Source organism: Aquitalea magnusonii (genome assembly GCF_003202035.1).
GTDB lineage: Bacteria > Pseudomonadota > Gammaproteobacteria > Burkholderiales > Chromobacteriaceae > Aquitalea > Aquitalea magnusonii.
This window is the reverse complement of sequence record NZ_QJKC01000026.1, coordinates 1-41,971: the sequence shown is the minus strand read 5'-3', so window position 1 is coordinate 41,971 and position 41,971 is coordinate 1. Positions and strand designations below refer to the sequence as shown.

The 41,971-nt window shown below is 62.4% G+C and carries 41 protein-coding genes and 1 pseudogene; 20 read left to right on the top strand and 22 right to left on the bottom strand.

Annotated features, from left to right (window positions below; translation table 11 throughout):
* Both DFR38_RS19100 and DFR38_RS19095 read right to left on the bottom strand, forming a co-directional pair.
* The coding region (locus DFR38_RS19100; RefSeq protein WP_425320069.1) for a paraquat-inducible protein A at positions 1–223 on the bottom strand (223 nt) is incomplete at its 3' end.
* Between the two features lie 6 nt (positions 224–229).
* Positions 230–553: a helix-hairpin-helix domain-containing protein gene (locus DFR38_RS19095; protein WP_110313790.1), complete on the bottom strand. Its 324-nt coding sequence runs from the start codon at positions 551–553 to the stop codon at positions 230–232.
* Positions 554–704: 151 nt separating this feature from the next.
* Between DFR38_RS19095 and DFR38_RS19090 the strand changes: the two genes are divergently transcribed.
* Both DFR38_RS19090 and DFR38_RS19085 read left to right on the top strand, forming a co-directional pair.
* Positions 705–1,037 (top strand): DUF2249 domain-containing protein, encoded by a 333-nt coding sequence (locus tag DFR38_RS19090; protein ID WP_110313789.1) that lies wholly within the window; start codon positions 705–707, stop codon positions 1,035–1,037.
* A 281-nt stretch (positions 1,038–1,318) separates the two neighbouring features.
* Positions 1,319–1,624, top strand: a complete 306-nt coding sequence (locus DFR38_RS19085; RefSeq protein WP_082693610.1) for a glycine zipper domain-containing protein — start codon at positions 1,319–1,321, stop codon at positions 1,622–1,624.
* Positions 1,625–1,693: 69 nt separating this feature from the next.
* Here the strand turns inward: DFR38_RS19085 and DFR38_RS19080 are convergent, their stop codons facing one another.
* Complete coding sequence (locus tag DFR38_RS19080; RefSeq protein ID WP_199052548.1) at positions 1,694–2,470, bottom strand: sulfite exporter TauE/SafE family protein; 777 nt, start codon at positions 2,468–2,470, stop codon at positions 1,694–1,696.
* 92 nt (positions 2,471–2,562) lie between these two features.
* Here DFR38_RS19080 and DFR38_RS19075 point away from each other — a divergent pair, with 92 nt between their 5' ends.
* A complete protein-coding gene (locus tag DFR38_RS19075) occupies positions 2,563–3,486 on the top strand; it encodes a LysR family transcriptional regulator (RefSeq protein ID WP_110313788.1) in 924 nt (307 codons plus the stop codon).
* Between the two features lie 57 nt (positions 3,487–3,543).
* On the opposite strand, the gene yiaY is transcribed toward DFR38_RS19075, so the two are convergent.
* Positions 3,544–4,674 carry an L-threonine dehydrogenase gene (gene yiaY / locus DFR38_RS19070; protein ID WP_110313787.1) on the bottom strand — a complete coding sequence of 377 codons (1,131 nt, stop codon included), beginning with the start codon at positions 4,672–4,674 and terminating at the stop codon, positions 3,544–3,546.
* 209 nt (positions 4,675–4,883) lie between these two features.
* Here yiaY and DFR38_RS19065 point away from each other — a divergent pair, with 209 nt between their 5' ends.
* Together DFR38_RS19065 and DFR38_RS19060 are read left to right on the top strand one after the other, a co-directional pair.
* Entirely contained in the window at positions 4,884–5,474 is a 591-nt protein-coding gene (locus tag DFR38_RS19065; RefSeq protein ID WP_059286939.1) for a HutD/Ves family protein, read from the top strand.
* Complete coding sequence (locus tag DFR38_RS19060) at positions 5,471–6,064, top strand: acyl carrier protein phosphodiesterase (protein WP_059286938.1); 594 nt, start codon at positions 5,471–5,473, stop codon at positions 6,062–6,064. Before DFR38_RS19065 ends, DFR38_RS19060 begins: the two co-directional genes overlap by 4 nt.
* On the opposite strand, the gene DFR38_RS19055 is transcribed toward DFR38_RS19060, so the two are convergent.
* Positions 6,050–6,745: a MarC family protein gene (locus tag DFR38_RS19055; RefSeq protein ID WP_233170353.1), complete on the bottom strand. Its 696-nt coding sequence runs from the start codon at positions 6,743–6,745 to the stop codon at positions 6,050–6,052. The two genes, DFR38_RS19060 and DFR38_RS19055, sit on opposite strands and share 15 nt — an antisense overlap.
* 183 nt (positions 6,746–6,928) lie before the next feature.
* Positions 6,929–8,452, bottom strand: a complete 1,524-nt coding sequence (locus DFR38_RS19050; RefSeq protein ID WP_110313786.1) for an amino acid permease — start codon at positions 8,450–8,452, stop codon at positions 6,929–6,931.
* A 690-nt stretch (positions 8,453–9,142) separates the two neighbouring features.
* Here DFR38_RS19050 and infA point away from each other — a divergent pair.
* On the top strand, positions 9,143–9,406 hold the full coding sequence (gene infA, locus DFR38_RS19045; RefSeq protein WP_059286936.1) for a translation initiation factor IF-1: 264 nt from the start codon (positions 9,143–9,145) through the stop codon (positions 9,404–9,406).
* A 370-nt stretch (positions 9,407–9,776) separates the two neighbouring features.
* The gene (locus DFR38_RS19040) at positions 9,777–10,976 is read left to right on the top strand and encodes an EAL domain-containing response regulator (protein WP_059286935.1); all 1,200 of its coding nucleotides are present in this window, start codon (positions 9,777–9,779) and stop codon (positions 10,974–10,976) included.
* Between the two features lie 21 nt (positions 10,977–10,997).
* Here the strand turns inward: DFR38_RS19040 and arfB are convergent, their stop codons facing one another.
* The 4 genes from arfB to DFR38_RS19020 all read right to left on the bottom strand — a co-directional run bounded on the left by arfB (position 10,998) and on the right by DFR38_RS19020 (position 14,003).
* Entirely contained in the window at positions 10,998–11,405 is a 408-nt protein-coding gene (gene arfB / locus DFR38_RS19035) for an alternative ribosome rescue aminoacyl-tRNA hydrolase ArfB (RefSeq protein ID WP_059286934.1), read from the bottom strand.
* A 4-nt stretch (positions 11,406–11,409) separates the two neighbouring features.
* A complete protein-coding gene (locus DFR38_RS19030; RefSeq protein ID WP_110313785.1) occupies positions 11,410–11,985 on the bottom strand; it encodes a hydrolase in 576 nt (191 codons plus the stop codon).
* A gap of 137 nt (positions 11,986–12,122) precedes the next feature.
* Positions 12,123–13,367, bottom strand: a complete 1,245-nt coding sequence (locus DFR38_RS19025; protein WP_059287364.1) for a nitronate monooxygenase — start codon at positions 13,365–13,367, stop codon at positions 12,123–12,125.
* Between the two features lie 165 nt (positions 13,368–13,532).
* Positions 13,533–14,003, bottom strand: coding sequence for an Lrp/AsnC family transcriptional regulator (locus DFR38_RS19020; protein WP_059287363.1), 471 nt, complete (start codon positions 14,001–14,003; stop codon positions 13,533–13,535).
* Positions 14,004–14,135: 132 nt separating this feature from the next.
* Between DFR38_RS19020 and kynB the strand changes: the two genes are divergently transcribed.
* From kynB to DFR38_RS19005, 3 genes are all read left to right on the top strand, one after another.
* Positions 14,136–14,804 carry an arylformamidase gene (kynB, locus tag DFR38_RS19015; RefSeq protein ID WP_059287365.1) on the top strand — a complete coding sequence of 223 codons (669 nt, stop codon included), beginning with the start codon at positions 14,136–14,138 and terminating at the stop codon, positions 14,802–14,804.
* Positions 14,804–16,054, top strand: coding sequence for a kynureninase (gene kynU, locus DFR38_RS19010; protein ID WP_103525036.1), 1,251 nt, complete (start codon positions 14,804–14,806; stop codon positions 16,052–16,054). The genes kynB and kynU overlap by 1 nt, the downstream gene beginning before the upstream one ends.
* 130 nt (positions 16,055–16,184) lie before the next feature.
* Entirely contained in the window at positions 16,185–17,561 is a 1,377-nt protein-coding gene (locus DFR38_RS19005; protein WP_059287532.1) for an amino acid permease, read from the top strand.
* Positions 17,562–17,627: 66 nt separating this feature from the next.
* Here the strand turns inward: DFR38_RS19005 and gltX are convergent, their stop codons facing one another.
* Together gltX and DFR38_RS18995 are read right to left on the bottom strand one after the other, a co-directional pair.
* Entirely contained in the window at positions 17,628–19,016 is a 1,389-nt protein-coding gene (gene gltX, locus DFR38_RS19000) for a glutamate--tRNA ligase (RefSeq protein ID WP_170124170.1), read from the bottom strand.
* Positions 19,017–19,123: 107 nt separating this feature from the next.
* Positions 19,124–19,756, bottom strand: coding sequence for a LysE family translocator (locus DFR38_RS18995; protein WP_110313784.1), 633 nt, complete (start codon positions 19,754–19,756; stop codon positions 19,124–19,126).
* A gap of 255 nt (positions 19,757–20,011) precedes the next feature.
* On the opposite strand from DFR38_RS18995, the gene DFR38_RS18990 reads away from it, so the two are divergent.
* Positions 20,012–21,457 (top strand): aminotransferase-like domain-containing protein, encoded by a 1,446-nt coding sequence (locus tag DFR38_RS18990; RefSeq protein ID WP_110313783.1) that lies wholly within the window; start codon positions 20,012–20,014, stop codon positions 21,455–21,457.
* Here DFR38_RS18990 and pgaD read toward each other — a convergent pair.
* The 4 genes from pgaD to pgaA form a co-directional block, all read right to left on the bottom strand.
* Positions 21,431–21,976 (bottom strand): poly-beta-1,6-N-acetyl-D-glucosamine biosynthesis protein PgaD, encoded by a 546-nt coding sequence (gene pgaD, locus DFR38_RS18985; RefSeq protein ID WP_059286415.1) that lies wholly within the window; start codon positions 21,974–21,976, stop codon positions 21,431–21,433. The two genes, DFR38_RS18990 and pgaD, sit on opposite strands and share 27 nt — an antisense overlap.
* Positions 21,973–23,220, bottom strand: a complete 1,248-nt coding sequence (pgaC, locus tag DFR38_RS18980) for a poly-beta-1,6-N-acetyl-D-glucosamine synthase (RefSeq protein ID WP_059286416.1) — start codon at positions 23,218–23,220, stop codon at positions 21,973–21,975. Before pgaC ends, pgaD begins: the two co-directional genes overlap by 4 nt.
* Before the next feature lie 75 nt (positions 23,221–23,295).
* Positions 23,296–25,257 carry a poly-beta-1,6-N-acetyl-D-glucosamine N-deacetylase PgaB gene (gene pgaB / locus DFR38_RS18975; protein WP_059286417.1) on the bottom strand — a complete coding sequence of 654 codons (1,962 nt, stop codon included), beginning with the start codon at positions 25,255–25,257 and terminating at the stop codon, positions 23,296–23,298.
* Positions 25,257–27,686: a poly-beta-1,6 N-acetyl-D-glucosamine export porin PgaA gene (gene pgaA / locus DFR38_RS18970; RefSeq protein WP_110313782.1), complete on the bottom strand. Its 2,430-nt coding sequence runs from the start codon at positions 27,684–27,686 to the stop codon at positions 25,257–25,259. Before pgaA ends, pgaB begins: the two co-directional genes overlap by 1 nt.
* Before the next feature lie 239 nt (positions 27,687–27,925).
* Between pgaA and DFR38_RS18965 the strand changes: the two are divergent.
* The 3 genes and pseudogenes from DFR38_RS18965 to DFR38_RS18955 form a co-directional block, all read left to right on the top strand.
* Positions 27,926–28,687, top strand: a pseudogene (locus tag DFR38_RS18965) (class II glutamine amidotransferase); the annotation flags it as partial.
* A 169-nt stretch (positions 28,688–28,856) separates the two neighbouring features.
* A complete protein-coding gene (locus DFR38_RS18960; protein ID WP_059286421.1) occupies positions 28,857–30,662 on the top strand; it encodes a putative nucleotidyltransferase substrate binding domain-containing protein in 1,806 nt (601 codons plus the stop codon).
* Entirely contained in the window at positions 30,662–31,270 is a 609-nt protein-coding gene (locus DFR38_RS18955; protein WP_059286422.1) for a 3'-5' exonuclease, read from the top strand. Before DFR38_RS18960 ends, DFR38_RS18955 begins: the two co-directional genes overlap by 1 nt.
* A 143-nt stretch (positions 31,271–31,413) precedes the next feature.
* On the opposite strand, the gene DFR38_RS18950 is transcribed toward DFR38_RS18955, so the two are convergent.
* From DFR38_RS18950 to radC, 3 genes are all read right to left on the bottom strand, one after another.
* Positions 31,414–31,788 carry a Gfo/Idh/MocA family oxidoreductase gene (locus DFR38_RS18950; protein ID WP_059286423.1) on the bottom strand — a complete coding sequence of 125 codons (375 nt, stop codon included), beginning with the start codon at positions 31,786–31,788 and terminating at the stop codon, positions 31,414–31,416.
* A gap of 173 nt (positions 31,789–31,961) precedes the next feature.
* Positions 31,962–32,213: a hypothetical protein gene (locus DFR38_RS18945; RefSeq protein WP_059286424.1), complete on the bottom strand. Its 252-nt coding sequence runs from the start codon at positions 32,211–32,213 to the stop codon at positions 31,962–31,964.
* A 116-nt stretch (positions 32,214–32,329) separates the two neighbouring features.
* Positions 32,330–33,004 carry a RadC family protein gene (radC, locus tag DFR38_RS18940; RefSeq protein WP_059286427.1) on the bottom strand — a complete coding sequence of 225 codons (675 nt, stop codon included), beginning with the start codon at positions 33,002–33,004 and terminating at the stop codon, positions 32,330–32,332.
* A 172-nt stretch (positions 33,005–33,176) separates the two neighbouring features.
* Here radC and coaBC point away from each other — a divergent pair, with 172 nt between their 5' ends.
* The 3 genes from coaBC (at position 33,177) to DFR38_RS18925 (ending at position 36,022) form a co-directional block, all read left to right on the top strand.
* Positions 33,177–34,355 carry a bifunctional phosphopantothenoylcysteine decarboxylase/phosphopantothenate--cysteine ligase CoaBC gene (gene coaBC, locus DFR38_RS18935; protein WP_110313781.1) on the top strand — a complete coding sequence of 393 codons (1,179 nt, stop codon included), beginning with the start codon at positions 33,177–33,179 and terminating at the stop codon, positions 34,353–34,355.
* An 80-nt stretch (positions 34,356–34,435) separates the two neighbouring features.
* Complete coding sequence (dut, locus tag DFR38_RS18930) at positions 34,436–34,888, top strand: dUTP diphosphatase (RefSeq protein ID WP_059286425.1); 453 nt, start codon at positions 34,436–34,438, stop codon at positions 34,886–34,888.
* 126 nt (positions 34,889–35,014) lie between these two features.
* Positions 35,015–36,022, top strand: a complete 1,008-nt coding sequence (locus tag DFR38_RS18925; protein ID WP_158527771.1) for a GGDEF domain-containing protein — start codon at positions 35,015–35,017, stop codon at positions 36,020–36,022.
* A gap of 15 nt (positions 36,023–36,037) precedes the next feature.
* Here DFR38_RS18925 and DFR38_RS18920 read toward each other — a convergent pair whose 3' ends face one another.
* On the bottom strand, positions 36,038–37,342 hold the full coding sequence (locus DFR38_RS18920) for a ferredoxin reductase family protein (RefSeq protein WP_158527770.1): 1,305 nt from the start codon (positions 37,340–37,342) through the stop codon (positions 36,038–36,040).
* A gap of 253 nt (positions 37,343–37,595) precedes the next feature.
* On the opposite strand from DFR38_RS18920, the gene DFR38_RS18915 reads away from it, so the two are divergent.
* Entirely contained in the window at positions 37,596–38,330 is a 735-nt protein-coding gene (locus tag DFR38_RS18915) for a peptidylprolyl isomerase (RefSeq protein WP_059287246.1), read from the top strand.
* Positions 38,331–38,536: 206 nt separating this feature from the next.
* On the top strand, positions 38,537–38,782 hold the full coding sequence (locus DFR38_RS18910; RefSeq protein WP_059287247.1) for a GlsB/YeaQ/YmgE family stress response membrane protein: 246 nt from the start codon (positions 38,537–38,539) through the stop codon (positions 38,780–38,782).
* A gap of 85 nt (positions 38,783–38,867) precedes the next feature.
* On the opposite strand, the gene DFR38_RS18905 is transcribed toward DFR38_RS18910, so the two are convergent.
* The gene (locus DFR38_RS18905; RefSeq protein ID WP_059287248.1) at positions 38,868–39,563 is read right to left on the bottom strand and encodes a glutathione S-transferase N-terminal domain-containing protein; all 696 of its coding nucleotides are present in this window, start codon (positions 39,561–39,563) and stop codon (positions 38,868–38,870) included.
* A gap of 261 nt (positions 39,564–39,824) precedes the next feature.
* On the opposite strand from DFR38_RS18905, the gene DFR38_RS18900 reads away from it, so the two are divergent.
* Positions 39,825–40,340, top strand: coding sequence for a chalcone isomerase family protein (locus DFR38_RS18900; RefSeq protein ID WP_146216022.1), 516 nt, complete (start codon positions 39,825–39,827; stop codon positions 40,338–40,340).
* Positions 40,341–40,448: 108 nt separating this feature from the next.
* Here DFR38_RS18900 and DFR38_RS18895 read toward each other — a convergent pair whose 3' ends face one another.
* On the bottom strand, positions 40,449–41,150 hold the full coding sequence (locus DFR38_RS18895; protein ID WP_110313778.1) for a BRO-N domain-containing protein: 702 nt from the start codon (positions 41,148–41,150) through the stop codon (positions 40,449–40,451).
* Positions 41,151–41,971 lie beyond the last annotated feature (821 nt).

The following is a 41,971-nucleotide window of genomic DNA, read 5'->3' as shown; positions in this document are numbered from 1 at the left end:
GGCCGACCACGGGAAAGACATTGGCCAGGATAAAGACCAGCAGTCCGGCCAGCACCAGTGGCAGGGAGGTGGCGGGGGGATAGCCGGGGCGGGGCAGCAGCTGGCAGCCGCAGCGGCAGCAGCAGACGGCTTGCCCGGCCGCGGCGGGGGCGGTCTGCAGCAGGTCGCATTCGTGGCAGGCCAGTAGTGCTGCGTCTGCCAGGGGGGCGGGAGTGTTGATCATGACGGGCTATTGTACAAGCGGCCATGCGCTGCCAACAGCCCGGGCTGCAAGCGCGGCCTTGCGCTGTGCGGTGAAATGCCACCACGGCAGGGCTTCGTCCTGCTGCAGGTAATGGGCGACCGCGATAAACACATCCAGCACGCAAGGGTCATGCCGGACACCGGTTTGCTGGCACAGGGCCTGGTAAAGCATATAGGGATCGGCCTGGCGCAACGATTGCGGGCTGTGATACCCGAGCAGGTGAAAATCTGCCGCCATGGCCGGCCCGACATTAGGCAGCTGCAGCAGATCAACCGCTGCGCTGGCTGGCGGGCAGCGTGCAGGATGCATGCCTATTCTCCTCTGGACAATGCTTGCATCTTAAATCAGCAGCGGCTGCTTGCAGGGTTTGCGCCACGGATTTTCTTATCCTGCCTCAAGGAGGAGGCGCGCACGGCTGCGGCAGAATCCGGGCTTGTCCATTCTGCCGCAGGAGAGTTTCATGAGCATCTTGTCCCCCCAGCTGAATACCAGCTATCTGTTCGATGCCCGTGGCATCGCCAAACGCTTTCGCCATGCTGCCATTTTCGCGGCGCTGGAAAGCCTGCACGATGGCGAGACCATGCGTTTCGTCAATGATCACGATCCGCTGCCCCTGCTGGAGCAGATTGGCCAGCGCTATGGCCAGCAGATCAGCTATCGCTATGTTGACCGCTTGCCGGAGATGATCGTGATCGAATTCCAGATCAGCCTGGGCCAGCAGCCGGCAGCCGCGCCTGCCAGCGCGGGCGGCTGCGGCGGTGGCGGCGGTGCTTGCGGTTGCTCCGGCCAGTGATGCCGCGGCCAACGCGCTGTCGCCTGGCTGCATGACAATGGCTGTTGCAGGGTCCGTGCATTTACCCGGCCCGACTCTGTAACAGATTGTTATAAAACCACCATTTGAATGTGGAATATAAAACACATTAAAAACAAGCAATTAGCCGCAATTATGCACCAGACAATTCCATGATCATTAGCAGGCAAACGCTTTTCAATACTTGCTAACATTTCACGGCTTGTCCGTTTTGCCCTGCCCTGCCTAGACTGCCACCACTTACTCAGTGAAAGCAGCAAATCATGCAAATGAACAAGTGGATTTCGATGATTGCCATCACCCTGGCGGCTGGCACAGCCCAGGCCAGTTCGACAACGGATGCGATTCTTGGTGGTGCAGTAGGCGGTGCAGCAGGCGCAGCAGTCGGTAATGCGGTAGGTGGCCGCAATGGCGCCATCATCGGCAGTGCGGTAGGTGGGGCCACTGGCGTGGCCATCACCACCAAGAATCAGCACGAAGACCGACCGGCAGCACCGGCGCGTGATGAAGGACGCCACCATCATCGCCACCACCATGGCCATCACCATGGCTGGGACAAGCACGACTGAGCCTTCCCGCCCACAAAAAAAGACCACGCCGTCACGCGTGGTCTTTTTTCATGCTGGTTGCCTGGCTCATCAGCCATGCAGCCAGGGTTGCAGCATGTCCCAGGCCAGCTTGCCGATCAGCACCGTGGTCAGCAGCAGGAACAGGATACGGACAAAGCCAGCGCCCTTTTTCATGGCTACCCAGGAACCGGTCATCGCGCCCAGCACATTGAAGCCGGCCATGGGAATGGCGTACTGGAACAGCACATTGCCGGTGGGAATGAAAAACGCCAGTGCCGCCACATTGGTGGTGAGGTTCACCACCTTGGCCGCCGCCGAGGCATGCAGGAAGTCGAAGGCGAAAAAGCGGATGAACAGGAAGATCAGGAAGCTGCCGGTACCGGGACCGAACAAGCCATCATAAAAGCCGATGGCCCCGCCGATGGCCATGCCGACTGCCATTTCGCGGCGGCCTATCGTCACCGGCTTGTGCAGCTTGCCAAAGTCCTTCTTCCACAAGGTGTACATGGCCATCAACACCAGCAGCACCAGTACCAGCGGGCGAATCACCGATTTGGGAATGGCATTCACCGTGGCCGCGCCGGCAAAGGACATGATAAAGGCGGTGATGGCCGCCGGAATCACCAGTTTCCACGGCAGGCGCACGCGCTGCAGATAAGAGCGGGTGGCCGATAAGGTGCCCACGGCCGAGGACATCTTGTTGGTGCCAAACAGCGTGGCTGCCGAGTACTGCGGCAGGAAATTGAACAGCGCCGGGGTCTGGATCAGCCCGCCGCCGCCGACGGCCGCATCGATCAAACCGGCCATGAAAGAAAAGAAACACAGAAATCCCAAGGTCAACAACATGACTGCCTCCTGATAATGCCGCCATTGTAGGGCTTGCCCTGGCTGCATGCTTGCAATACCGTATTGCAGTTTCTGCAATCAAGGCCAATCCAATGAAGCTGTTATGGGAGCTGCAGGTATTCTGCGCCGTGGTGGAACGCAAGAGCTTTGTCTCGGCGGCACGCCAGCTGGGCACCTCGCCCAGCACCGCCACCCGCGCGGTGCAGGCACTGGAGGAAAGCCTGGGCAGCAGCCTGCTGGCCCGCTCGCAAAAGCAGGTCAGCCTGACCATGGCTGGCGAAGCCTATTACGATACGGCCCGGCACATTCTGCAATTGCAGGAGGAAGTGGAAGACGACCTGGCCGCACTGGGCAGCACACCGCGCGGCTGGCTGCGCTTTTCCGCACCCGAGGTGATGGCCAGCCATTTTCTGCCCGCCGTCCTGCAAGGGCTGGCCGAGCACAATCCGCAGCTGCGCTTTGACATTCTGTATAGCGACACCATTCTCGAGCCTATCCGCGAAAAGCTGGATTTCAGCATTCGCGGCGCCTACCCCACGTCCAGCGAGCTGATCGGCTTTCCGCTGTGGCCGTATCAACGCCGCCTGTACGCCAGCCCGGACTACGTCGCACGCCGCGGCCTGCCCACCCAGCCGGAACAACTCAGCGAACACGCCATCCTGATTCATGCTGCGCCACGCATACTGAAAGCCTGGAATTTTGTCTCGGACAGCCATCAGGTCAGCCTCAACCTGAATGCCAGCCACCGGGTGAGCTCCGGCAATGCGGTACTGCAGGCAGCGCTGGCAGGATGGGGCGTGGCCCGCATGGGCGACTGGCTGGCCGAACCACTGGTGGCCAGCGGCCAGCTGCTGCGCTTGTGCCCGGACTATCGCATCGTCTCCAGCCGCGGCGAAGATGCGCAGATGCACGCGGTATTTGCCAGCCGGCGCATCCCGCGCAAGGCCAGACTGGTGCTGGATGCCATTCGCAGCGCGGCCCAGGCGGCCGGTTTTGGCCATCATCCCGCGCCATGATGCATGCAACAGGGCCGGCATGGCCGGCCCTGTTCACTACAGCAGACTACCCCCTGCTTACATGGCTGCGCGGTAAATGGCGCAGATCTCTTCGTGACTGGCCTGCAGCGGATTGGTAAAGCCACATGCGTCTTTCAGGGCATTGGTGGCCAGTACCGGGATATCTTGCTCTTTCACGCCCAGCTGGGTCAGGCCGGCCGGAATACCCACCGTGGCCGCCAGGGTGCGGATAGCCTGAATGGCCTCTTCCGCACTGGCTTTCACCCCCAATGCCACCCCGACATCAGCCAGCCGCGCAGCAGCCACCTTGCTGTTGAATACCTGTACATGCGGCAGCAGCACCGCATTGCACACGCCGTGCGGCAGGTCGTAGAAGCCACCCAGCTGGTGCGCCATGGCGTGTACATAACCCAGCGAAGCATTGTTGAAAGCCATGCCGGCCAGGAACTGGGCATAGGCCATCTGCTCGCGGGCTTCCATGTCCTGGCCGTTTTCCACGGCGCGCGGCAGGTAGGCCACGATCAGGCTGATGGCCTTGAGCGCGCAGGCATCGGTAATCGGCGTGGCAATGGTCGACACATAAGCCTCGATGGCATGGGTGAGCGCATCCATGCCGGTGGCGGCGGTCAGCGACGGCGGCATGCCGGCCATGGTTTCCGGGTCGTTCACCGACAGGATGGGCGTGGTGTGCTTGTCGACGATGGCCATCTTGATGTGGCGCGCCTCGTCGGTGATGATGCAAAAACGCGTCATTTCACTGGCGGTGCCGGCCGTGGTATTGATGGCCACCAGCGGCAGCTGCGGCTTGGCCGACTTGTCCACGCCCTCGTAGTCCTGGATCTTGCCGCCATTCACCGCCACCAGCGCAATACCCTTGGCGCAATCGTGTGGCGAGCCACCCCCCAGCGAAATCACCACATCACACTGTTTTTCCTGCAGCAAGGCGAGGCCGGCATTGACATTGGCGCAGGTGGGATTGGGATGCACGCCGTCAAATACCACGGACTGGATATCCGCGTTTGCCAGCAGCGTGCTGACCTTCTGCGCCAGACCGGTTTTGACCAGACCGGCGTCGGTCACGATCAGCGCGCGTTTGAAACCCTGCGCCTGCATGCTGTCGACGGCCTGCTGCAGACAGCCGGCTCCCATCAGATTGACGGAAGGAATGAAGAATGCACTGATGGCCATGATGATCTCCTCGTGGTGGGTTCAAGCTATGTCTTCATCTTGGCACGACAGCGGAATGGCATATTGCGGCAGATCAAGCGCCCCAATTTGTAGTACCGGCACTACAAATCCGCACCATAACAAGGACTTGGCGGCGCCGAGCCAAAGTGAAGATGCACTACACCGGGCATCGGAGGATAATCGGTTTTTTTCCATAGCCCGAGCTTGCCATGCAGATTCTGCACGCCCGCCACTACCCGGCCACCCCCTGGAAAAACGGCGGCGGCATTACCCGCCAGGTACTGATTTCACCGCCGGACGCCACGCTGGACAACTTCGATTACCGCATCAGCATCGCCAGCGTGGCCAGTGACGGCGACTTCTCCCGCTTCCCCGGCATCGACCGTCAGCTTTTGCTGCTGCAGGGCGCGGCCTTGCTGTTGCAACGCGAAGACGGCAGCGAAGTGCGGCTGGATGCCTTCAGCCTGCCGCTGGCCTTTGCCGGCGAGGAAAGCATCAGCAGCCGGCTGAGCGAAGGCCCGGTCACCGATTTCAATGTCATGACCCGGCGTGGCCGCTATCTGCAACAAGTGGAAGACTTCACCCTGAACGGCGAGCGCCAGCTGCAAAGCGACGATGAAGTCCTGCTGGTACTGCTGGCGGCGGGAGCGGAGCTGGAAATCAGCCGCGAAGATGGACGCTGCTGTCGCCTGCAAGCACAGGATGCGCTGCTGCAACAATTGGCCATTGGCCTGACCCTGCGCAGCAGTGCGGCGGTGCGGGTGATCGTGGTGAGGCTGAACCGGCTGTCGGCCGGATGAATTACCTGGCCCACCTGCAGCTGGCCCCGGACGATGCCAGCGCCCGTGTCGGCAATCTGCTGGGGGACTTCATCAAGCCGGCCCATGCCGGCCACCTGCCGCCAAGCCTGCAGCAAGGCATGGCGCTACACCGGCAGATCGACAGCTATACCGACAGTCATCCGCTGGTATTGCAAAGCAAGACACGCATTGCCGCAGAACGGCGGCGTTATGCCGGCATTCTGGTGGATATTTTTTACGACCATTTCCTGGCGCGGCACTGGGACACCTTCGCCAGCCTGCCGCTGGCTGCCTTCACCCGCCGCAGCTACGCCGAATTGCAGCAACACCGCCAGTGGTTGCCACCGCGCCTGCTGGACATGCTGCCACGCATGCAGGCCGAGGACTGGCTAGGGTCTTATGCAGAAACCGAAGGTATCGCCGCCGTGCTGCGCGGCTTTTCCCGCCACCGCATCCGGCGTGACAATCCGGTTGCCACCGGCATTGACGACCTGCTGCAGCAGTACACCGCACTGGAAGCGGATTTTCTTGCCTTCTATCCGCAACTGCAGCAAGCCGTGGCACAACGCATTGGCCTAGCGATGCAGTAGGTCGGCGTTGTTCTGGATCAGCTCGACAAACAGCTGCTCCACCCCTTCCCACATGATCTGCACACCCAGACACATCAGGATGAAGGCCGACAGCCGCAGAAACACCACCGAGCCGGTCTGCCCCAGATAGCCCAGCAGCTTGTCGGCATGGCGGTAGCACATATACACCAGCACCGACAGCGACAACACGGCGGCCAGGCTGGCCATCGGCACCAGCATGTACTTGATCATCGGTTTGCCGGTCACGGTCAGCGATGCGCCCACGGTGATCGACACCGAAATCGACCCCGGCCCCACCGTCAAGGGAAAGGTCAGCGGATAAAAAGCCCGCTGCTTGAGCTCGTCGCGGTTTTCCTGCCGTACCGGTTCGCTGGAAGGCTGGGTACTCTCGGCCGGGTTGTCGTTCAGCATGCGCCAGGCCGCCAGCGAAATCAGCAGGCCGCCGGACAACTGCACCACAGGCAGCGACACGCCGAAAAATTCCAGCACGAAACTGCCCACATACATGCTGCCCAGCAATAGCAGAAAGCAGTACATGGCAATGCGCCGCGCCAGGAAAGCGCGCTGCTGCTTGCTGTTGCGCGCCGTCATGGAAATGAAGATGGGCACCAGTCCGGGGGGATTGATGATGGGCAGCAGGGCTGCCAGCACAAACAGATACTTGCTGAAAAAAAGTGACATCAAGGCCATATTATTGTTCTCCGGGTATGCACCCTCAGTGCGGTGACGGGGTCTGCCTGTGGCGGCGCTGCGCCGATTGTAGCGTGCCGGCGCGGCAGGCACAGCATTGCCTGACAGCCCCGGCGGCACACACGACAACGGCCCGGTCAGGCCGGGCCGTTGCAGGGCTGGCAAGGTCAGTGATCAGCCGGTGGTTTGCTGCGCCAGCCGGCCATCAGCCCGCTCGTCGCGCTTGAGCTGGGCGTGCGCCTCGGCCAGTGCGATCTTGTCCAGCGCAATCAGCTTGCTGCCGTGCTTCCATTTGTAGCCCAGCCACAGCAGCAGGAACAGCGGAATGCCGATATAGGTGGCGACAATACCGTTCCAGTCCACCTTGGCACTGGTGAAGGCAGCATAGTTCTGCCCCAGCATGATCAGCATGCACAAGGCAAAGGCAAACAGCGGCCCCAGCGGGAACCAGCGCGCCTTGTAGGGCAGGTCAGCCAGATCATAGCCTTGTTTTACATAGGCACGGCGGAAGCGGTAATGGCAGATGGCAATGCCCAGCCAGGCGATGAAACCGGTCATGCCGGAAGAATTCAGCAGCCACAGGTAGACGGCATTGCTTTCAAACAGCGAGGTCAGGAAACACAGGCCGGCAATCACCGTGGTGGCATACAGCGCATTGCGCGGCACGCCGCTGCCCGACAGCTGGCCGAACCAGGCCGGTGCCATCTTGTTCTTCGCCATCGCATACAGCATGCGGGTGGAGGCATACATGCCGGAATTGCCGGCCGACAGAATGGCGGACAGAATGACGGCATTCATCAGGCTGGCCGACAAGGCCAGACCGGCGCGACTGAACACCAGGGTGAAGGGGCTGGCCCCCACGTCCTGCACATCGTTCTTCAGCAGCATCGGGTCGTTATACGGCAGGATGCAGCCGATGATCAGGATGGACAGCATGTAGAACATCAGGATGCGCCAGAAAATCTGCTTCACCGCGCGCGGAATGGTCTTGGCCGGATGACTGGACTCGCCAGCGGCCACGCCGATCAGCTCGGTGCCCTGGAAGGAAAAACCGACAATCATCGACACGCTGACAAAGGCTGCCATGCCGCCGACAAAGGGGCCGTCGCCATGCATGAATACCTTCAGCCCCGGTGCATAACGGCTGTTGTCCGGATGGAACATGATGCCCCAGATCATCATGAAGCCGATGATGATGAAGGCGATGATGGTGATCACCTTGAGCATGGAGCACCAGAATTCCGCCTCGCCAAAGCCCTTTACCGAGAAGTAGTTGAGGGCAAAGATGATGGCCAGGAACAGCGCGCTCCACACCACGCCGGGTACGTGGGGAAACCAGTAATGCATCACGATGGATGCGGCGGCCAGTTCCACGGCAATGGTCACCGCCCAGTTATACCAGTAGTTCCAGCCCTGGGCGAAACCAAAGGAATGGTCAACGAAGCGCGAGCCATACACCTGGAAAGAACCGGACACCGGCATGAAGGCCGCCATCTCGCCCAGGCTGGTCATCAGGAAGTACACCATCAGCCCGATCAGGGCATACGACAGCAAGGCACCACCGGGGCCGGAAGTGGCTACCGTGGCCCCGGAGGCCAGAAACAGGCCGGTGCCGATGGAGCCGCCAATGGCGATCATGGACAGGTGGCGCGCCTGCAGGCTGCGCCGTAGTCCTTCGCCCTCTCGATTATTTTCCATAGTCTGTCCTACTGCAGAGTTTCCAACTGGTGCTCCCCTTTGCTGATGCAAAATATCAGCAAAGGGTAATGATCGAAACCGTACAGGATGTCAGCAGATAACAGAATAATCCAGCCTATTTTTGTATTGAATTGTAAGAATATGAATGGTGAATTTTCTTTTGATGACAAAAGTCAAACAATCAGCCGCTGTCATGCGGCCGCAACGCTCCTGAGCAGCCCCCCCCCCCGCTCCAGACCGGCCTGGCCGAGGCAGCCGCTGGCCACCACCCACCTGACAGGCAGCACCGCCCCACCTGCCGGCGCCCCCTGCCGACCGGGCAATTCAGCAGCAAGCACCTGCCGGACTGCGTGTCTTGCAACAGGTGGCAGCTGCGCTAAGCTGCGGATGCATAAGTGTTTTTAGCCATTGCAACAGCACGACAAGGGGGCAAGGCAATTACGGCTACATTTCTACTGACAAATCAGCCATTTAGCCGTATAATGCGCCCTGCCTCCTTCCGGACCGTTCCCCAGCACGGGGTTCAATCCGTCTGCCTTGCCTTGGTAACGGCACATTTTTACTGTGTGCTACCTGTCTTACCTGCTTGGTTATCGATAGAAGCAATCTGTTATCACAGATCGTGCGGCGCTCCGTGAGGGACTGCCGCATGGGCTATTGGCCCACCCGTTACACTGAAAGGAATCGTTAATGTCCAAAGAAGACATGATCGAGCTGCAAGGCGTTGTCATTGAAATGCTGCCGGAATCGCGCTTCCGCGTGCGTCTGGACAACAATGTGGAAATCCTGGCCTATGGCTCGGGCAAGATGAAGATGCACCGTATTCGCGTACTGGTTGGCGACCGCGTGACCGTGGAAATGTCTCCCTACGACCTGACCAAGGGTCGCATCAACTTCCGTCATCCGACCGCTCCGGTTGGCGGCGGCGCACCGCACCACTTCAAGCGTCGTTGATTAGCTGAGCCCCCTCGCGGCCACTCAGCCCACCTGTGGGTCGCGTAGTCAGTTACTGCCTTGCCCGCCGGCCGTTCGGCCCGGCAACATATTGCAGCACACTGCCCCGGAAGTGATGACCACCCGGTCCATCGCTTTGCGGCAGGTGACCGCTTGACGGCTGCCCGGCCGCCGGACCCTTGTCCCGGCCTTCAGCCGCCTGCTCCCTCCCTTTGCGCACCGCAGCAATCAATCGCTATTCATTTACCGTAAAATCCGGTTAAATCTATAACAGCGATTTACAAATAACTGATTTATCGATTTTTCCACTGGCAAGAATGCATGACACCTGCTTAGATTGAGACATACACTTCTGAACAGTGCGTCAGCCATGACCATCCAGATTCCAAGACAAATCCTGCTTGCTGAAGACAGTAGCAGTCAGCGCAGCCTGCTCAAGGCGCTCTGCCTGCAAATACCCAATACCGTGGTGCACGAGGCTGCCGACGGCAGCTGGGCTTTTCAGCTCAGTCGCAAGATTCCCAAACTGGACCTGGTCATCACCGATCTGAACATGCCGGGCATGGATGGCATCGAACTGGTGGAACAGCTGTCGCGCCAGCCGCACATTCCCTCACTGCTGCTGATCAGCGGCCACTCGCCGGAACTGCTGTCCAACAGCGTGCGTGCCGCCCAGGAGCTGGGTTTCACCGGCATCGGCCACCTGGCCAAGCCCATCGATGATGATCTGTTCCTGACTGAAATCACCCGCCTGCTGGATGTGCAGCAGGACATCGGCGACAGCAAGAGCAGCCTGCCGCTGATCGACATCATCACCGGGCTGGCCCACAACCAGTTTTGCGCCTTTTACCAGCCGATTTACGATCTGCGCCAGGGCCGTGCGGTGCAGATCGAGGCGCTGGCACGCTGGCGTCACCCGCAGCAAGGCATACTGGGGCCCAACCAGTTCATCGGCATGCTGGAACACGAAGGCTTTATCTCGCTGCTGACCAACCGCATCGTGCAAACCAGCCTGGACATGCTGATCCGCGAGCCCAACATGCAGCAGCTGCGGCTGTCGATCAATCTGTCACGCCGGCTGCTGGATGACCGCGAGTTTCTCGACTGGCTGGTCGAGCAGGTGACATCGCGCGGGCTGGCTTTCGACCGCATCGTGCTGGAAATCACCGAAACCATGGCCTTCACCAATTTCGGCCACACCCTGGCCACCCTGCTGCGGCTGCGCATGCGTGGTTTCGAATTGTCGCTGGATGATTTTGGCACCGGCCATACCACGCTGGAACACATCAAGAACCTGCCGCTGACCGAGCTGAAGTTCGACCGCATCCTGATCAAGGACATCCACCGCGACGCCCGTAGCCAGAGCATCATTTCCGGCATGGCCAACATCGCCCGCGAACTGGGCCTGCGCATGGTGGCAGAGGGCATCGACAACACCCAGGACCTGGACTACCTGTGCGCCCAGCACCCGGACATCGAGCTGCAGGGCTTTCTGCTGTGCCGGCCGGTACCGGCCGATGAACTGGGCAAGCACATCCTCCCCAGCTGCCAGCATAGCCGGCGCGCCTGAGCAGCCCGCTGCTGCGGCACCTCAATCGGCGATCTTGCCACGCAGGGCCTTGATGCCGCTGCGCCGGGACTTTCCCTCCAGCCGTCGCTGGCGTGAGCCATAAGTCGGCTTGGTCGCATGCCTGGCCTTGGGCACATGCGCCGCCGCATCCACCATGGCCTGCAAGCGCGCCAGCGCATCAGCCCGGTTCAGCTCCTGTGTGCGGTGCTGCTGCGCCTTGATGATGATGATGCCCTCCTTGCTCAGGCGGGCATCTCCCAGCGCCAACAACCGCAGCTTGACGCGTTCGGGCAGGCTGGAAGCCATGACATCGAAACGCAGGTGAATGGCCGACGACACCTTGTTGACGTTCTGGCCACCCGCCCCCTGGGCGCGGATGGCGGTCAGCTCGACCTGCTGCGGGTCGATGCGGCAATCTTCACGCGCCATGCGGCTATACAGCCAGCGCCTGCAGCACCTCGGCACTGCTGCGCACCCGCCCCAGCCGCGGAAAGATATGCTGTACGGAAAACTGGTGACACTCCAGCAGCGGGCAGCTCATGGCATCTTCCGCCAGCACCACGGCATAGCCACGCTCCCAGGCGGCGCGGGCCGTCGAATCCACCCCGATATGGGTGGAAATCCCGGCCAGCACCACGGTCTGCACGCCGCGCCGGCGCAGCTGCAAATCCAGCTCGGTGCCGTAAAAGGCATTCCACTGCCGTTTGATGATCTGGATGTCCGTGGCCGCCACCTCCAGTTCGGCCGGCTGCTGCAGCCAGTTGTCCGGCACCGGGGTGGATGGCGGCTGCAGATCGGTCGGCAGCTTCAGCGCATCGCCGCCATCGGCCGACCAGCCCACCCGCACCAGCACCACCGGCGCCGCGGCGGCACGAAACGCCCGCGCCAGTGCCGCCGAGCGCTCCAGCACCTGCTCGGTGTCATAGGGTTGTTTGGCAAAACCGAGAATGCCCTGCTGCAGGTCGATCAGGATCAGGGCGGTGGTGGCGGGATCAAAACGGTCCGGCATGGCAGTCCTCAAACAGTGACAAGACAGGCTCCGACAATACTACTGCCAGTGCCGCTTCAACAAGAAAAATGGCGAAACGCCGCAGCGTTCCGCCATGTTCCACGACCGGTCCAGCCAGACCGGGTTGGTGTGCGACATCAATCCGGCAGGGCGACCTTGCCATCCTTGCTGAACTGGTAGTCCTTGAACACATGTTCGGCGCTGAGGATCTGGTAGCTGCCATCCTCGTTGCGGCGGGTGGTGTCCTTCAGACGATAGGTGTACTGACCGCAGGTCCAGCAATCGAAATTGCGCATGTGGGTGCACAGACAGGTCTTGTCCATCACCTTGATGCGGCGTTCGCCCGGATGGGCCGCCACTTCGCGGTTATAGGCCTGGATGTAGGCACAGCTGCCATTGGCATCCAGCAGATAGCCGTAAGCCTCGCAATTGGGACGAATGCCGTCGCCAATGGCCGGGCAGGACTTGATCATGCGCATCGGGTAGCCGGTGGGCGACAGCTGGTTGACTTCGATATCGTCTTCCGTTGCCTTGAAATATTCCTGCTGCACTTTTTCCGGCAGGCCGCATTCGCGGGTAACGGTAAAGCGGGTAGCCACCTGCACGGCACTGGCACCGTTTTCCAGGAAGCCCACGGCATCGCTGCCGGTAAAGATGCCGCCAGCCGGAATCAGCGGAATATCCAGCTGTTCGGCCTGCATCCAGGCGTGGATCTCGGCCACGATGGTGGCCAGATCATACTGCGCCCAGTCCATGCCGAAACCCAGGTGACCGCCAGCCAGCGGGCCTTCCACCACCACGTAGTCCGGCAGGCGGCCGGTACGGGCGGACTTTTTCAGGAACAGCTGCAAGGCGCGCAGGGACGAAACAATGATGCCCAGCTTTACATCACGAAAACGCGGGTGGTCCTCGATCAGCGCAAACGAACCCAGATGCAGGCCGGCGGCCAGGGTGATGCCGTCGATGCCGGCATCCATGGCGGTTTGCATGCGTACGCGCAAGGTTTCCTTGGGCGCATTCATGGTGAGCTTTTCCATGCAGTTGATGAAAATCAGCCCATCGCCCTTTTTGGCTTCCATGGCGGAGCCAACGTGCATTTTGGTGGCTTCAGCCAGGATGTCCAGGTCAAACTTCACCACGGACTTGTCGGCATTTTCCACATTGAATTTGTACTGCTTGAGCTTGTCCTTGACGAACTTGGTATTGAAGCGGCGGTCAGTGACCGTCGGCACCATGGCATCGGAAATATGACCGATGCCGCCCAGACGGGCCGCTTCCAGCGACAGGGCCACGGTGGAGATATCCACACCCATGCCGCCGACCATGATGGGAACCAGCTCTTGCTTGCCCAGACGCAGGCGGAAATCGTCAACACACTTCATTTTGATGAACCTCAGTTTGGCTGGGCGGCATTATCCCCCATCCCTTTGCACAAAATCCATTTTTTTAGAGTTTTTGCTCGCAGCCAAGGTAAGTCGGGCGGACCAGCGGGCCGTAGCGGCCTCCACTCAAGCATACAAGGCTTTTGTTACCGTGACGCTCCCGCCTCAGCCCCCGGCCAGCGGCAGCCGGTCACGGGTGTCCTTCACGGTTTTCAGCACGATGAAGGAACAGATATCGCGCATGCCGGGCACCTTGTTCAGCTTGTCGACGATGAAATCGGAAAACGCCGGCAGGCTGCGACAGCGCACATGCAGGATGTAATTGCAGGGCCCGGCCACCACATGGGCGGCGGTCACCTCCTCGAAGGCCTGCATCTGCAGCAAGAACTCGCCATGCCAGTCATCGCGGCTGCGATCCAGCGACACCTGCACGATGGCCTCCAGCTCGAAGCCCAGCGCCACCGCATCCAGTTCGGCGTGGTAGCCACGAATCAGCCCGCCCTCCTCCAGCGTGCGTACCCGGCGCAGACAAGCCGAGGGTGACAGCGCCACCTGGTCGGCCAGGTCCTGATTGCTGAGCCGGCCGTTGTGCTGCAGCGCGGAAAGAATCCGCATATCAATGGCATCCAGCTGCATTTGCAACTTCCTTTCTTACTCAATCATTCCTGTCGAATATTCTGCGAAATATCACCAATTCACAAGTTGAACTTGCAATTTTTCAAAACAATCACGGTGCTAACATGAATTGCCCAATCCATGGAGAGCAGCATGCTGTATGACATCAGCCCGCCATTGCATGCCGGCATGCCGGTATGGCCGGGAGATACCGCGCTACAGGAAAGCCCGGCCTGGCAGCTGGATGCACACTGCCCGGTCAATGTGGCCCGGCTGACCCTGTCCCCCCACAGCGGGGCCCATGCCGATGCCCCGCTGCATTATCAGGCGGACGGCCTAGCCATCGGCCTGGTCGGGCTGGATGCCTATCTTGGCCCCTGCCGCGTGGTGCACTGCCTGGATGCAGCGCCACTACTGAGCCTGGCCAGACTGCAGCAGGCGCTGGCAGACCAGCCGGCCCCGCTGCCACCACGGCTGCTGATCCGCAGTTACCGGCAGTTTCCACCGCAATGGGATGCCGGCTTCTGCGCCATGGACCCGGCACTGATTGACTGGCTGGGCCAGCAGGGTGTGCGGCTGATCGGCGTGGACAGCGCCTCGCTGGATGCGGCAGACAGCAAGACGCTGGCCGCCCATCACGCAGTCGCCCGCCACGGCATGGCCATTCTGGAAAACCTCTACCTGGACGAGATCGCAGCAGGCGACTACGAGCTGATTGCCCTGCCACTGAAACTGATCAATCTGGATGCCAGCCCGGTACGCGCCGTGCTGCGCACCATCCCGTCCCCGACAACCAGCACCACCACCGCAAGGAGAGACTGATGCTCACCCGTGAAGACTGCCTGGCCGCCGACCGCCAGGATCAACTGGCCGCCCTGCGCCAGCAATTTGCCCTGCCGGAAAACGTGATCTATCTGGATGGCAATTCACTGGGCGTACTGCCCACCAGCGCCGAGGCGCGCAGCCTGCAGGTATTGCGCCAGGAATGGGGCGAGGGCCTGATCCGCAGCTGGAACACTGCCGGCTGGTTCGAGCTGCCGCGCCGGCTGGGCAACAAGCTGGCCGGATTGATCGGAGCCGGCAGCGACGAAGTGGTGATCACCGATACCACTTCACTGAACATTTTCAAGGCGCTGGCGGCCGCCATCCGCATCCAGCAAGCCAGTGCACCGCAGCGCAAGGTGATTGTCTCGGAGCGCGACAACTTCCCCACCGACCTGTACATGATCCAGGGCATGATGGACCTGCTGCAGCAGGGCTATGAAATGCGGCTGATCGACGACACCCTGTCGCTGCAACAGGCACTGGGTGACGATGTGGCGGTGCTGCTGCTGTCGCACGTCAATTACCGCACCGGTGCCATGCATGACATGGCCGCCGTCACCGCCCTGGCGCATCAGCATGGCGCACTCACCATCTGGGACCTGGCCCACGCCGCCGGTGCCGTGCCAGTGGACCTGAATGGCAGTGCCGCCGACTTTGCCGTGGGTTGCACCTACAAATACCTCAATGGCGGCCCCGGCTCACCGGCCTTCATCTGGGTGGCCCCGCGCCATCAGGATGCCTTCTGGCAGCCCCTGTCCGGCTGGTGGGGCCACTCGCGCCCGTTTGACATGGCGGTGGATTACCAGCCGGCCCAGGGCATCCGCCGTTTTCTGTGCGGCACCCAGCCCATCCTGTCGATGTCGCTGGTGGAGTGCGGACTGGACGCCACCCTGCAAACCAGCATGGCGGCACTGCGGCAAAAGTCGCTGGCGCTGACCGACCTGTTCATCCAGCTGGTGGAACAGCGCTGCAGCCAGCATCCGCTGACGCTGATCACCCCGCGCGCGCATGCACAGCGCGGCAGTCATGTCAGCTACCGCCATCCCGAGGGCTATGCGGTGATGCAGGCGCTGATCGACCGCGGCGTGATCGGTGACTACCGCGAGCCAGAGGTGCTGCGCTTTGGCATCACCCCGCTCTATCTGAGCCATGCCGATATCTGGGATGCCGTGGACATCCTGCGCGACATCCTGGACAGCGCCAGCTGGGACCAGCCGCGCTTCAAGCAGCGTCACGCGGTGACCTGAGCCCATTCCCGCCCGCCGCCCGGTGGGCGGCCTTCACCCAGCCACACACCATCACGGGAGCCGAGCGCATCCAGGACGCCCCACGTCCAAGAGAAATGCGCCGTCCCACCAAGGAAGATAAGGAGAAGACATGAGCTTCAAACAGATCCAGCAACGCGAAAGCGGCCTGCAACGCCGGCTGAGCGGCCGGCAGATGAGCATGATCGCCATCGGCGGTGCCATTGGCACCGGCCTGTTCCTCGGCAGCAAGTTTGCCATCGGCTTTGCCGGCCCCAGTGTCTTGCTCAGCTACGCCATCGGCGGGCTGATCACCCTGCTGCTGATGGGCTGCCTGGCAGAGATGACCATCGCCCATGCCACATCCGGCTCGTTTGGCGCTTTTGCCGAACATTACATCAGCCCGCTGGCCGGCTTTCTGGTGCGCTACAGCTACTGGACCTGCATCGTCATGGCAGTGGGCACCGAAGTCACGGCAGTGGCCGAATACATGCAGTACTGGTTCCCCGACACGCCGTCGTGGATCTGGATCCTGCTGTTTTCCGGCGTGCTGATCGGCGTCAATGCCATGAGCGTCAAAGCCTTTGGCACCGTGGAATACTGGTTTTCCGCCATCAAGATCTTTGCCATCGTCGGCTTCATCCTGCTGGGGAGTTATATGGTGTGGGGCAGCGGCAATCCGGCTTATGGCACCCGGCACTTCACCGGCCATGGCGGGTTTTTCCCGCACGGCTGGTGGGGCATGTGGGTGGCGGTGGTGATTTCCATCTTCAGCTATCTGAGTGTGGAAATGATTGCCGTGGCCGCCGGTGAGGCGGAACACCCGGAGCAGGCGGTGCGCCACGCCTTTCGCGCCACCATTGTGCGCCTGCTGGTGTTTTATCTCTTGTCGCTGACCCTGATCCTGACCATCGTCCCCTGGGACGGACTGGACAAGGGCAGCAGCCCCTTTGTCACCGTGATGCAGGTGCTGGGCATTCCCTACGCCGCGGGCATTCTCAACTTTGTCGTCATCATCGCCGCGCTGTCCGCCATGAACAGCCAGCTCTACATCACCACCCGCATGATGTTCAGCCTGTCGCGCGCCGGTGATGCCCCGGCCAGCCTGGGCAAGCTGAACCCCCACGGCATTCCGCTCAACGCGCTGCTGCTGTCCACCAGCGGTATTGCGCTGGCCACCCTGCTGTTTGTGCTGTTTCCCGAGCAGGCCTTCACGCTGATGATGTCGCTGTCGATGTTTGGCGCGCTGTTTACCTGGATGATGATCTTCCTCACCCACTGGCATTTCCGCCGCCATCACCAGCGCCATGGCAGCCAGCCGCTGGCTTTCCGCCTGCCCGGCTTTCCGGTTTCCACCCTGATGGGACTGGGGCTGATGCTGGCCATCCTGCTCACCACCGCCTTCACCGATGTCTTCCGCCTGACGCTGGCCTTCGGCCTGCCCTTCCTGTTGCTGCTGGTGCTGCTATACCGCTTTGTGCGCCAGCCACGCCTGGTCAGCCAGAACTAGGCCGACGCCAGCATGCAAAAAGCCACCCCGCAGGGTGGCTTTTTGACTTTCACAGCCGAAAACCGCTCAGGCGCGCAGGCGGCGCAGCACTTCTTCCTTGCCGATCAGCGCCAGCACCGCATCCACCGACGGGGTCTGGGTGGTGCCGCACACCAGCACGCGCAGCGGCATGCCCAGCTGGCCCATCTTGATGCCTTCTTCGGCGCAGAACGGCTTGAACAGCTCATGGATGCTGGCTGCAGTCCAGCTATCCAGCGCTGCCAGCTTGTCGGCAAAGCGGCCCATGCGTGCCACGGCGTCGCCAGCCAGGTGCTTTTCCACATCGGCCGCTGCGGCTTCACGCTTCTGGTAGAAATAATCCACTTCCAGCGCCAGCGCGTTCAGGTCTTGCACACGCTCTTTCACCAGGGCAATCACCTCCTCGATGGCCGGGCCGGTGGTGGTATCGACACCAGCAGCCGCCAGACGCGGGGCAATCAGCGCAGCCAGACGGCTGTTGTCGGCCGCCTTGATGTGCTGGGCATTCAGCCACAGGAATTTTTCCTGATTGAAACGGCTGGCCGAGGCGCTGACCGCTTCCAGGCTGAACCATTCGACAAACTGCTTCATGTCGAAGAATTCATCATCGCCATGGCCCCAGCCCAGACGGGCCAGGTAGTTGAGCAGCGCTTCCGGCAGGATGCCCTTGTCGGCGTAGTCCACCACGCTGACGGCGTCGCGGCGCTTGGACATCTTCTGGCCGTCCTCATTCAGGATCATCGGCAGATGGCCATACACCGGCAGCGGCGCATTCAGCGCCTTGAGGATGTTGATCTGGCGCGGGGTGTTGTTGACGTGGTCGTCACCGCGGATCACATGGGTGATCTGCATGTCCCAGTCGTCCACCACCACGCAGAAGTTATAGGTCGGGCTGCCATCCGGGCGGGCGATGATCAGGTCGTCCAGCTCGGTATTGGAGAATTCGATACGGCCCTTGACCGCGTCGTCCCAGGCGACGGTGCCGTCCAGCGGGGTGCGGAAGCGGATCACCGGCTCCACATCAGCCGGAATGGCCGGCAGGGTCTTGCCCTCCTCCGGACGCCAGCGGCGGTCGTAACGCGGCTTTTCGCCCTTGGCTTCCTGCTCGGCGCGCATGGCTTCCAGCTCTTCCTTGCTGCAGTAGCAGCGATAGGCATGGCCGGACTCCAGCAGCTGCTGGATCACTTCCTTGTAGCGGTCGAAACGCTGGGTCTGGTAGAAGGGGCCTTCGTCATAATCCAGGCCAACCCAGTGCATGCCGTCCATGATGGCCTTGACCGACTCCGGCGTGGAGCGTTCAAGGTCGGTGTCCTCGATGCGCAGCACGAAAACGCCGTTGTTCTTGCGGGCATAAGCCCAGGAAAAGAGTGCGGTACGCACGCCACCAATATGCAGATAGCCGGTGGGGCTGGGGGCAAAGCGGGTACGGATCATGATGGAATGAGGTCCAGCCGGATGAAGAAAGGCGCTATTGTACGCCGCCAACAAAACAGCCCGCAAATGCGGGCCGGGCAAGCCTCATCCTCCAGCAGGATTCTGCTGGCTCAAATCAGCCCGCCCACGGCTGGCAGCACATCGGCCGGCAGCATCTGCGCCAGCAGCCAGAAGGCCGTGCCGGCCAGCATGGCGGCCATGCCGCAATTGAAGGCACGCAGCCGGCGCGGCGAAGCCAGCCAGCGGCGGATGGCCACGCCACTGCCCGCCCACAGCGCAATGCAGGGCAGGCCGACCACCAGGGTGATGGCGGCAAACAGCAGGCCGGCAGTCAGCGGCGGCATGTGCTGCGGCAGGAACACCACGGCAATATTGAAGCCCATCAGCCACACCTTGGGGTTAAGCCAGTTAAACAACAGGCCACCGGCAAAACCCATGGGCTGGCCGGCATCGGCCTGCTCGCCCGCCGCGCCGGCGCGGGCCATGCCCCAGGACAGCCACAGCAGATAGCTGCAACCGGCCAGCGCCAGATACAGCTGTACGCTGCTGATCAGCGCCACCAGATTACCCAGGAAGACCGTCAACACCCCCACCTGCAGCGCCAGCCCCAGCGCCATGCCCAGCATGGCCGGCAGGGTGCGGCCAAAGCCGTAATTGACGCCGGACGAGGCCAGCACCAGATTGTTGGGGCCGGGGGTGATGGACATCACCAGCAGATAAGTAACCAGGGCAACAAGATTCATGACCACTCCAGGGCAGGGCTGGCGGTGGACAGGGCTGCCGTATTCCGGCTTGTGGCCCGACAGGCAAACCCTGTCACCGCTCCATGTTTTTGATGCTGTCATGCTACGTAAAGTCACTGGACAATAACAGATTCAGAAAAATACAATTGAGACCGTAACAGTTTGCGGTATCTAAAACTGTTATGGTCTGTTCCGGGCAGAATTGTGCCGGGCGGGCCGTCTGACAGCCATTCATCTGCCTAGCGGAGACCGACCATGAGCCAGGAGCCGCTGTATCAACAGCTGGTCAACGAGTGGATCACCCTGATCCAGAACGGTGTGGTGCGCGCCGGCGAGCGCCTGCCCTCGGTGCGCAAGGCCTGCGCCATGCACAAGGTCAGCCCCTCCACCATCCTGCTGACTTACCGCACACTGGAAGACCGTGGTTTTATCGAGGCCAGGCCGCAATCCGGCTTCTATGTGAAGGCCGCCGCCAGCCTGCCGCTGCCACGCATGCGCCGCCAGAGCGAAGCCGCGCCTACCGGCGAAGTGGTGGACCATATCGAAACGGTGATGCGGGTGCAGACGGCGGCTGATTTCATCGACCTGTCGCTGGCCAGCCCACGCGGCAGCGACTTCTACCCCACCACCCGCTTCAAACACATCATGGGGCGGCTATTGCGCCAGCAGCCGGAGCTGACCACCGACTACCCCTTCCCGCCCGGCTCCGAACGCCTGCGGCGGCAGATTGCCCAGCGTGCGGTCAGCTGGGGCTGTGTGCTGGCCATGGACGACATCGTCATCACCAATGGCTGCTCCGAAGCACTGCAACTGGCCTTGCGCGCGGTGTGTAAGCCGGGTGACACGGTGGGGCTGGAATCGCCCACTTATTTCTATCTGCTGCCGCTGCTGAAAAGCCTGGGCCTGTCGGTGATCGAAATCCCCACTCATCCCAATAGCGGCCTGTCGCTGGACGCACTGGAACTGCTCCTGTCGGAAAAACGGCTGCAAGCCATTGTGGCCATGCCCACCGTGCACAATCCGCTGGGCAGCACCATGCCACCGGAAGCCAAGCGCCGGCTGGCGCAGCTGGTCAACGACTACCGCGTGCCCTTGATCGAGGACGCGCCGCATGCCGACCTGCACTATGGCGTGCAGACGCCGGACGCGGTAAAGGCCTTCGACCGCGATGGCTGGGTGCTGCTGTGCTCCAGCTATAGCAAGACGCTGGCACCGGGCTTTCGCATTGGCTGGATTGCCGCCGGCCGCTTTGCCCGCGAGGTATTGCAGCTGAAATGCGCCAGCTCGCTGGGCCAGCCACGGCTGCTGGAAGAAACTCTGGCCGAGTATCTGGAAAGCGGTGGCTACGACCACCACCTGCGGCTGATCCGCCGCCATTTCATGAGCCAGATGGAGCGACTGCGCGGCACGGTGGCCAGCCGTTTTCCACAGGGCACCCGCGCCACCCTGCCCTCTGGCGGCTGCCTGCTGTGGGTGGAGCTACCCGCCGGCGTGGACACGCTGGAGCTGTTTCATGCGGCCTTGGCCGAACGCATTACCGTGGTGCCGGGGGTGATGTATTCGGCGCGCGGCCGTTATCGCAACTGCCTGCGCCTGTCCTGCTGCTACCCGTGGAACGAAGCCTACGAGCGGGCGCTGGTGCGGGTGGGCGAGCTGGCCTCGGGCATGGGCGACTCAGCGCTTGCCGGGCTGGGCGACTGACAAGGGCAGGCTCGCCGACATGGTCAGGGCAGGTTCTGGCGGTGTCGCCGTGCCGGCTGGCAAGGGCTGCAGGATGTCCAGGTGGTGAATCCCGCCTTCCGGATTGTGATGCACCACCACCACCTTGCCGGCCTGGCCGGCCTGCAGCAGCGCGGGCTCCAGCCCCAGGTCAGCCGCCATATCCAGCAGTGTGACATTGGCGATGGCGCCGCGCTGCTCCTCGCCGGAAAAGCGCCAGTAGTTGATGCGCGACCACAGCACCAGCCCGCCACCAAACAGGCAGACCAGCAAGGCATAGCGCCCCAGCGCCAGCAGATGGCCGGGCAGCTGGTCGATGCGCACCGTCACCGGCAACAGCTGCTCGCCCCAGATCAGCAGGCAAAAAAAGGCCAGGGCCGGCAACCACAGATACACCCACAACAGCCACCACAACACGGTGAGCAGTCGCGACAGCAGCCGCTGCAGCCAGCTCATATTGTGCGCGGCGCGAATGATCAGCACATCGGCCAGCTTTTTCATGCGCGCACGCCCCGGTCCGGGCTGACCCAGCGCGCACGCTTGCCCTTGCGCCGCAGCACGCCTTGCGGAAAGGCCACCACGGTGGTGCCGATATTCAGCAGCCAGTAGGCCAGCGGATACCAGATCATCCAGAAATAGTTCTTGCCCAGATCGACGTCATACTGGCTGTCCATCAGCTTGCTGGTGGCAAACTGCAGCATGCAGGTCACCCCCAGCACCACACCATGCCAGCCCGGCACAAATGGCGATTCCATTGCCGGCAGCAGGCCGGGCAACAACAGGCTGAGCAGCCAGCTGCCGATGATGAAGGCCATCACGTACGACCACACCACGCTGAGGAAATACTCGGCATACACCGGCCACATGCGGCGGTGCTTCCAGTGGCCGACAATCCAGGCATTGCGCATCAGCGCCTGGGTGCCGCCCTTGGCCCAGCGCAGCCGCTGCTTCCACAGGCCGCGCAGGGTTTCCGGCATCAGGATCCACACCAGCGCACGCGGCTCGAAGCGCACATCCCAGTGCTGCAGCTGGATTTTCCAGCTGATGTCGATGTCCTCGGTCAGCATGTCGTCGCTCCAGTAGCCGGCCTGCACCACCGCCGTCTTGCGAAAGGCGGTAATCACCCCGGACACGGTAAACAGCCGGCCATAAGTGCGCTGGGCACGCTTGATCAGCCCGATGATGGCGGTGAACTCGCCCACCTGCAGCCGGCCCAGCAAGGTGGTGCGGTTGCGGATGCGCGGATTGCCGGTCACCGCCCCCACCCGGGGCGAACCCTGAAAGTGACGCATCAGCCATTTGGCCGAATAGGGATCGAGCAGCGCATCGCCATCGATGCACAGCAGGTATTCGTGACGCGCCATGGTCAGCGCCGTGTTCAGCCCCACCGCCTTGCCCTGGTTGCTGGCCTGGTGCAGCACACGCAGCCGCGGCTGCACGGCGGCCAGCTCATTCAGGATGGCGGCGGTGGCGTCCTTGCTGCCATCGTTGACGGCAATCACCTCGTAATCCGGATAGTCCAGCGACAGCGCGTAGTGCAGGGTTTCGCGCACATTGTCTTCTTCGTTGTAACAGGGCACCACCACGCTGATGGGCGGGTAATCCAGCGCTGGCGGCTGATCCAGCGGCGGGTCTTTGCGTTCGTAATGAAAGTAGTAATGCACTGCGCCCACCATCCACAAATACGCCATGAACAGCGGGTAGAAAAAAGCATAGCCCAGTAGCAGTGCCAGAGCGGTGGTCATGATCTGACTCCTTGCATGTATGCAGCGACGGCGGCAGATGCAGCCGCCGCGCTGGGGACAGGTGGCCGGCGGGCCTTATTGTTCGGGGTGGCTGCGCATGGAAAAGGCCGCCTTGAAATCGGCCAGGCGTGGCTGGTCCTGGAACAGGTCGTCCGGGTAATAGGCAATGTGGCGTGCGCCAAGGGTATGCAGCTCCTCCACCACCTCGGCCATTTCCCGGGTGGGAATCGGCTGGCCGTTGCGCCAGTCGCGCGCCTGCAATTCGAACACCGTGCGATCCAGCGCGCCGGGCACCGCCTTTACCTTGTCAAACAGCTGGCGCAGCCATTGCCGCGGCTGCGCGGCCTTCTCCATATAGGGCATGGCCATGATGGCTACCCGGTCGTAGTGCTGCAGCGCCGTGACATAGGACTGGGCAAACCAGCTTTCCGTCGCCGGGTTCATCACCACCCCGGCGTAGAGATTGCGGGCGGTTTTCAGCGTGGGCTGCCAGGTACGCACCACTTGCGCCAGCTCCAGTGTGAAATCGTCCAGCAGCTTGATCTTGCTGTCGTTCCAGCGCTGCAGGGCTGCCTCGTCCTGGCGCAGGGCCGGTAAGGAATCCGGCAGGCCCAGGGCGCGGTTGGCCGCCATGGCGGGGCCGCTGACATCTTCCACGTCGGACAGGGTGGCGTCGTCATGGAATAGCAGGCCGTCGAACTGCACCGAACGCGCCAGGTCCTGGTAAATCTCGCGGATGGTCTGGCGAGCCTCGGCCGAATACGGTGTCAGCCGGATATAGCCTTGCTGCTCCGGCAGCCCTTGCCGCCCCAGTGCCAGCACTCTTTGCTGGCGCAGCGGGTTGTCACGCGGCAGGTCGAAAGCCAGCAGCGGCATCCAGGCGTAGACACGCACGCCGACACGGGTACGCAATTGCCAGGCCGCGCGGTTGAACAGGTCGGCCCGCATCGGCAGGTGGCGATTGGGAAAGTACAGCGCCCGTGCCACGCCATCGCCTTCCGGGTTGGCAAAGGCCTGCAGATAGACCGTGCTGGCGCCCATGGCCTTGACCCGCTCCAGCAGCCGGCCCAGGTTTGCCTCCTGCCGCGCCGGATCGGGGTCGTAGATATAGTCGAGATCGACATGCATGATGCGGCTGGGCTCGGGGCGTATGCCGTCCGGCCAGGTTTCCAGCTGCTGGAACTGCCAGGCCAGGTCGGCCAGGCTCATATTGGCGTCCAGTAACAGCCGGCGCAGCCCCGCCAGCGGGGTCTGGCGGGTGTTGATGCCCTCGTCCAGGCTCATGGTCAGCGGCATGCCCAGCTCGCCGGCGATGGCCGCCGTTTCGCGGGTATAGCTGCCATAGGGCCAGACCATCACCCGCGGCGCCTGGCCCAGCCTGGCCTTGAGCAGTGTGCTGTTGCGCAGCAGATCGGCACGGATGCGCGCCCGGTAGGCTTCCGGGGTTTCATAGCTGCCCGCCTGCCAGGCCAGCGAGGTGAGGGCCGGCTCGCTATTGCCCTGCGGATTGGCCCGTTGGCCAAAATGCTCGGCATAGCTGTGGCTGGCCACCTCCACCAGGCCGCTGGCCTGCATTTCGCGGATCTGCGCCCAGCTCAGAAAGGTGCTGCGCGGCACCAGGCCGTCGCCATAACGCACTTGCTCGCCATCCGCAGCCTCCAGCCAGCTTCCCACCAGCGCAATCAGCGCCGGCGCATGAAAGCTGCGCAATACCGGATAAACCTGGGTGTAGACGCTGCGGTAGCCATCATCGAAGGTCAGCAATACCGCCTTGTCCGGCAGCGGCTTCTTGCCGGCACGGTCGGCCAGCACATCCTCCACGCTGACAAACTGATAACCCTGCCCGCGCATCCATGCCATCTGCCGCACCAGGCTGCGTGCATCCACGGCGAAGGGGTCGTCACTGCGCGCATCCGGCTGCCCTACTTCGTGGTAACAGAGAATGATCAAGCGGGAGTCAGCCCGCACCGGTGCAGCCAGCGCCAACAGTGCGCACAGGGCCAAGCACATCAGCAAAAACCATTGTTTCGTTTTCATCAGAACCGCCAATCGATATTCAGATAGACCTTGCTGCCAAAATCAGCCTGGCCGTCGTAGGGGTGACGTACCCGGGTGTAGCCATAGCGCAGGCTGGCCCGCTCGCCCCAGCGCCATTCCTGCTCCAGCAGCAGCCCCCATACACCGCCACGGCCATAGCCTTGTTGCTGGTATGTGCCAAGCGTCAGCCCCAGCCGCTGATGCAGGCTGTTGTCGTAATGGCCCCACAAGCGCCAGTCCTGGGTAATGGTGAGGTCGGCTTCGCTGTCGCTGAGCGGATTGAAATACAGGGCGGAAGGCGTGTCGCGATTGTGGCTGGCGGCCAGCCACAAGGTGCTGTCCAGCTTGTAGAGCGGGCCGCCATACCAGCGCTCGGTCCAGCCACCACCCAGTGACTGGCGCAGATTGCCGTCGGATAGCGACAGCTGGCTCAGTTGCAGGGAAAACTGGCGGTAGTCATCCACCCGGTAACCCGCCTGCAGCCCGGCCTTGTTGCCACGGGTCTGGCTCAACCGTGCCTTGAGCGGGGTGTCGGCACTGTTCTGCTCGTAGCGGGCACCCAGAGTCCACTGGTCATCCGGCGTCCAGCTGTAGCCGGCAAAGGCGCCAGCCTGCTGCTGGCCATCCAGCCCGGCCAGCACGCCAAACTCGCCGCTGCCCTGCAGGCTACGGTATTGCAGCCCCAGCCCACCGGCTTCATGGCGGGCCGGCTCCGGCTGATCGACATAGCTGGCGCGCTGCAGCTGATGCTGGGCAAACAGCCGCCAGTGGCCAAAGGGAGAGGCATACAGCCGTGACAGGGTATCCCAGGCATTCTGTTCGCTACTGCCCTGGCCGCCGGACAGGTCGCGCCCCGCCTCCACCGTCAGCTGCGGCCGTTGCGACCAGTCGTAGCTGCGCTGCAGCTTGTCCAGCTCGGTCCAGTCCGGTCGCTGTTGCCGCAGTTCGCCCAGCAGGCTGGCCGCCTGCGGATACTCCCAGCTATCCAGCGCCACGCTGGCCAGCCCGGCACGGGCCTCGAGCGAGGCCGGGTCATCCACCTGCAAGCGACGGTAAATGCCACCGGCACGGCGCGGCCAGCCGCGCTGCAAGGCCAGCGCCGCCTGGTTCTGGCGCAATTCGGCATTGAAGGGGGCATCGCGCAGCAGCCCTGCCACTTGCTGCCAGGCGGCGCGGGTCTGGTCCTGATAGGCGGCCAGCATGGCGTCCAGCAGCATGACCCGCTGGTAATCCGGATTGAAGCTGCGCTGGCCGGCGGCATTGCTGCGCACACGCGGCGTGGCCGCACGCATGGCGGCCAGCTCGCTGCGGACGCCGGCAAAGTCATTGCTCTCCAGCAAGGCGTACACCAGCCCGCTGCGCCAGTCCAGCGCCTCGTCCGCACCGGGATTGCTACGGATGGCCGCGCGGTACAAGGGTACGGCGGCTTGCGGCTGGCGCTGTGCCAGATAGGCATCCGCCACCGCAGCAAGACCATAGGCAGACCAGGACTGACCGGGATGCGCCTGGTAGAGCTGAATCGTCTCGGCAAAGCGGCCACGCTGGGTCAGCATCTGCAAGCGGTCGTCCAGCACGTGCTGGCGCATGGCGCTGTCGCCAGCGGGCAGTGCATCCATTAGCTGCTGGTTCAGCGCCAGTGCGGCATCGGTCTGGCCATGCCGCGCCATGCCGTTTTGCAGGCTTTCCTGCATGTGGCCCCAGCGGCTTAGCGTGGCGGCCTGATCCAGCTCGGCCTGGCGTAGCAGCACAGCATCGGGCTGCGCTTGCTGGCGCAGTGTAGCCATGGCTTGCACCGGCATCCCCAGCCGCAGCTGCACCTCGACCAGCAGGTTTTGCAGCGGCACATCGTCCGGGTACCGGGTTTGCATGCGCTGCAGATAGGCCAGCGCCGCAGTCAGCTGCCCGGCCTGGAGCAGCACATAGGCGCGCGCGCGCAGCAGCTCGCGCCCATCGCCGGCCGGCAGGCTGCTCTCTGCCTGATCCAGCGTGCGACTGGCAGCCGCCATCTGTCCGGCCTCGGCCTGGGCCATGGCCAGCCCGGCCGTCCAGTCGGCACGGCTCTCACGCTGCAACAGGGTCTGGTAAAGCGCTACCGCCAGCGGATAGCGCCGGGTGTCACGGGCAGCGCGGGCCAGCAAGGCCAGGGTGTCGCTGCGCAAGCCAGCATGTGGGGCTGGCAGGCTGGCCAGCGCATCGGCAGGCCGGCCGCTCCAGCACAACAAGGTCAGGTAATCGTCGAGCAGGCTGCCCTGCAATGGCGCCGCGGCGCGCTGTTTTTCCAGCATGGCAAGCGCCGCAGCCGGCTCACCGGCACGGGCCTTGAGAATGGCAGCCACGTAGTCGGCTTGCTGCCACAGGGGGGTTTCCGCCATCAGGCTGCTGGCCATGCACAAGCCGAGCAGCAGGCTGGATATGCGGTTTCGCTTCATTGTTGCCACGCTTGATATTAAATATTTTATTTAAATAGTATTTAGTAAAATTTTATATCGCAGCCGCGGCATGTTCAAGTTTTAATTTGTCAATTAAGCAAATGCATCAAATAAACCGCAGGGATTTCACCCTGCCAATTGTCGCTCCAGCCCGAATCGACTATGCTCGGATCAGGCCAGATGGCGCGCCCAGACTGGCTGTCACACCCGATACACCCCAATTTGCGAGCAATGACCTCATGTGCCAGCTACTAGGCATGAACTGCAATACCCCGACCGACATCCTGTTTTCCTTCGAAGGCTTTCACCGCCGCGGCGGCCTGACCGATCACCATGCCGACGGTTGGGGCATCGCCTTTTTCGAGGGCAAGGGCTGCCGCATCTTTCTGGACGACAAGCCCTCGGTGGAATCGGCGGTCGCCCATCTGGTGCGCAACTACCCGATCAAGTCGCAAAACGTCATCGCCCACATCCGCAAAGCCACCCAGGGCGAGGTCAACCTGGCCAACACCCACCCCTTCATGCGCGAGATGTGGGGCCAGTACTGGATATTTGCCCACAACGGTGACCTGAAAACCTTCCAGCCAGAAGCCGGCTGCCACTTCAATCCGGTTGGCAGCACCGATTCGGAACGCGCCTTCTGCTATCTGCTGGAACAGCTGCGCAGCAAATGGTGCAGCGCGCCGCAACTGGACGAGCTGTTTGCCGAGATCGACCGCCTGGCCGCGGAAATCCGCCAGCATGGCGTATTCAATTTCATGCTGAGCAATGGCGAAGTGCTGTTTGCCCACTGCGCCACGCATCTGCACTACATCATTCGCCAGGCACCGTTCAACAAGGCACACCTGGTGGACGACGACGTCACCGTGGATTTCTCCACCGTCACCACCCCGCACGACCGCGTGGCGGTGGTGGCCACCCAGCCGCTGACCGACAATGAAAGCTGGACCCAGCTGCAACCCGGCCAGCTGCTGCTGTTCCGCGACGGAGCGCCCTTGCTGGTCAGCTCCGGCAGCCACTGAGCCACACCCGCAGCCACACGCCACAGCACCAGCGCCGTTTCCCGACAGAAACGGCTTTTTCACATTTGCGCCTCGCCACTTCCGCGCTATGCTGCTGGCAAAGTCCCTCTCGCAGCCATGGATAACAATAGCGCCACAGGAAGAACAGATGAGCCGATTCGATTTCAGCCACCCGCCGTTCGACACCCTCAGCCCCAGCGAGCAGCAAACGCTGGAAAAAAACGCCGACATCCAGTTTTTTGCTGACGAGGAATGCCTGCTCAGTCCCAGCGAACGGGTGGAGGCGCTGTATGTGGTACTCAAGGGCAGCGTGCGGGAAATGGCCGACGACGAAGTCATCACCCTGTACCGCGAGCGCGATACCTTCGACGCCCGCGCCATGGTGGCCGGCCAGACCCCGCACCGCTTCGTGGTACATGAGGAGGCACTGGTCTATACCCTGCCGCGCGATGTGGTGCTGGCACTGACCGAGCAGAACCCGCGCTTTGGGGCGTATTTCTATGCCAGCGTGTCGGAAAAATTCGGCAGCATGGCCCAGCGTGCCGGCAACCGTGAACTGCAAACCCTGCTCACGGCCACCGTACGCGATGTAGGCAGCCGCACCCCGGTGTTTGTCGATGGCCACACCAGCGTGCGCGAAGCGGCAGGCGTCATGAAGGAAAGAAAGGTCAAATCGGTACTGGTGCGTCACGAAGGCAAGCTGGGCATTTTCACCACCACCGACTTTCGCGACATCGTGCTCAAGGAAATCCCCGGCAGCACTCCACTGGCCGAGCTGTGCCGCTTCGAACTGCTCACCGTCGATGTCGGCGACTTCCTGTTCAATGCCCTGCTGATCATGACCCGGCGCAATATCCGCCGCCTGGTGGTGACCGATAACGGCGAGGCCATCGGCATTCTGTCGCAGGTGGACATCCTGTCCTACTTCTCCAATCACTCGCACCTGATTGCCCAGCGCCTGGAACGGGCCGACACCCTGGACGAGCTGGCCGATATTGCCGGCCAGATCACCCGGCTGGTGCAGATCCTGTTCAGCCATGGCGTGAAAGCCCCGCAACTGGGGCGGCTGGTGCAGACCCTCAACGCGCGGCTGTTCGCCCGCACCTGGCAATTGCTGGCCCCGCCAGCATTGCAGGAAAACAGCTGCCTGCTGGTGATGGGTTCAGAAGGCCGTGGCGAGCAGATACTGAAAACCGACCAGGACAACGCCCTCATCCTGCGCGACGGCTTCCACCACCCCGACTTGACCGCCATCTGCGAAGCCTTTTCCGCCGCCCTGGCCCGCTTTGGCTACCCGCCCTGCCAGGGACAGATCATGGTCAACAATGCCGCCTGGCGCCTGAGCGAAAGCCAGCTGCAGCAACAGATCCACCAATGGGTGTATCAACCGGACGGCCAGGCGCTGATGAATCTGGCCATTTACGTGGATGCCGAGGCCGTGGCCGGTGATGCCAGCCTGCTCGCACGCAGCCATGACGCCCTGCTGCGCCAGCTGCGTGACGACGCCAGCTTCTTCTCGCGCTTTGCCCGTGCCATCGAACAGTTCGACACCCCGCTGGGGTTGTTTTCCCACCTGCTCACCAAGGAGCGCAACGGCAAGGCCGTGCTCGACCTGAAAAAAGGCGGCATCTTCCCGCTGGTGCATGGCGTGCGCTCACTGGCGCTGGAACACGGCCTGAGCCAGTGCAATACCTTCGACCGCCTGCACGCCCTGGCCGAAGCCGGCCATCTGGACAAGGAACTGGCCAGCGAAATTGCCGAAGCGCTGTCCTTCCTGCTCACGCTCAAGCTCAGCCAGGGCCTGCAGCAATTGTCGCTGGGCCAGCTGCCGGGCAACCAGATCGAGCCGGACCAGCTCTCCACGCTGGAACGCGACCTGCTCAAGGATGCCCTGGGGGTGGTAAAGAAATTCCGCGCCCAGCTGCGCCACCACTTCCGCCTGGGGAGCTTCTGATGCTGGCCCGGCTGAAGCGGCAATGGCAGCGCCGCCAGTTGAAAGACCCGCGCTATGCCACGCTGTTCGAGGAAATGGATGAAGAAGTGGTCAGCGTGGACTGCGAAACCACCAGCCTGAAGGTGCAGGAGGCCGAGCTGCTGTCCATCGGTGCGGTGCGGCTGCGCGGCAACCGCATCCTGTCCAGCCAGTCCTTTTATGTGCTGGTCAAACCCACGCGCAAGCTGGAAAGCCGCAATATCAGCATCCACGGCCTGCGGCCGATGGACGTGTCCGAAGGGCTGGATGCCGACACCGCCGTGCGGCAATTGCTGGACTTCATCGGCGGCCGGCCACTGGTGGGCTATTACCTGGAATACGATGTCGCGGTGCTCAACAAATACGTGCGCGCCATCACCGGCATCAGCCTGCCCAATCGCCAGATCGAAATCTCCGGTCGCTATTACGATTACAAGTTCAAGCAGAACCCCGGAGCCTACATCGACCTGCGGCTGTCCGTGCTGAACGAAGACCTGCAGATCCCCGCCCTGCCGCGCCATGACGCCCTGAACGATGCCATCACCGCCGGCATGCTGTACCTGAGCCTGCAACAGCGGGGTTTCGGCTGAGGCAGTCGCCGCTCATGCCATGCAAAAACCCGGCCATGGCCGGGTTTTCAGTTTACTGCTCAGGCAGTCGCACTCGGCGCCGCTCACAACATCCCGCAGCGGAGCGGCAAGCAGCAGCAGCCGCGGGCGTGTGTTGGCGGGGCTCAGTAGCCCAATTCCTCGTGCTGGGTCTCCACCTGCTTGCCCGCGCCCAGCGACATCATCAGCAAGGCAATGCGCTCATGCACGATCACGGTGTGGCTGTTGCCGGAAAACTGCATGAAACGGCGCAAGTCCTCACGTACCTTGCGCGAGCCGGTCACGTCGATGATGATGTCGACCTGATCGCCCTGCTCGGCGATCTCGATGAAATTGCTGGTCACCGGCACACCCCGTTCACGAGCCAGTTCGATGCCGGGCAGACGCAAATCCAGATCAGCCACCCCAACCATCTCGACAAACGGGGCATCCAGCAGTTGCCGGAGCAGCGGGGCACCTGTCACACCCGCGCCTATCATGCCGATCCTGAATTTTTCCATGTCACCCTCGATGCGGCAGATTATGCCTTTAGAATAAGAGCCGACACTCTAGCAGTCCCAAGCCCGCGCGGATTTGAGACAAATCAAACTGCATGCAGCCAGCCGCCAAGCCGGCACAAAAAACCCGGAACAGTCCGGGTTTCGCAGGCAGACCAGCGGGTTCGCAGTGCACATCAGTGCAGGCTCTGCCGCGACAGGAAGCGCAGATAACCCACGCCTTCCAGCCAGAAGCCGCCATCTGCCAGCGGCGTGGCATCTTCCAGATCGCCCAGCGTCAGCACCAGATCATGGCCATCGAGGTGCGCCTCCAGCACCACATCGTCCTCATCGGCAAACTCTTCCGAGGCTCCGTGCTGGTCCGGCTTGATAAACTGGTTGTTGACCTGAATGTAATCCGACTCATTCAGCAAGCGCAGGATGTTCATGGCAAGCTCCTTGTGATGCAGTTGAGAGAAGATCACAGCCGACAGTCATCCATCCGATGCGCCCGTCAGCTACCGCAGCACTGTCAGGCCGCCGCAACACCGGTCCGCATCCTCCTTCACAACCAGCCCAGTTCGGCAAACGACACCGCCTGGCTGCCAGTCACCACGAAATGGTCCAGCAGGCGGCAATCCACCAGCGCCAGCGTCGCCCGCAGGCTGTCGGTGAGACTGCGGTCCGCCGCCGACGGCTCTGCCACGCCCGAGGGGTGATTATGTGCCACGATCACCCCGGCGGCATTGTGCTGCAGGCAGCGCCGCGCCACTTCCCGCGGGTAGACCCTGGTTTCGGTCAGGGTGCCGCTGAATACCTCTTCCACCGTAATCACCCGGTGCTGTGCCGTCAGGAACAGCACCACAAACACCTCGACATCACGCCGCCCGATCACCCAGCGCAGATAATCCTTTACCGCGGCCGGGCTTTGCAATGCATCGCTGAGATTCATCTCCTCCGCCAGCGCACGCCGCGCCAGCTCCTTGCATGCCATCAGCTGGGCATATTTCGCCGCACCCAGCCCAGGGCAGCGCTGGAAATCAGCCAGCCGACACCCCAGCAGTGCCGCCAGTGAACCAAACTGCCCCAACAACTGCCGCGCCATGTCCACCGCCGTCATGCCGCGGATGCCGGTCCGCAGGAAAATGGCCAGCAATTCGGCATCCGACAGCGCCGCAGCACCTTGTGCCAACAGTTTTTCGCGTGGCCGCTCGGCCAGCGGCCAATCATTGATGGACATGAATGTGTCACCCTTACTCTGGCTATAGCCTGTTTGCAGGCAGTCGGCAATCATCATATCCATCCCACTGGCGGGGCCCCGCCTTGCCAAGGGCCAGTTGCAAGCCGCAGCGCGGCTCCGGACAAAATCCGGTACACTTTCGCCTTTACTGCACAGCACGTTGAGAAGCCCCATGACAGCCAGACGCATCCTGCTTGGCGTGAGCGGCGGCATTGCCGCCTACAAGGCCGCCGAACTGACCCGCCTGCTGGTCAAGGCCGGCCATCAGGTCGAGGTGGTGATGACCGAGGCAGCCACCCGTTTTGTTACCCCGCTGACCTTTCAGGCCCTGTCCGGCCATGCCGTCTACAGTGATTTGTGGGACCCGCGCCCGGACAACGCCATGGCGCACATCGAATTGTCGCGCCGCGCCGATGTGTTCCTGATTGCCCCGGCCAGTACCAATCTGCTCTACAAGCTGGCCCATGGCGTCAGCGACGACCTCATGTCCACCCTGGCGGCCGCCCGGACCTGTCCGCTGATCGTGGCACCGGCCATGAACCGCCAGATGTGGCAGAACCCGCCCACCCAGCGCAATGTCGCCCAGCTGCGCGCCGACGGCGTGGCGGTATGGGGGCCGGCCTCCGGCGAGCAGGCCTGTGGCGAAGTGGGCGAAGGCCGCATGCTGGAGCCGGAAGACCTCGCCGAAATGCTGGAAGGTTTCTTCGCGGCCAAAAGCCTGGCCGGCAAAAAGGTGGTGCTGACCGCCGGCCCCACTTATGAAGCCATCGACACCGTGCGCGGCATCACCAATATCAGCTCCGGCAAGATGGGTTATGCCCTGGCGCGCGCCTGCCGTGATGCCGGTGCCGAAGTCACACTGATTTCCGGCCCGACCGGCATGCCGGCCCCCATCGGCATGACGCGCATCAATGTCGACAGCGCGCGCCAGATGCACGATAGCGTGATGCAGGAAGTGGGCCGGGCCGACATCTTCATCGCGGTTGCCGCCGTGGCGGACTACCGGGTGAAAAACCGCTCCGCGCACAAGATCAAGAAAGAAGCCGGCCTGCCGCAGATCGAACTGGAAGAAAACCCGGACATCCTGGCTACCGTCGCCAGCCTGCCGGCGGCGCCGTTCTGTGTCGGCTTTGCCGCCGAAAGCCAGAACCTGCTGGAGTTTGCCGAGCGCAAACGCAAGAAAAAACGGCTGCCGCTGCTGGTGGCCAATCTGGCGCAACACGCCATGGGTGCGGATAGCAACCAGGTGGTGCTGCTGGATGATGCCGGTGAGCATGCGCTACCGGACATGCCCAAGCCTGCCGTGGCCAGGGCCATCGTCGAGCATCTGGCCGCCCTGCTGAACCGCTGAGTCGCAACCTCCGGACGACATGCCTAGACAAGGCAGGCCAGCGCGCCTGCCTGCCCACTCCTTATTGCAGGAAAACCATCATGAAACCTGTTGTAGACGTCAAAGTGCTGGACCCGCGCCTGCACGACAACCTCCCCGACTACGCCACGCCCGGCTCCGCCGGCCTCGACCTGCGCGCCGCCATCGACAAGGACCTGCTGATTGCACCGGGTGAAACCCAGCTGGTGCCCACCGGCATGGCCATCCACATTGCCGATCCCAAGCTCGCCGCCATGATCCTGCCGCGCTCCGGCCTGGGTCACAAGCACGGCATCGTGCTGGGCAACCTGGTGGGACTGATCGATTCCGACTACCAGGGCCAGCTGTTCGTGTCGGTGTGGAACCGCGGCCATACCGCCTTCCGCCTGGCACCGCTGGAGCGCATCGCCCAGATGATCATCGTGCCGGTGGTACAGGTGCAGTTCAATCTGGTGGATGATTTCAGCCAGTCCGAACGCGGCGAAGGCGGTTTTGGCAGCACCGGCCGCAGCTGAAGCAAAGCGGGACGGCCAGGCTTGCAAGATGGCCGTCCCCGACATGGAAAAACCCGCCTGCCGTGCATATACTGCATTCATCTCCTTGTCATGAATGCCGCCTGCGAGCCGGCCACCACCATCAAAATGAGCAGGACCACCCCGGACACCATGCCAACAGGCTCTCCCATCCCGGAAATACTGGACAGCCTGGTCGAGCTGACGGCCCAGCGCGAACGCAAGACGCTGGAAGTCAGCCTGCTGACCACGCTGCGCGAATTGATGCCAGACTGCACCGTGGCGCTCTACAGCTGCCGCTGGATCGATGGCCATCCCTGGTGGCGCATCCAGCTGGACCAGTCCGACCAGGCCGGGCAGGCAAACCCGCCCTGGGCCTTGCCCGGCGGCAAGATACTGCGCATCCTGCTGCAGCAGGAAGAACGCCAGCCGGTTTACCAGACCGAAACCGGCCTGTGCGTGCCGCTCTACCAGGTCAACCAGGTGGTGGCGCTGCTGATGCTCACGCCCAATCACGACACGGCAGTCGACCACACCCTGCTGCTGGCACTGGCACGCATTCACGAAAACTTCCTCAACCTGCTGCACGCCTCGGACAGCGATACGCTGACCGGGCTGAACAACCGCCGCAAGTTCGATGCCCAGCTCTACACCCTGGTGGCCAGCCAGCATGCGGAATTGCCCCGGCTGCCCTTTCTCGCCCTGCTGGACATCGATCACTTCAAGCAGGTCAATGACAGCTACGGCCACATCATCGGCGACGAGGTACTGCTGATGCTGGCACAGCGCATGCAGCAGTTCTTTGGCGAAGAAGACGGCCTGTACCGCTATGGCGGCGAGGAATTTGCCATCCTGTTCCGCGCGGTCAGCGCAGAAAAGGCCCAGGCCATCCTGGAAGGCTTTTGTGAGCGCATCTCCAATCAGCCCTTCCCGCAGGTGGGGCAGGTCACGGTCAGCATAGGCTTCACCCGGCTCGACCAATGTTTTGTACCTGCCCAGGTCATCGACCGCGCCGACAAGGCGCTGTACCACTCCAAAACCCATGGCCGCAACCAGGTCAACCAGTTTGAAGCCCTGCAACAGCAGGGCTTCGTCGCGCAGGCTACCGTCGCCAGCGGCGATATCGACCTGTTCTAGCCGCCTCCTCCACGCCTAGCGCAGCGAAAACGCCTCGTGGTGGAAACGCGGCGGCTGCGGGCGACTGGCCAGCTGGCGCTGCAGGCTCTGCCCCAGTCCCTCCGGCCCGCAAAACCACACATCAGCCGCCGTCGCCGGCAAGGCCTGCGCAGTCAGGCGCTGGCCATGCGCGCTTTCCAGCAGATGCAGCCGTACCCCCAGCCGCGCACACGCATGGCGCAGCTCGTCCAGCCTGACGGCCTCACCGGCATGGCGCACGCAATAAAAGAAATCCACCGGCGCGGGCAGTGGCTGCCACTGCGCCTGCAACCAGGCCAGAAAGGGCGTCACCCCCACACCGCCGGCCACCCACACTTGGGCGCCTTGCGCGGCAAGTCCGTCCCGTGTCCCGGTAAAGCCACCATACGGCCCCTCCAGCACCACTTCGGCCCCCGGCTGCAGCCGGCCAGGCAAACTGCGGGTGTAATCGCCCAAAGCCTTGATGACAAAGCGCAGCTCACCCTGCCCCTGCCAGGCAGAGGCAATGGTGAAGGGATGGGCGCCTTCCACGGCATCCAGCTGCAGCAGGGCAAACTGACCGGCCTGGTGACCGGGCCAGCGCGGCACGGCGCAACGCAGCTCCAGCATATTGCCCGGCAAACTCTCCACCGCCGTGATGATGCCGACGTGCCGTTGCAGGCTGCCCACCTTGCGCCGCAGGGAAAGCAGCGCGGCATAGCCCCCCACCAGCAGCAGCAAGGCCAGCAGCCAGCCCAATGGCGTCCACCAGAAAGACAGCGGAATCAGGATGGCGCTATGAAAAGCCCCCATCAGGTATACCGGGGCAAACAGCTTGTGCAGCTTGCGCCAGAAGCCATACGGCACCATGCGCAGCAAGGCGATGATCACCAGGCCCAGCACCGCCCAGGCCGCCCACTCGCCCACCTGTTTGGCCAGCGCCGTCCAGGAAAACAGATGTGGGCCGGCATGCCGTGCCTTGGGTGCAATCAGTCCCAGCTGGATCAGCCACCGCGGCGACAGGTCGAGCAGCCAGTGCGCCGACAGCATCAGTCCGGCGGCAATGCCCAGCCGGCGATGCAAGCCATAGAGCTTGTCCAGCCCGCCCCACAGTTTTTCCAGCCACAGCGGACGCATGCCCAAGAGCATGCCCAGCGACATCAGCATGATCAGCTCGACGCCGCTGAGCAGCATCAGCTCATGCCGCCAGGCAAAGTAATTGTCCGGCCAGGGGATAGTCAGCGCGTGACACAACAGAAAGGCCAGCGCCATCAGCAGCATGGCTGTGGCAAGGGGGTGGGTTTTCCAGCGGAATCGATACATGCCCGGCATCCTTGTACTTGCGATACCCGACATTGAAACGCCCGCGGATGAACTGCTGCTTAAGCTGGCCGCAGCAAATGTGTTTTTGTAATAAGCCGGGCGCAGCATTAACAATGATTAGCAATTTGCAGCAAACACCGGCGGAATCACTAGCCACTATTGACATCCGCCCCCGCAGCCCCATTTAATGCCCTACTTCACTACGCCGTACATTTTGCAGCGTCTCACTTACCCTCCCACACAGGAAAATCACATGGCCATTATCGTAAACGGCGTCGAAATCACCGAAGCCATGGTGCAGGCTGAACAGGAAAACCACGCAGACGCGCCCAATCCGCGCGATGCCACCGTACAAGAACTGATCCTGCGCGAACTGCTGCTGCAAAAAGCCAAGGCCGAAGGCCTGGATGCTGCCAATCCGAACGCCGCCATCGGCGCCCTGCTGGAAAAGGAAATCCAGGTAGAGCCGGTGGACGAAGCCACCTGCCGCGCCTTCTACGACGAATTCCCGGAACGCTTTGCCAGCGGCGAATCCGCCGTGGCCAGCCACATCCTGTTCCCGCTGGGTGCCGGCGACGAGCTGGGCAATATGCTGGCCAAATCCAAGGCCGAAGGCGTGCTGGCCGAAGTACAAGCCAATCCGTCCCGCTTTGCCGACCTGGCCCGTGAACACTCCACCTGCCCGTCCGGCCAGCAAGGCGGCAGCCTCGGCCAGTTTGGCCGTGGCCAGATGGTGCCGGAATTCGAACAAGCCGTATTCAGCACCGAAGCCGGCCAGATCACCCCGAACCTGGTACAGACCCAGTTCGGTTATCACATCATCCAGGTCAACGAACGCACCCAGGGCGGCCAGATCGGCTTTGACGACATCAAGGAACGCCTGCAGCAATACCTGACCCAGATGGCCGGCAACAAGGCCATGCATGAATACCTGGCTGGCCTGGTACAAGCAGCCAAGATCGAAGGCTACAGCATGCCGGCACTGTAACAGCCCATGCCCGCTGCCGGCCTGCCAGGCGCGGTATCGACGTCGGACAGCGCGCAGCAGCCAGCACAACCGGGGGCTTCCCCGGTTTTTTACGTCAGCACATTAAACAGATAGCAACAACTGTTTTCAAGCATTGCAAGCAAACCGACAGCCTGCTAGGCTGCTGCCATCGGGTCAAGACAACCCGGACACACAGGGAGAAAAACATGCATCTCATCTGGTTTCTGCTGGTCGGCATCATCGCCGGCTGGTTGGGCGGCTTGCTGGTAAAAGGCGAAGGGCTGGGCCTGTTCGGCGACATGGTGGTCGGCATCATCGGTGCCTACCTGGGAGGATTTCTGTTTCGCAGCCTGGGCATAGGAGCGGGCGACGGCATGGTGGGCAGCATCATCGTCGCCACCATTGGCGCCGTAGTGCTGCTGCTGATGGTCAGGCTGGTCAAACGCAGCTAGCGCCGGGCCGACCTGCACAACAAAAATGGCCCGCACGGGCCATTTTTGTTTGCACTGCGATGCGCAGAGTGGAAAGTCAGCCAGGCTACGGCACAAGCAGCCCACGCCCGACGGCCGGACGGGCGACAAAGGCCGCCAGCACGCGCTGCACCTCGGCAAAATCGCCATAGCCCACCAGATCACCCGCGCCATAGCGCTCCACCAGATTGCGCACCCAGGGCAGGATGGCGATGTCGGCAATGGTGTAGTCATCGCCCATGATCCAGTGCTGCCCTTGCAACCGCGCGTCCAGCACCCCCAGCAAACGGCGCGACTCGGCCACATAGCGGTCGCGCGGGCGCTTGTCCTCGTACTCCTTGCCGGCGAAGGCATGGAAGAAACCCAGCTGGCCAAACATCGGCCCCACCCCACCCATCTGGAACATCAGCCACTGGATGGTTTCATAGCGCCGCGCCGGATCGGCCGGCAGGAATTGACCGGTCTTTTCGGCCAGATACAGCAGGATGGCGCCGGATTCGAACAAGGCCAGCGGCTGGCCGCCCGGACCATGCGGATCCAGAATCGCCGGAATCTTGTTATTGGGATTGAGTGACAGGAATTCCGGGCTGAACTGGTCCTGGCTGTCAAAACTGACCCGATGCGCCTCGTACGGCAGAGCGCACTCCTCCAGCATGATGGATACCTTCACACCATTGGGAGTGGGCAGCGAATACAGTTGCAGCCGGTCCGGGTGGCTGGCTGGCCATTTGCGGGTAATCGGATAGACGGAAAGGTCGGTCATGACGGGGCCCTTGCACTGGGAAGATGGTGGGATCAAAGAATGGACTCAGACTAGAGTGTAAGGGGAAAGCCGCCTGCGCTTAATGCCAGGATATTGAACGCTGTGTTTTTGCAGCGGATCAGCCACCCGGCCCTGGGCAGACAAGGCAAAATGGCCGGCTGCAAGCAGACTGTCACAACAGCGCGTTAGCCTGTGGCGATCCGGCCGCATCAACGCAGACCGGTTCATTCATGCCCTGCTTGTACGACGACGGAGCCGCCCTTGCCACGTAGCCTGCTCTTGAGCCTGTTGCTGCTGTGTTCCAGCCCTGCCCATGCCGACTGGTCGCAGGACATCACCCCCGCCCTGCTGGTCGGACAGGGTGACTACCAGTTTCTTGGCATGCCGATCTACACCGCCAGGCTGTGGGTGGCGGAAAAGCCGTTCGACCCCGCCCACCGTTTTGCGCTCAGCCTGACCTATCACCACCACATCACCAAATCACGCCTGATCAACACCAGCCTGGATGAAATCCAGCGCATCCAGGGTGCCGCCCTGCCGGCAGAAAAACTGGCCGCCTGGCGAGCAGCCTTGGAGCAGGCCATTGATGAGGTCGAGATGGGCGACAGCCTGACCGGCGTGTATCTGCCGGGCGTGGGGGTGAATTTCTACCACAACGGACGGATGACCGCGGCGATCAAGGACGCCGATTTTGCCCGGTCCTTTTTTGCCATCTGGCTGAGTGCCAAGAGCCGCGACACCAGCTTGCGCAGCCATTTGCTCGGATCGGCGCAATAAACCAGCCCAGCTGGGGATGGGGCATGGACGGAGCGCCCCCTCCACCGCCGGCGCAGCAGGGCCGGAGCGGGACGCGGCATGCAGGCACAGCCATGGCCGGCCCAGCCCTCAGTCCGATGGCGCGGACATCCCCTGCTCCGCCGCCTGTGCCTGCCACGCCCGCTTCTCCATGCGCCGGGCCAGCTGCTGATGGCAAGCTGCCGCCAGTCTCAACAAGTCGACATTATTGGCCGACAAGCCATTGGGCCGGGCAATCTGCCTGGCCAGCGCCTGCAAGGGCTGCACCTGGCAGTCCAGTGCCAGCAGGCGCCCATGTGCATGGCGAGAGCGGTGATGCGGGGTGCAGTGCAGTGTCAGCAGCCAGTGTGAATGCTGCCAGCCTTGTGCTTGTTCCAGTACCGCGCGCAGGATGGCATGGCTGATATGCTGGCCGGCCTCAACCGACAGGGCCAGCGCCTGTTCCAGCCGTGGGGTGGCAAGCTTGCCCTGCGCCAGCGCCGGCAGGACTTGCCGGTTCAGCCAGCGCAGCAGGCGCTGTGCCGCAGGTTGGCGGCTGCGGCTCAGGGTGTGTTGCAGGGCGGGCAATGGCCAGCATTGCAGTTTTTGTTCATGGCCGCGCCGGGGCAGCCAGTGGCTGTGCGGGTGCAGTTGCTGCTGGATGTGTTTTCCCAGGCGTGGGCCGATCACCGTCCTGATGTCGGCGGCGGCGAGGTAACCGTGTTGTTGGTGCAGCAGCAGGCGGACGGGTTTGCCTAGGTAGTAGAGGGTGAGGGGTGGTGGGGGCTGCGTGGTTTTGTTGTCTGCGGACATGGCGAGTCTCCGTCAATGCGGTGATGGATGATTTCCAATCCGGATAATGTCAGGTCGCCAAACCCGGTTGCGCTGTTGAGGTGCAACGCGTCAAGGCTAAACAGCGCGGCCGGGAGCGGCAAGGCTAGATGGCCGCAGAAACACTGGCAAGATGTGCAGGTCGAGACTGTATCCGCGGTGCGGATGATGCTTTGCATTGCCGCTTCCGCGCGGCTGACGGGAAAGGGATCTTTGCTTGGCCAAAGATCCCTTTCATCCCTAAAGGCCACCCCACAAGCATGGCCTGCGGCTCCCCTCCGGGGCCTGACCGCGGCGAGGCGCGCCTGAACTCGCGATTTGCTAACGTCAAATCGCTCAGACAAAGCAGGCGCTTAACACCTCGCCCCGGCCACCCGTCGGCATGCTTGACGGGGCCCGTGGGTGGCGTCGGTGCGGTAGGGATTTTTGATGGATAGCAGCATCAAGGGGCTCCCTAACCTAGTCCAATCACCCAAAGCAAATACGATGGAAATAACCTTGCAGCTGGTCTTATTTCCCGTAAGCCAAAACACAAGCAACGCAACCGGGTCCCGTCAGCGCAAGCCGGCCCAGACTTGCCGCACAGGGTCTTAAGCGGTCGGCTGTCCGCAGCGGCGCGACGCTAGCGCGCCGCAAGTTCCGGCCGCGCCCTGGGCGGCATGGCTGGGGCGGGAATTCGACGCGCTGCGGGTCGCCTTTTCTTTGGGTGGCGGTTTCAAGAGCCAAGTGCAACGGTGGTTGGAATCCTGATATCCAGATTGAAGCAACATTCCCAGAATGCTTCGCTGGGCTTCTTAAACCCT

Coding starts and splice junctions, on each gene's coding strand:
- DFR38_RS19025 (WP_059287364.1), bottom strand. CDS start 13,367: ATGAAGTGTGTTGACGATTTCCGCCTGCGTCTGGGCAAGCAAGAGCTG.
- dut (WP_059286425.1), top strand. CDS start 34,436: ATGAAACCTGTTGTAGACGTCAAAGTGCTGGACCCGCGCCTGCACGAC.
- DFR38_RS19040 (WP_059286935.1), top strand. CDS start 9,777: ATGACCATCCAGATTCCAAGACAAATCCTGCTTGCTGAAGACAGTAGC.
- DFR38_RS18955 (WP_059286422.1), top strand. CDS start 30,662: ATGCTGGCCCGGCTGAAGCGGCAATGGCAGCGCCGCCAGTTGAAAGAC.
- DFR38_RS18990 (WP_110313783.1), top strand. CDS start 20,012: ATGAGCCAGGAGCCGCTGTATCAACAGCTGGTCAACGAGTGGATCACC.
- DFR38_RS18905 (WP_059287248.1), bottom strand. CDS start 39,563: ATGACCGACCTTTCCGTCTATCCGATTACCCGCAAATGGCCAGCCAGC.
- yiaY (WP_110313787.1), bottom strand. CDS start 4,674: ATGGCCATCAGTGCATTCTTCATTCCTTCCGTCAATCTGATGGGAGCC.
- DFR38_RS18915 (WP_059287246.1), top strand. CDS start 37,596: ATGGCCATTATCGTAAACGGCGTCGAAATCACCGAAGCCATGGTGCAG.
- DFR38_RS19065 (WP_059286939.1), top strand. CDS start 4,884: ATGCAGATTCTGCACGCCCGCCACTACCCGGCCACCCCCTGGAAAAAC.
- DFR38_RS18910 (WP_059287247.1), top strand. CDS start 38,537: ATGCATCTCATCTGGTTTCTGCTGGTCGGCATCATCGCCGGCTGGTTG.
- pgaB (WP_059286417.1), bottom strand. CDS start 25,257: ATGAAAACGAAACAATGGTTTTTGCTGATGTGCTTGGCCCTGTGCGCA.
- kynU (WP_103525036.1), top strand. CDS start 14,804: ATGCTCACCCGTGAAGACTGCCTGGCCGCCGACCGCCAGGATCAACTG.
- DFR38_RS18925 (WP_158527771.1), top strand. CDS start 35,015: ATGAGCAGGACCACCCCGGACACCATGCCAACAGGCTCTCCCATCCCG.
- DFR38_RS19090 (WP_110313789.1), top strand. CDS start 705: ATGAGCATCTTGTCCCCCCAGCTGAATACCAGCTATCTGTTCGATGCC.
- coaBC (WP_110313781.1), top strand. CDS start 33,177: ATGACAGCCAGACGCATCCTGCTTGGCGTGAGCGGCGGCATTGCCGCC.
- DFR38_RS19080 (WP_199052548.1), bottom strand. CDS start 2,470: ATGTTGTTGACCTTGGGATTTCTGTGTTTCTTTTCTTTCATGGCCGGT.
- DFR38_RS19020 (WP_059287363.1), bottom strand. CDS start 14,003: ATGCAGCTGGATGCCATTGATATGCGGATTCTTTCCGCGCTGCAGCAC.
- DFR38_RS18950 (WP_059286423.1), bottom strand. CDS start 31,788: ATGGAAAAATTCAGGATCGGCATGATAGGCGCGGGTGTGACAGGTGCC.
- DFR38_RS18895 (WP_110313778.1), bottom strand. CDS start 41,150: ATGTCCGCAGACAACAAAACCACGCAGCCCCCACCACCCCTCACCCTC.
- radC (WP_059286427.1), bottom strand. CDS start 33,004: ATGTCCATCAATGATTGGCCGCTGGCCGAGCGGCCACGCGAAAAACTG.
- DFR38_RS19050 (WP_110313786.1), bottom strand. CDS start 8,452: ATGGAAAATAATCGAGAGGGCGAAGGACTACGGCGCAGCCTGCAGGCG.
- pgaD (WP_059286415.1), bottom strand. CDS start 21,976: ATGAAAAAGCTGGCCGATGTGCTGATCATTCGCGCCGCGCACAATATG.
- DFR38_RS18945 (WP_059286424.1), bottom strand. CDS start 32,213: ATGAACATCCTGCGCTTGCTGAATGAGTCGGATTACATTCAGGTCAAC.
- pgaA (WP_110313782.1), bottom strand. CDS start 27,686: ATGAAGCGAAACCGCATATCCAGCCTGCTGCTCGGCTTGTGCATGGCC.
- DFR38_RS19095 (WP_110313790.1), bottom strand. CDS start 553: ATGCATCCTGCACGCTGCCCGCCAGCCAGCGCAGCGGTTGATCTGCTG.
- DFR38_RS19085 (WP_082693610.1), top strand. CDS start 1,319: ATGCAAATGAACAAGTGGATTTCGATGATTGCCATCACCCTGGCGGCT.
- kynB (WP_059287365.1), top strand. CDS start 14,136: ATGCTGTATGACATCAGCCCGCCATTGCATGCCGGCATGCCGGTATGG.
- DFR38_RS19055 (WP_233170353.1), bottom strand. CDS start 6,745: ATGTCACTTTTTTTCAGCAAGTATCTGTTTGTGCTGGCAGCCCTGCTG.
- DFR38_RS19030 (WP_110313785.1), bottom strand. CDS start 11,985: ATGCCGGACCGTTTTGATCCCGCCACCACCGCCCTGATCCTGATCGAC.
- DFR38_RS19075 (WP_110313788.1), top strand. CDS start 2,563: ATGAAGCTGTTATGGGAGCTGCAGGTATTCTGCGCCGTGGTGGAACGC.
- arfB (WP_059286934.1), bottom strand. CDS start 11,405: ATGGCGCGTGAAGATTGCCGCATCGACCCGCAGCAGGTCGAGCTGACC.
- DFR38_RS18920 (WP_158527770.1), bottom strand. CDS start 37,342: ATGTATCGATTCCGCTGGAAAACCCACCCCCTTGCCACAGCCATGCTG.
- DFR38_RS19060 (WP_059286938.1), top strand. CDS start 5,471: ATGAATTACCTGGCCCACCTGCAGCTGGCCCCGGACGATGCCAGCGCC.
- DFR38_RS18995 (WP_110313784.1), bottom strand. CDS start 19,756: ATGAATCTTGTTGCCCTGGTTACTTATCTGCTGGTGATGTCCATCACC.
- infA (WP_059286936.1), top strand. CDS start 9,143: ATGTCCAAAGAAGACATGATCGAGCTGCAAGGCGTTGTCATTGAAATG.
- DFR38_RS19005 (WP_059287532.1), top strand. CDS start 16,185: ATGAGCTTCAAACAGATCCAGCAACGCGAAAGCGGCCTGCAACGCCGG.
- DFR38_RS18960 (WP_059286421.1), top strand. CDS start 28,857: ATGAGCCGATTCGATTTCAGCCACCCGCCGTTCGACACCCTCAGCCCC.
- pgaC (WP_059286416.1), bottom strand. CDS start 23,220: ATGACCACCGCTCTGGCACTGCTACTGGGCTATGCTTTTTTCTACCCG.